The following is a 57,311-nucleotide window of genomic DNA, read 5'->3' on the forward strand; positions in this document are numbered from 1 at the left end:
GGAGGACGACCAGGCCGTGACCATGCCGCGAGCCTAGCCGGTGGCCGCAGTCGCCCCGCCGCGGCCCTCGCGCCGCCGGTCAAGCCCCCGCGGTGGTGCTTTCGATGATGTGGCAGACCATGGCGCTTTCCCCGCGCTCGGTTGCCCGGTCGGCCTGGGCTCGGGCGTGCCGGAGCGTCGTACGGAGGGCTTCGAGGTCGGCGATGCGGCGGTCGATGTCGGCGAGGTGCTGGTCGAGGAGATCGGTGACGAGGGCGCAGGGCTGCTCGCCGCGGCGCTGGAGGTCGAGGATGTCCTTGATCTCTTTGAGGCTGAGGCCGAGGGCCTGGGCCTGGCGGATGAAGCCGAGGACGGGGACCGCTTTATCGGTGTAGGTGCGGTAGCCGGCGGCGGTGCGCTCGGGCGGGTCGATGAGGCCGTTGGCCTCGTAGAGGCGTACGGCCTTGGGGCTCAGGCCGGTCTGGGCGGCGATGCGGCCGACGGTGAGCATGGGTGACTCCGTTCCTGGGGATGTCGCCAGTCTGCGCTTGACCTTGCCCTATGGGCAAGGTCTTAGCGTCCGGTCATGAGCACAGAACAAGGCGAGGGCCGTACGGCGCCGATGGCCGTGACACCGCTGAGCGGCCGGTGCGCCGAGGCCATCGGGCGGGCCGAGCACGCCTGCTTCGGGATCAGCCCGTTCAACAGCTACTTCTCCACCGCCCGGATCCGGGAGCTGGCGGCTTGGGGGCTGTCTCGGTTCGATCGGGTGGACTTCTTCGTGCCGGACGCGCCGAGCACCTTCACCTTCGAGGCGTTGGGGTACGCGCCCGAGAAGGCCGCGTGGAAGGCACGCAGACAGGGCCAGTACACCCGGAACAAGATCGCCGCGGCGCTGGATTCACTCGGTGTGGCCGGCGCGGACGAGCGCGTGCTGGGTTGGCCCGAGCTGGAGCGCAACGCGGGCTTCGGCCGACTCCACGAGCAGGGGCTGAGGCGGTATGCCGAAGACTCGGGCTTCCGGGATGCGTGCCAGGAGGCGGCCGGCTGGGTGCTGGCGGGGAAGCTGCCTGCTGGGCGGCGGCCGGACGCGGAGCAGGTCGAGCGGGCGGTGCGGTATTTCCTGGCCGAGCTGCCGCTGTTTCTCGACACCCCGTCCATCGTCGGCGCTGAGGCGTCGGTCTTCTGCTACCACCAGCCGCCCGATGTTCTGCGCCGCCTGTACTCCGGTGAGCTGGGCTGGCGGCCCGCCGCCGGGCAGGGCTTCGCCGTGGTGACTCCGGCCGGACCGTGACCGGTTCCCCTTCCCGTACGACACTCAAAATGAGAGGAATTCCTGCCATGGCCACCACCACACAAACCGGCACCGGCCCCATAGAACTGTCGATCACCGGGATGACCTGTGCCTCGTGCGTGGCGCGGGTCGAGCGGAAGCTGGGCAAGCTGCCCGGGGTGAGCGCCACGGTGAACCTCGCCACCGCGACCGCGCACGTCACCCGCGAGGATCCGGCGGTCGAGGTGGCGGAGCTGGTGGCCGCCGTCGAGGCCATCGGCTACGCCGCCGAGGTGGCCGGGACCGGCGCACCGGAGACCGAGGAAGGCGAGGCCGTCGACGCCGAACAGGCGCACGTCGCCGGGCTGCGGCGCCGCCTGATCGGCTCGGCGCTGCTCGGACTGCCCGTGGTGGTCATATCCATGATCTCCGCGCTGCACTTCGCGGGCTGGGAATGGGTCGTGCTGGTCCTGGCCACTCCGGTGGTGGCGTGGGGCGCGTGGCCGTTCCACCGGGCGGCGGCGGTGAATCTGCGGCACGGTTCGGCGACCATGGACACGCTGGTGTCGCTGGGTGTGCTGGCCGCTTATCTGTGGAGTGCGGGCACCCTGGCCGTGGGCGGGGAGCACCTGTATCTGGAGGTCGCCGTCGTGCTGACGGCGTTCCTGCTGGCCGGGCGGTTCTTCGAGGCGCGGGCCAAGCGACGGGCCGGGGAGGCGATCCGGGCGCTGATGGACCTGGGCGCCAAGGATGTCGCGGTGCTGCGCGACGGGTCCGAAGTGCGTATCCCCGTCGAGGAGTTGGCGGTCGGCGACCTCTTCGTAGCACGGCCCGGGGAAAAGATCGCCACGGACGGGCAGGTCGTCGAGGGCGCCTCGGCGGTGGACGAGTCGCTGCTGACCGGGGAGAGCGTCCCCGTGGAGGTCGAGCCTGGCTCGCAGGTCACCGGCGCGACCGTCAACAGCCACGGCCGACTGATCGTGCGCGCGACACGGGTCGGGGCCGACACCAAGCTGGCACAGATCGCCGCGCTGGTGGAGCGCGCGCAGACCGGCAAGGCCGCGGTGCAGCGCCTGGCGGACCGGATCTCGGCGGTGTTCGTACCGGTCGTCATCGCCCTGGCGATCGGCACGTTCGGCGTGTGGATGCTGACCGGAGCCGCGGCGTCGACCGCGCTGACCGCGGCCATTGCCGTAGTGATCATCGCCTGCCCGTGCGCGCTCGGGCTGGCCACGCCCACCGCGCTGATGGTCGGCACCGGGCGCGGTGCGCAGCTCGGGCTGCTGATCCGCGGGCCCGAGGTACTGGAATCGACGCGGCGGATCGACACCGTCGTGCTGGACAAGACCGGCACCGTCACCGAGGGCAAGATGCGCCTGGTCGACGTCGTACCGGCCGAGGGCGAGGACGAGCAGGAGGTGCTACGGCTGGCCGGCGGGCTGGAGGACGCCAGCGAGCACCCGATCGCCGCTGCCATCGCGAACGCCGCCCGGGTGCGCCTCGGTTCGCTCCCCGCCGTGACCAGCTTCGCCAACACCCAGGGCCGGGGCGTGAGGGGGCAGGTCGAGGGACGTACGGTCCGTGCGGGGCGGGCCGCGTGGCTGGAGGATCAGGGCCACGTACTGCCCGACGAGCTCGGCCGCGCACAGAAGGAGGCCGAAGCCGAGGGCCGTACGGTCGTCTTCGCCGCGTGGGACTCGCAGGTGCGGGGCGCGCTGGTGGTCGCCGACACCGTCAAGCCGACCAGCGCCGAGGCGGTGGCCGACCTCAAGCGGCTCGGGCTGACCCAGGTCCTGCTGACCGGCGACAACACGGCCGCGGCCCGCGCGGTCGCGGCGGAGGTCGGCATCGACCAGGTGATCGCCGAAGTCCACCCCGAGGACAAGGTCGCCGAGGTCCAGCGGCTGCAGGGTGAGGGCCGCGTGGTGGCGATGGTCGGCGACGGCGTCAACGATGCTGCCGCCCTCGCCCAGGGCGACCTCGGCCTGGCGATGGGCACCGGCACCGATGCGGCGATCGCCGCATCCGATCTGACCCTGGTACGGGGTGACTTGCGGGCGGCGGCGGACGCGATCCGGCTGGCCCGCCGTACCCTGCGTACGATCAAGGCCAACCTGTTCTGGGCCTTCGCCTACAACGTGGCCGCGCTGCCGCTGGCCGCGCTCGGACTGCTGAACCCGATGATCGCCGGAGGGGCGATGGCGTTCTCGTCGGTGTTCGTCGTCTCCAACAGCCTGCGACTGCGCCGCTTCCAGCCCATGCACCGCTGAGCCCAGGGCACAGCGCGAGTTGGCCGACCGGGCCTCTCCCGGTCGGCCGCTGCCCCTGCGGATCCCCCGCTTTTGAGTCCTCCGGTTCTGTGATCTGCTGGAGATGTCATCCACATGTCCGTCGCTCGCCGTGGCGTGCCGCAGGCATCAAAACGGGGCCACCGGGCGGGCCGTGGCAGCGCACGTTCTTGGAGGAAGTGCCATGCCGCACCTCAGACTGGCTGCGCCGGCGCCCACCCGGCCGGGAGTCCTCCTGCCGAGGCGTGATCTGGCGGTCGCTTGGATCCTGATGGTGCTGATCGCCGCGCTGGCATGGATACTCGCGGTCGGCCAGTCACGCGACATGGGAACGCAACCCGGCACCATGGGCATGGCACTCCCGCTCTTTCTGCTGCTCTGGGTGGTCATGATGGTGGCGATGATGCAGCCCTGGATGGCCCCCATCGCGATCACCTGGGCGCGTGCGATCGGTCGGCAGTCTGCGGGGGCGGTCCGCGCCGCCCGGATGACCCAGTTCGCGGGCGGCTACCTGCTCGTCTGGGCCGCGTTCGGACTGCTCGCGTACGCAGGCCTGGCCGCGACCGGGCGGCTGGTGGACGACAACCCCGACGCGGGTCGCTGGCTCGGCGCAGCCGCGTTCTTCCTCGCCGGGGTGCACCAGTTCGGGCCGCTGAAGCGCGTGTGTCTGCGGCACTGCCGCAATCCGCTCTCCCACCTGCTGCGGTACTCGCGCTTCCGGCCGTGGGCCCGCGACCTGCGCGTGGGCATGCACCATGGGCTCTACTGCCTCGGCTGCTGCTGGGGCCTGATGATCGTCCTCATCCCGCTCGGAGTGATGAACGTGGCGGCCATGGCCGGGCTGGCCGCGGTGATCTTCCTGGAGAAGCTGTGGCGGCGAGGCCCCTGGCTCACCTGGGCGGTCGGCCTCGCCTTCCTCGTACTGGCCGCCTTGGCCCCGTTCCAGGACTGGATGCTGCCCGGCCTCAGCGTGCCGCGTAGTCGGGTATCCATGCGTGCGTAGGTCTCAGCCAGAGCGGGAACGACCACGGTGGTGTGACGGCTGGCGAGCTTCACGACCGTGAGGAAGCGCGTCTTCCGGTCGACCAGTGTGGCGACCTGGCTGTTGTTCGAGCCGATCACCAGATCGCCTTCCAGGTGTCCGGACTCGCTGCGGTCCTCCGCCGCCTGGGGCCGCTCCTCGATCGGTCGGGCATCGCTGATCTGTGAACGCCACTGTCCCTTCACCGTGTGACGCTTGTTCTTCCGGATCGGGCGGCCAGTTCGCAGGCGTTTGCACAACTCGCGGGGCACCATTTTCCAGCGGGTGGTGTAGATCGACCGGTAGATCGTCTCGTGGGTAATCCGCATCTGCGGGTCGTCCCCGTGATGCAGACGTAGGTGTCCGACGATCTGTTCGGGCGACCACTCCTCCTTCAGCAGCGTCAGCACCGTCTGCCTCAACGCGGGTTTGCGGGCGAGCAGGCACTGCTTCGGGCGCCGGGCGCGATCAAGCGCCCGTTCCTGCGCAGCAATCGCCCGGTAGACGTCGCGTCCGCCGTTGTTGTTGACTTCACGGCTGATCGTCGACACCGCACGTGGTGCTTGAGGACAGTGAACACCGAGCCGGGCGGCTTGCCGATCTGCCTTGAGATGACGCTGATCGACTCCCCGGCCCTCCACCGCCGCCACAAGTCGGCCTTCATCTCGTCCGACATCCCCGGCCGACCCAGTCTCGCCACGTATACCGTCCTCAACCAGCACTGTTGCTCTGACCGGTTGAATCTAAGGCCGCCGCCTTCAGGATGTCGTTCGCCCGGCGGAGTTCGGCGTTCTCCTTCTTCAGCCGCTTCAGTTCCGCCGACTCCTCGCTCGTCACGCCGGGCCGGTTGCCGGAGTCGACCTGGTCCTGCCGGACCCACTTGCGCAGCGTCTCGGTCGTCCCGATCCCCAGCTTGGCGGCGACAGCCTTCATCGCCGACCGCTCGGTGTCGTAGTCCGGACGCACCTCGGCGACCATACGGACCGCTCGTTTGCGCAGCTCAAGGGGGTAAGGGGAAGGACGTGCCATGACTCGATCCTCTCAAATGATCGAGTCCCTATCGAACCCGGAACGGTTCAAACCGAGCCGGGGCCTTGACCAGGTCAAGGCCCAAGACCAGACCCCGGGTGTCTGTACCACACGCCCAGCCACAGCGGCCCTCTTCAAGTGATGGCGCACCCGCCCACATTGCGAGGCGTCACCTCCAGCCCCAGCCCTTCCACCACCTGCCGGCACCGCACCGGGCCCGCAGGCCCGGTGAGCACCTCCAGCACCTGCTCGGTCAACACCTCCCCCGCGTCGCGGACTTCAGCCCGCCCAGGACGGAACATCTCCGCGTGCGGGGACGGGACCGGGGGCCGTACGGGACCGGCCGGGGTATGCACCATCGGCAGCTCGCCGACCACCTGGCATGCCGTCGAAATCCGGGCCAGCTCCTCCTCGCACGCCGTCAACAGCTCAGCGATCCGCTCGGCCTCCTGGCGCAGCCGGTCCGCCTCCCCACGGCAAGCCGCCTCGCGCTCCTGCAGCAGCCGAAGCACCTCGTCGCGGCCCATCCGAACCCGCCTCCCACGCCAGCCGATCAAACAGCTACCGCAACGAGAACACCGCCCCGACGGACACACCGCACCCAGCACCGTCGCTCAAGAAGAAACGCACCCTACGTATCCGTGAGCGGCGTCATGCTCGTCGGCTGACGCCTCGCTCCAGGAGCGTGGTCGGCAGGACTTCTGTCGTGGGCCATGACCTGTCGCCATCGATGCGCTTGAACAGCATCTCGGCGCCCTTGCGCCCCAGCTCCCGGAGGTCAAAGGCAATCACTGTGAGCGGGCGCGGCATGAGACGGGAGAGCTCGAAGTCGTCGAAACCCATCAGCGCCGCATCACTGTCGCGGTGCCAGAGCTCTTCAAGGACGCCCACGCTGATGCGGTTGTTGCCGCAGAAAAAGGCCGTCGGCGGGCGCGAGCTGTCCAGCATTCCCGCCGCCACGCCCGCAGCGGCTTCCGGCTCGTGCACCCCCACACGGATCAGGGCGTCGTCGTAGGGCAGCCCCGCCGCGGCGAGAGCGGCCTGCACGCCGGCCAGACGTTCACGCATGGTGTAGATGGCCAGGGAATCCATGATGACGCCGATGCGCTGGTGACCGTCTTCCAGAAGGCGAGTGATGCCCGCGCTTGCTCCTCCTCGGTTGTCGATGAACACCGCGTCGCAGAGCAGGCCCGTGGGCGGCCGGTCCAGGAAGACCACAGGCGTACCCATCTCGATCTCCAGCCGTAGATAGGAGTGGTCGGTCCCGGCCGGAACGACGAGCAGGCCGTCGGCCCGGCGCTGGCAGAGCTCGAGAAGCAGGTCGCGCTCGCGCTCCGGGCTCTCCTCCGAACTGGCAGTGATCAGATGCGTGTCGTGTTCACGGGCGACCTCGGCCACCGCGCTGGCGATCGTGGAGTAGAAGGGGTTGGCCAGGTCCTCGATCGCCAGTCCGATAGTGGCTGTCGAGTCGCCCGCGCGCAGGCTGCGGGCCAGGTCGTTCCGCCGGAAACCCAGCTGCTTGACGGCCGTGAGAACGCTGTCGACCATTTCCTGGTTGACCGACGGCACGTTGTTGATCACGCGTGAGACGGTCTTGAGGCTCACTCCCGCCAGCTCGGCGACGTCCGTCATCGTGGGCCGCCGCGTCGGATGTCCGGCAGATCTGTTGGTCATCACAACGCTCTCCCCTTCAACGATGTCATCGGCAGGTTAAACGCTGTCCGGGAGATCGGCCCAATGACCGCGATCAAGGGCCCCCGCGAGGACGCCCCGCTGTCCGGATCGCCAGCCTGGCGCCGACGTGCCGGGAGCGTCCAGGCGGTACGGTTCCGCTGGATCGCCGGCCGGGCCATGCGCGGGCAGAGTGCGCAGGCCGCCCACTTTCAGAGCCGCCGCCCGGGCCGCCAGTAGAAGGGTGTCCTCGGTGGACATGGCGTTGAGCAGGCCGTACAGCAGCCCCGCTGTGGCCGCGTCGCCGGCACCCGTCGTCTGCACCACCTTCACGGGCAAGGCCGGGACCCACAGCTCGCGGTCGGCCCATGACGGCCCGAGGGAGGCGAGCACCCGCCCCCCCCGGGCCAGCCGTCCGGCGCTGGCCGTACGGAGCACCAGGCCGTCGGCTCCGGCGCCGAGGGCGACCACCGCGGCGCCCGCGGTGACGAGTCGGCCCGCCGTCGCGGCGAGTCCGGACGGGGTGCGATCGACGGTGATGCCGAGGGCGGAGGAGACGTCGTCGACGCTGGGGGTGAAGACGTCGATGAGCGGGAGCGCCTCGCGGAAGATCCGCTCCCAGTCGTGACCGGCGGCGGGAGCCTCGGGGTCGACTACGGCCAGGTCGACCGAGGTGGTCAGCCCTCGCTCGTGTGCGTCCGCGAGGAGCCGGCACAGCGGCCTGGCATGGTCCGCCAGGATCGCCGGAAGGATGGGCGGATATCCGACGTGGAGCAGGTCTGCGGAGGTGAGGTCGACGCGGCGCCCGTCGAACCCCGCATTGGCGCCGACGTGGTGCCAGAACGTGCGGTCGGTGGAGGGCGGCTGGATTACGACGGAGTAGGAGGTGGTCGCCCCCGGGACTCGCGCGAAGGAGACCTCCGCGCCGCTGCGTCCGAGCAAGTCCGCAAGGACCGCTCCCAGGTCGTCGTCCCCGCCGTCGGCGACCAGCCGTACGGGAGCGCCGAGTGCCGCGAGATCTCCGCCGGTGTTCGACACGCAACCGCCGGCCCGGATTGACAGCGGGCCGATCTCCACCAGGGAGCCCGGCGGGATATCCGCGACGCGTGTGAGCCTCGGAATGAGATCCACGCAGACGTGTCCGGCAACTACCGCTCTGTGCACGGCTTCTCACTCTCCCTGTCGGCAAGTGTCACGCGCACAGTAGCGCCGAACGACAGGGCGCGACAACGTTGTCTAGTTGATCTTTGCCTGGAAGGCCTCATCTGACCGAGCTCCGCGTCCCGGCGATCTCTGTATGTGATCGACCCTCGCCGCTTGTCTTCCTCCACCCTGCACGGCACGATGATAGACGCATGGGACAACGTTGTCTCAGCAGACTTACCAAACGGCGAAGACACTCTGGTCGAGATCGGTGACGATGAGCGCGGGAGAGCGAATGACGAGCGGTTTCGTGGCGGATGCGGTGGAGCGGCTGCGGTCGGCTGCCTGGCAGACGGAGGGCGGCTGGCTACCCCGCGAATGGACCCGGGATCCAGGTGGCACGGCCTCGATGCGCCAGGAGAACGTTCACTTCCAGCCCGTCGGCGTCTTCGACGAGGTGGACCTGCGGCCGGGCGAGCCGACGCTTTTCACCACTCGTCTCGCTCTCCCCTCGAGCCTGTACGGGGTGCCGCTGGAGGGGGAGCCGCTCCAGCTCACGATCAACTCCGTCCATCCGATCGACGTGCTCCTCGACGACGAGCGGGTGTTCGGCGACTCCATCCCCGTCGTGGCCTCCGGTCCGGCGCTCATCGAGCTGCTCGGCTCTATCGTGCCGGGCGACAACGGCGAGCTCGCGCTGCGGGTGCTCACCCCGGGCCACGCACTGGCCGGGGAGTGGGCCGAGACGAGCGTGACCGTTCACCTGACCACGCCCGGTCTGCGCGAGCGCTTTGCCATGCTCGATGCCGCCTACGCCCGGTTGCTGCTGGCCGCCGAGCTGGCGGAGAGCGAGGAGGAGAGCAAGGTCGTGGCCGCTGCGGCGGCTCTGGTGCCGGAGGATCTTCACTCCTCCACCGTCGCGGAGCTGCGCGCCGCTCTGGACCGCCTGGCCGAGACGCTGGCCCCCGTCGCGCATCGCGCCGAGCGCTTCCGGGTGCACTGCGTCGGGCACTCCCACATCGACCTGGCATGGCTGTGGACGTGGGACGACACCCGCGAGGTCATCAAGCGCGACGTCCGCAGCGTCCTGGCGATGTTCGAGGACTATCCCGAGTTTCGCTTCACCCATTCCCAGCCCGCCGGCTACGCCATGCTGCAGGAGGAAACGCCGGAGCTGTTCGAGCGGGTGCGCGACCTGATCGCCGAGCGCCGGTGGGAGCCCGCGACCGTGCAGTGGGTCGAGGGCGACCTCAACCTCGCCTCCGGCCCGGCCCAGGCGCGACAGATCACAGAAGCCGTCCGCTACACCCGCGAGCACCTGGGCGTCTCCCCCAGCGTGTTCCTGGCGCCCGACAGCTTCGGGCACTGCGGCAACCTGCCGCAACTGGCCGCCCAGGGCGGGGCGCGCGTCCACTATCACCACCGGGGCAATCCCGGCCGGCGAGCCGGTGGTGCGCTCTGGCCGGCGTTCTGGTGGGAGGGCGACGACGGATCCCGGCTGCTGTCCGTCGGGACCCCGGTCTACCTGGGACCGGTGAGCGCCGGCAGGATCGCCCGCGACGTCCTCGCCCAGGGACACGCCCGCGGGCTGACTGAGGTCTGCTACTTCTACGGGGTCGGCGACCACGGCGGCGGTCCGACCCGGCAGAGTCTCGACATGCTCCGCCTGATCGGCGAGGCGCCCGGGCTTCCGCGCGCGTTCTGCTCCACTGTGCAGGGTTTCGCCGACGCCTTGCTGGCCACGGCCCCGAACCTGCCGGTGAGCCGCGGCGAGTCATCCACGATCTTCGAGGGCTGCTACGTCACCCACGCGGACGCCAAGCGCTACAACCGCGACGGGGAGAACCTCCTGGTGACCGCTGAGAGCTTGGCGGCCGCCGCCGCCGTGGGCGCCGCGGACGAGCTGTCGGCCGCCTGGCGGAAGGTGCTGTTCCACCAGTTCCACGACATCCTCGGCGGCGCGGCCGTACACGCGGCCTTTCGCGATCAGGCGAAGGACCTCGCGCAGGTCCGCGCCACGGCCCTCAATGTCACCGGCCGGGCTCTCGAGGTGCTCGAAACCGGCTTGCCCGCCGGATGCGTGGCCGTGACCAACCCCGTCGGAGCCCACAGGACCGACGTCTTGTCCGTGGCCGGGGCGCCGGGCAACGGACCGGTCGTCGCGGTGGCCCGGGACGGCACGCGCCTCCCGGCTCAGCGATCAGGGAAAGAGAACGTGGTCTTCGTGGCCTCGGTGCCGGCGTTCGGCACGGAGGGCTACCGGATCGAGCCCGCGGCGAGCGCGTCCGAACCGGTGATCACACTGGGAGAGCACCGGGGCGTCAACTACGGCGACGCCCTCTTCCATACGGTGGACACGCCGCACTTCCTGGCCCACGTCCGCAAGGACTGCGGCGTGATCACCACCCTGTACGACAAACGAGCCGGCCGCGAGCTGGTGGGCTACGGCATCGGCCGGGCGGAATGGGCCGAACAGGTCCGCCCCGACCTTGGGCTCGGCGTACTGCAGCTCATCGACGAGCACCCGCACACCATGACGGCGTGGGTCATCGACGAGGTCCACAGCGAGCGGAGCCTGATCCGCGGCGCACGGGCCGAGGTGGTCGAGCACGGGCCGGTACGCACGGTGATCGCCACCCGGCACGAGTTCCGCTCGTCCAGCGCCACGGTCCGGCTCGTGTTCTACGCCGCCCTGGCACGCGTGGACGTCGAGCTGGAGGTTGACTGGCAGGAACGGGGCACGCCGGACAGCGGGGTGCCGGGGCTGGCCATCTCCTTCGGCACCCGCCAGTTGGACGCCGAGGCGTGGTACGAGACGCCGTTCGCGGCGGCCAGGCGGCCCGCCGACGGCTTGATGGTCCCCGCGCTGAGGTGGGCCGACATCGGAGGTGAGTCGTACGGCGTAGCCGTTCTCAACGACGGCAAGTACGGCCACGACGCGCTCGGGACCCGGCTGCGGGTGCATGTCGTACGCGGGGCCTATGATCCCGATCCGGTGTCGGACGCGGGACGGGTCGATCGGTCGCGATACGCGATCCTGCCCCACGCGGGCTCCTGGCGCGACGCGGGGGTGGTGGCGGCCGCGGCCGCGTTCAACCAGCCACTGATCGCGCGCTGGACCGGCGACAGGTCCGCGCCGCCGCGTCCAGCCGAGATGTGGCATCCCCGCCTCGAAGGTCACGGGAGTGTGGTGGTCGCCGGGCTCTTCCCCGCCGCCGATGCCCGGTTGATCCGCCTCTACGAGAGCGTGGGCAGGGCCGGTACGGCCAGGCTGACCGGTCTCGCGCCAGACACCCCCGTGGCCGAGGTCGATCTCGCGGAGGACATCGTGCGCATCCTGCAGGCCGACGCACGAGGCGGGCTCGATCTCACCTTCGGCCCGTTCCAGGTACGCACCCTTCGCGTGGCCTGAGATCCCGCCGGGGTGCCTACTCGAGCGCCGTCTCCGGTCAGGCTTCCGGCACCACGGCGCGGTGTGCGGCCGACCGGTACTCGCGCGGGCTCATGCCGTACCTTCGCCGGAACACCCGGCCAAAATAGGACAGGCTGTCGTAGCCGCAGCGGTCGGCGATCCGCCCGGCGGACTCGATCGTGGTCGCCAGCAGTGCGGCCGCGTGCGCCAGCCTCCGCTCGGTCACGAACTCCACCGGCGTGCAGCCGTAGTGCTCCCGCATGCTGCGCGCCAGATGACCGTGGCTCACGGCGGCGAGCTCCAGCATCCTTTGCAGGCCTCCGCGCAGGTTCTCCTCACCGTTCATGGCGGCGCAGCATCCGGCCAGCCAGCCCGGCCGCCCGTGGGCAGGGACGTCCGCGCCCTCCAGGACGGGGATCACCGACGACCACAACCGGACCAGGTCGAGCATGCGAGGCCCGCGCTGGTAGGCCTCCAACGCGAGCTGGAACTCCGCAGCGAGGGCCGCGGCGGCCGGCCCGTCTGCGGCCTGCGGCGGAAGGTCCTGGCGATCCCAGTCGGTCGCCGAGTCCACCCCCGCCAGATCGGCGAACGAGCGCCACGCCGTGACGGGAAAGGCGACGTTGACGAACCGCACCCCGTCCGGCCCCGCCCCAGAGAAGCCGTGCCGGTCGCGGGGCCGTACCAGCACGAGACCCCCAGCCCGCAAAGGCAGCTCCCTGCCGCCGACACGATGCGTGCCGCGGCCTGCGACCACGCAGACGAGCTCGTAGAAGTCGGCGTGCCCGTGCGTCCGGAGCCTGCCCCGCCCGTCGGGCGTGACCAGCACCAGCGCCGCGTGGTACGGCAGCGCCGGGGCGACCTCGTCGAAGCGCAGGTCGGAGGTTGCGGCGTTCATGTCGACCTCACAGGAGGACAGGACTCACAGCAGGGCATGTCAAGAAAGTACGACATCTCGCGCGAATTCTGCTACCTGAGATCAGATCAGCGCCATGACGATGGAGCTGAGCGGGCGGCGAGCCTGCCGAGGACAAGGAGTTCCCATGACTACCCCTGCCACCGACCCCCACGCCGCACGGGCCAAGTACGACGCCGACGGCTACGTCGTCTTCCGCGACGTCCTGGACGCGGACCTGATGGCCGAGGCGGCCGATCACGTCGCCTGGCTGCAGGAGCGCCACCCCGGCCTCCGGGGAGAGGACCTCGGGCACACCCTGCTGGCCAAGGACGCCTTCTGGGTCCGGCTGGTCAGCGACGGCCGGCTGCTCGACATCGCCCAGACGTTCATCGGCACCGACATCGCGCTGTTCGCCTCGCACTACATCAGCAAGCCGCCCTTCTCCGGCAGGCCCGTGCTCTGGCACCAGGACGGGGCTTTCTGGCCGCTGGAGCCCATGGAGGTGGTGACGCTCTGGCTGGCGGTGGACGAGTCGACGCCGGAGAACGGCTGCCTGCGGGTGGTTCCCGGCAGCCACCGGCAGGCCCTGCACGAGATCCGGGAGGTCACCGACGTCGACAGCGTGCTCGGCTCGGAGAGTGCGGTCAAGGTGGACGAATCGCAGGCGGTCGACCTGGTGCTGCGGCCCGGTGACGTCGAGGTGCACCACCCGAACATCCTGCACGGCAGCAACGCCAATCTCTCGCCCCGGCGGCGCTGCGGACTGACCATCCGCTACATCCCGACCTCGACCAGGATTCTCACCGACGAGCCGCCGTTCGCCAGCGCCCTGCACCTGCGCGGCGACGCGGGCGTGAGCGCCTATCAGCCTCGTCCCGTGTATGTGGAGGGCGAGAGCTTCCCCTTCAGCGGTCAGCAGGATTGGGCATGAGCCCGGCCGCCCTCAGGTGGCGTGTCCCATCGATCCGCCTCCGCGGAATTTGCGGCTGGACAACGTTGTCTCGCGCTCGATAACGTGTCCAGAAGCAACGTCAGCTGACTCTCTACCCGGGCAGGAGCCGATGGGAATCCAGGTCGTGCACCATCGGGGCTGGGAGATCGTCCGGCTGACCTCCGAGGCCCTCAGCGCCGACGTCGTCCCGGGCAAGGGCGGCGATGTCCTGTCGCTGACCTGGGTCCCCGGCGGGGTGGACGTGCTGTGGCGCTCTCCGTGGGGGCTGCGCCATCGCGGAGCGCTCGCCACCTCCGGCGACAGCGTGGTCCACCTGATGGAGGGCTATCACGGGGGCTGGCAGAGCGTGTTCCCCAACGGAGGCGACGCCCAGGAGGTGCACGGCGTCGAGTGGGGGATGCACGGTGAGGTCTGGCTCGCCCCCTTCGACTGGGAGCCGGACGGTGAGAGCGCAATCGCGCTCAGGACCCGGCTGGTCCGCAGCCCCTTCGCGGTCGAGAAGCGGATCGCGCTCGCGCACGACACGCTGACCGTCACCGAGACGGTGACCAACGAGGGCGGCGAGCCGGTCGAGGTGATGTGGAGCCAGCACCCAGCCTTCGGCGCGCCGCTGATCTCGCCGGACGCCCACATCGAGACCTCCGCCCGCACGTTCGTGGTCGACGACGAGCGGGACACGGCGACCACCGATCTCCTGCCCGGCGGCATTGCCGTCTGGCCGCACGCTCCCGGCAGGGACGGCGGCACTGTCGACCTCGGGGCGGTTCCCGGACCCGCGTCCGGCATCGACAGGATGGGCTATCTCAGCGATTTCGACCTCGGCTTCGTCGCCGTCACCAACCCCCGGCTGGGGCTGGCGGCCGAGCTCCGCTGGGACGCCACGGTGTTCCCGCATGCGTGGTACTGGCTCGAAGCGGGCGCGACAAGGGGCTTCCCCTGGTTCAAAAGCGTCTACGTCCTGGCGATCGAACCCGCCACCAGCTATCCGGCCCAGGGCCTGGCCAAGGCACGGGCGAAGACCGGCACCACGTTGACGATCGGCCCCGGCGAGAGCCGTACGGCCACGGTTTCCCTGACGGTGAAGGACTGCGCGTGAGCGCGGTCGGATGACCCCGTTGGACTCCACCCTGACCTCCCGTCCAAACGAATGCCCAGATGAATGAAGGAGATATGGCTTCCTACCGTCTGAACCGCCTGTTCAATCCCTCTTCCGGCCGCTGCCTGGACGTCGCCGTCGACCATGGATTCTTCGGCGAACCGTCGTTTCTCACCGGTATCGAGGACATGGGGGCGACGATCGACACACTGATGGCCGCCGCTCCCGACGCCATCCAGCTCACCCCCGGCCAGGCGCCCCTGCTGCAGGGCAGGCCCGGCAAGGACAAGCCCGCCCTGGTGCTGCGCACCGACGTGGCCAACGTCTACGGCAACCCGCTGGACGAGCACCTGTTCAGCATGCATTTCCCGGCCGCCGTGGAGCAGGCCGTCCGGCTGGACGCGGTCTGCGTGGTGGCCAACCTGCTGCAGCTTCCCGGCCGGCCCGAGATACGAGAGGCGTGCATCCGCAGCATCATGGCGCTGCGCACCGAGTGCGACCGGTACGGCATGCCGCTCATGATCGAGCCGCTGGTCATGCGGGACAACGCCGAGAGCGGCGGCTACCAGGTGGACGGCGACACCCGCAAGGTCGTGGCCCTCGTCCGGCAGGCTCGTGAGCTGGGCGCCGACCTCATCAAGGCCGACCCCACCAACGAAATCGCCGACTACCACCAGGTGATCCAAGTAGCCGGGGACGTACCCGTGCTGGTGCGCGGCGGCGGCCGGGTCGAGGATGCCGAGCTGCTGCGCCGTACCGTGGCCGTCCTGGAGCAGGGGGCGCGCGGCATCGTTTACGGACGCAACATCATCCAGCACCGCGACCCCGCCGGGATCACCCGGGCGCTGATGGCCGTCCTGCACGACGAGGCGAGCGCCGAGGAAGCGCTCAGCCTGGTGAAGGCGGTCTGAGCATGGGAAAGACCGTCAACGTCGGCATCATCGGCGGCGGGCTCATGGGCAAGGAGATCACGGCCGCCATAGCCCGATGGCCCGCGCTCATCGACCATCCCGTCACGCCGAAACTCACCGCGGTGTGCGACATCAATCCCGATGCTCTGGCCTGGTTCGATCGGATCGAATCGGTCACCACCAAGGTGACCGACTATCGGGATCTGCTCGCCGACGACTCCGTCGACGTGCTCTACATCGCGGTCCGGCACGACCTGCACGAGCAGATCTACCTCGACGCCGTCGCGGCGGGCAAGGACTTCCTCGCCGAAAAGCCGTTCGGCATCGACCTGGCCGCGGCCGAACGCATCGTCGCGGCCCTGCGCGAGCGCCCAGAAGTGTTCGTCCGCTGTTCCAGCGAGATTCCGTTCTTCCCCGGCGCCCAGGCCGCGATCAACGTAATCAGGTCCGGCGCGCTCGGCCGGATCATCGAGGCGAGCAACTACTTCTGCCACTCCAGCGACCTGGACACAGGCAAGGCGATCAACTGGAAGCGGCAGCGGGAGTACTGCGGTGAGGCAGGGGTCATGAACGACCTGGGCATGCACGTGCTGCACGTGCCGATCCGCCTCGGCTGGGCGCCGAGCCGGGTGTTCTCCGTCCTTCAGGATCTGGTGCCGACCCGCCCCGGTCCCGACGGGACCCCGGTCGCCTGTGACACCTACGAGAACGCCACTCTGCACTGCGCGTCGGAGCACGAGGGGGAGCCTTTCCCGCTCACCCTGGGCATGAAGCGTGTCGATCCAGGCCAGAAGAACACCTGGTCGCTGCGGGTCACCGGGATGAGCGGAGGCGTGGAGTTCTCCACCAAGAACCCCAAGGCGCTGTGGGTCTTCAAGGTGGGCGACGACCCGGTGCTGGGCAGGGAGCAGATCTGGCAGCAGTACGACATGGGCAGTCAGTCGGTGTATCCCACGGTCACCGGCGGCATCTTCGAGACCGGCTTCTCCGACGCGATCCTGCAGATGTGGGCGGCCTTCCTCGCCGAGCGCGCAGGTGAGGCAGGCGACCGATTCGGCTGCGTCACCCCCGAGGAGGCGCTGACCAGCCACCGCGTGTTCGCCGCCGCACTGCGCGCGCACGAGTCCGCCGCCTCGGTCGAGCTGTAGCGGCCGCGCAATAGGGGTGCACGCCAGACGGCGTGCACCCCTAAGCATTGGACAGAGTTCGTCAAGCATGGAACTGAAATCGACGGATCAACCGATGCAGGTGTTGTAGTCGGTGTCCAGGAACGGGCCTTGGATCGTACCGGAGGCGTAGCCGGCCGAGACGGCTGCGCCGACGTTGGCGCTGGTACAACTCGACGTGGTGTCGACGAGCTGGTTCGGCAACGAGTTACCCGTCACCGTCGCGTTCAGCATGCCGGCGACGACGATGCCGGTCTCCGCGTACAGCGGCAGGCTTCCCTTGGTGTTGTTGGTGACGGCCACTGCGTTGCCCTGCCAGGCGTACGGGCCGTGCCAGGCCCGGGTGCCGACGGTGATCCCGATGGCGTGTGGAATTCGCGAGTTGTTCCAGAACGTGTTGTCGTGGATCCTTGCGCCGGCGAAGGAGCTGCTCGCGACGCCCGGCCCATCGCCCAGATCCGGATAGGCGTTCCAGGGGTCGACGCCGATCGCGGCGAAGGTGGCCTGGCCCGCGTTGACGATGACGTTGTGGTGCATCTGGCTGGTCTGGGTGAAATCGCCCTGGCCGAAGAGGATCAGTGGTACGTCGGTGGCGTCGATGATCTGGTTGTTGGCGACCTCGGAATCCTCACAGCCGATCGAGAGGCCGTCGGTCCAGTTGCCTCCGGTGTGGTCGCTGGAGTATCCCTCGATCAAGTTGTCCGTGTAGACGTTGTCGACGCAGCGATCGGATTCGTCGTTGACGCCGCGGGCCTGGATGTTCGTGGCGCCGGCGGAGTTGCCGACCCTGCTCCTGCTCACCTCGTTACCCGTGCCGCTGAGCGACTGGACGTTGTACGCGGCTGACACGTAGCGCCTGGACGCGCCGCTGCCGGGCACTCCCATCTGGCCGTCGACCCACACGTTGCGCAGCTTGGCGCCGGGCCGCAGCACGATGGTCGCCGCGGCGAACGTGGGCCAGGTGTCGGCCCGGACGATGCGCCCCATGTCGGCGTAGCGGCTGGGCGTCGGGGCACCCGTGGTCGTCAGCGTGACCCCGGGCGGCACCACGAGCGAGGACGAGCTGATCCGCACCACGGCCCGCTGAGCAAGAGCGAGCGTGCCACCGCTGGGCGTCGCGTTCAGCCGGGACTGGAGCTGAGCCTGGGTGCCGGTGAAGCCGGCGCCCTTCGTCGCCACGGTGGGCGCCGGCGCCGTCCCGAAGTTGTAGTCCGGGTTGCCCGCCGAGCAGATCGTGCCGGAGAGGCCAGCGAATTCCGGGCTCGCGTACATGTCGTCGAGCATCCCGGACCACGTGATGGCCCCGTTGTTCAGCAGGTTCACCGCGTGTGCGAGGCCGGCGGCGTCAGGGTCGCGGTTGAGGATCGTCCGGTAGGCCACCATCATCCGGGACGTGTTGTCGTAGCCCAGCGCGTTGAACTCGGCCGAGGTGAGCACGCTCTTGCCGAACGCCTTGAGGTTGGCGACGTTGCATCCCTGATTCACGAACTGGGCCTCGGCGGCGGTCCAACTGGGCTGGTCTGGAGCGCGCCCCAGGCCCTCGGTGTAGGCCTTGGCGATGAACTGGTAGGGGACGGGGCCGGCCGCCGCGGCGGCCGCCGACGGGCTCAGCAATGCCCCTGTCAGGACCGCAACGAGGCCGGCGCCGATCGCCTTGTACCAGTGGGTTGTTCGTGCCATTGGATAACCTTTCTGGGGGTTGGAGGGTCACATCTTGACTGCACCCTGGATGCCGGAGACGAAGAAGCGACGAAGGACCACGAAGACGACGATCACCGGGATGACGACCAACAGCGAGGCCGCCATCACCTGGTTCCACTCGACGACGTTCTGGCTCAGCAGGCGCTGCAGGCCGAGCGGCAAGGTGAACGTCGACGGGTCCGACAGCGACACACCGGAGACGATGTACTCGTTCCAGATGGCGACGAAGTTGATGACGGCGACGGTGGCGATCGCCGGCTTGGCGAGCGGCAGATAGATCCGGAAGTGCAGGGCCACCTCGCCGCAACCGTCCATCCGCGCCGAGTCCCTCAGCTCGCGGGGGATCGTGTCGTAATAGGTCTTGAACAGCATGATCGCCAGGGGCGCCGACCCGTTGGCGAACGCGAGCTGGAGGCCCAGGTGCGTGCCGAGCAGGCCGAGCTGGTCCATGGTCAGGATCAGGGGTAGCAGCGTGGTCACACCGGGCACGAAGAAAATCGCGATGAACATCGCGTACAGCGCCCGGCGGCCCGGGAAGCGGAGCACCGAGAACGCGTATCCGGCGAGCGGGTAGATCACCAGGATCAACAGCAGCGAACCGACCGTCACGACGAGGCTGTTGAGCACGTAGTCGCCCACGTTCAGCAGGACGAAGGTGTCCCTCAGAGTCCCGAGCGTGGGATGCTCAGGGATGAGCGAACCGGACGCGATCACCTCCCGCTCGTCCTTGAACGCCCCGGAGACCATCCACAGGAACGGGTAGACGCTGACGATCCCGTACAACGCCATCAGTGTGCCGGCCAGCAGCCTCCACAGCCGACGCCGCCGGTGATCTCGGACGTCGCTCGCGACGGGCGCGGTCGGGGTTCGCACCGCCTGTTCAAGGACGGTCATGTGCGCCTCCTCAGCACGACGAACGTCAACGCGGCCAGCGCGACGCTGAACAGGAACAGCAACCAGCCCAGCGCGCTCGCGTACCCGTAGTAGACCGCATCGCGCCCGAACGCGTAGTTGTAGGCGAGCAGGGGCAAGGTGGTGGTCCGGTCCAGCGGACCACCGTTGGTCATCAGCAGGAAGATCTGGAACTCCTGCAGGACCCCGCGCAGCACGAGCACGACCAGCAACGCGGTGGTGGGCCGCAGCATCGGCCATACGATGCGCGTCGCGATCTTCCACGCGGAGGCGCCGTCGAGCCGCGCCGCCTCGAGCACCGCGTCGTCGATGGACTGCAGCGCGGACAAGTAGAGCAGCACGCCGAGCGGGACCATCCCCCACACCAGCACACCGGTGGTCGTCCAGAGCGCTGTCTCCGGGTTGCCCAGGAAGCCCTCCGGCTCGACGAGGAAGTCCAGCCCCACCGTTTCCAGGACCGAGTTGAGCGCCCCGTCCGGCAGCAGGATGAATCGCCAGGCGTAGAACACCGCGATGCCGGTGGTGACGTACGGCAGGAAGTAGAGCGTCTGGAGGAAGCCACGGATGCGGCCGACGGAGTTGAGCGCCAGCGCCAGCGCCAGGCTGATGAGCACCGTGGGCACCGCCGCGCCAACCATCACGGCGAGGGTCCGGCCGAGCGCGTTTTTGGTCGAATCGGCCAGGGAGGGCACCGCCCACAGCAGGTCACGGAAGTTGTCCAGCCCGGCCCACGTCCACGTCGGTGTGATGCCGTTCCACTCGTGGACGCTGAGCGCCAGGCCATAGCCGATCGTGTAGAGCCCGAGCACCGCGAACAGCAGCACCGCCGGCGCGACGAACAGGTAGCCGGTGAGTGCCTCGCGGCGACCACCGGCCCTGTTCCGGTTACGGCCGCGCCGCGGCACGGCTCGCTCTCGGATTTTGTCCACTGTCAACGGACCCGGCTCCAGGCCTGCCCGTACAGGTCCGCGAACCGCTTGGCGACCTGCTTCGGAGTGCTGTCACCGGCGATGAGCCGGGCCAGCGCGACCGCGCTTTCGTGCTTGACCTGCACCGGCCCGGCGGGCAGCGCGGTGAAGTCGTCGCCGTTGAAGGCGTTGCCTGAGTTCTGGCCGAGTGCGGTGACCACCGGGCCGAGCAGTGGGTCGGACGCGAGGGCGCGGGCAGCCTTGGCCGAGGCAGGCATCTCGCTCGCGGCACTCGCGAAGGCCTTGGCGCCGTCACCGGCGGCGAGGAACTTGGCGAACTCGAGCGCACCCTTCGGGTTCTTCGACTGCGTCGTGATGCCGCTGGACAGGATCGGCGTCGCTGCGAGCTCAGCCTTCGTGATCTTACCGCCGGATGCCGCAGGCACCGGGAACAGAACCAGGTCCTCGGCCTTCATGCCCTGCTGGAGCAGGAACGGCAGGGTGTATGTACCGCCGATGTCCCATGCCGCCTTGCCCTGCGCGAACGCCTGGTCCGCCTGGTCGATGCCGAGCGAGAATACGCCTGGCGCCCACAGGCCCGACATCTGGTCGACGAGCTTGAACGTCTCGACGCTCTCCGGGGAGGTCCACGCGGGCGCTTGCGCCTTGCCGTCCCGGCTCGCGAACGCCTCCTTGCCGAGGTAGTAGTGCGACAGCGGCCGGTACAGCCATTGGAACCCCGTCTCCGGTACCTGCATCCCGGTGACGAGGCCGCCCTTCTTCGCCGACTTCGTGTGCGTCGCGCGAACCGCCTCGACGAAGCCTTCCCACGACCCCGAGGCCTTCGCGACGTTAACCCCGGCCGCGTCGAGCATCGACTTGCGCCCGATCACGATCCCCGAGGAGCCGGCTATATAAGGAATGCCGTACCAGTGCCCGGCCTTCAGCTTCTCAAGAGAGTTCTGCGGGTCGGCCTTGGAGTTGTCGATCGCCAACTGGGTGAGCTTGGCCGCCTCGGCGAGGCCCGGGAGCAGCGCCTCCCGGGTCGTCTGGTCGAAGTCGTCCGTGACGTCCGTCAGGACGCCGGCCGCGCCGAACTTGAATGACTCGTCGGCGCTGCCCACGGTGATGAGGTCGGGCAGCGACTTGGTCCGCGCCGCGGCCTGGACCTTGCTGACGTACGCCTCCTGCGGCGTGGTGAGCTCGATCTTGACGGTCGTGCCGGTCTTCTTCCGGAACTCCTCGGCCGCAGCCTCCAGGCCGGCGACGTGTGACTGCTTGAACGTCCACATCGTCAGCGTGCCGCCGTCCTTGGCCCCCCCGCCTGTGTCCTTGGTATTGCCGGACGGTCCGCACGCGGTGAGTGCGAGCGCGCTCCCGATGATGAGTGCCGCGAAGCGGCGTCGGGTCGTCATGGTCGGATCTCCTCGTTGTTGGTGTGGGTCGGCGGGCCGGTCTTGACCGCGCGTCGGCTTGAGACGGCCGCTCGTGCCCGGACCTCGCTGTCGGGTGCCTGTGTGATCATGCTGATCGCCCTATTCGCGCAACGCTTCGTGGGCGGACAGCGAGGTTGCGAGCACGCCTTCCGGCTGCGGTGACAGTCCGGTGAAGACGCCGCGGATGGCCAGGGCTGCGGGCTTGGGACGACCCCAGAAGTCCAAGATCGACAGGCTCACGGCACAGGGAAAGGTGTCGTGGCCCATCCAGACGATGAACCCGCCGCAACGGGGGAACCGCCGTTTGGTCGCCGCCGCCGCGTACTCCAGCAACGTCGCCTGCCGGTTCTGGCTCGCGTGGACCCACGCCTCCAGGCCCTGCTCTTCTATCGTTGAGTCCAGTTCAGCCAGCCACCATCCTGACGAGTGCGACCAGTCCGCTCTGATCGCGTCGAGAGTGACGTGGTCAGGGGCCAGCCCGAACGCGGTGAGAAGATCGACGGAACTGGAGCCGGCGATGCCGACCTCGGATCGCATCAACGCGTCATCGCGGTCCCAGTACCCGGCCCATTGGTCAGCCGATCCGTCATGGACCCACGGGCCGTGGACGTCGTGGTGAACACCGAGTCCGAAGTTCTCCGGGTCGGCGATGTATCCCGGACCCGAGGGGGATGACGGCAGGAAACGGCGACCAGGGTCCTCATGCCCCAGTACGGCTGCCGCCGCTGCCAGAGCCGGATGAGTGACGTCGACCGGTCGGACCGGGTCACCGCCGTAGGCCCCCACCGCGAGTTCGTTCCCGCCGCACCATAGGGCGAGAGCGGCATGATGGCGCAGCTGCCGTGCGTAGTGCGAGGCGATTTCCGCGAGGCCCGCGGCGAACTCGTCGTCGGCGGGCGGCAGGTTGTCCAGGCCTGAGGAGCTCAGCGGGAGCTCCTGCCAGACGAGCAGGCCGAGTTCGTCGCAGGTGTCGTAGAAGGCCGCTCGTTCCATGGCCGCGCCACCCCACACCCGGATCAGGTTCACGCCCAGGTCGCGGTAGGTGAGCAGGCGCTGTCGGATCATGTCGTCGGTCACGTCCGCATAGTCGGGTCTGACCGGCACCCAGTTGACACCCTGGAGGAATAGCGGCTCGCCGTTCACGTTGCAGATCCACGGCGCAGCGTCGGGCGGAGCTCCCTCGCACGGCGACCATGAGATGTCGCGGAATCCGACGCGCGTCTCAGCCGAGTCGAGCTGCTCTCCCGCTGGATCCACAAGGTCTGCGTGCAGGTGGTAGAGCTGAGCTGGGCCTGACGGGCAGACGGTCCACGGTGTGACGTCGTCCACTGGAACGTGGAACTCGCGCTCACCTGCTGGGTGGTCGGCAGTGGCAACGATGCGTTCTGTCACCGGGTCGACCAGACGCACCCGGATCGAGTGGTCGGGCAGGCAACCAGACGTTGACAGCTTGACGTGCACAGACGCTTCACTGGTCACGCTGGAGTAAGAGGCGAGGGCGTCGAGTCGCTCAATTGCCGGACCCGAGATGAGATCGATTCCAATCGGCCCAGCGATGGCAACCTGGACCATGCGCGGAGTCCAGTCCCAGCCGTAGTTGAACCGAGGCTTCCAGGCACGTCGTTTCGACGTCCACCCAATCTGCCCGAGGTCGTCGGGAACGTCGGTGAAGACAACCGACAGCTGCCGGTGGCCGCCGGCCCACGCCTCGGTAAGGTCAGCCTCGACCGGCAGGAAGGTATTCGAGAAGGAGCCGACCGCGACGTCGCCAAGCATGATCTCTCCGGCGTAGTCGAGACTGTGGCAGCGGAGGGTGAGATTGACTTCGTCATCGATGTCGAGTTCGGACAAGTCGCAACGGAAGATCCAGTGTCGGTTCTCGATCCATTCCGAGTGCTGGGACTGAGATCCGTGGTAGGGGTCAGGGATCAGACCAGCGGCCAAGAGGGCTGGGCGGACCCCTCCAGGAACTTCAACCGGCACGGGTCCAACGGCGGGAGGCCGGCTGGAATGGCTTTCGACGGTGGTGACGAGCTTCCAGTCCCATTGGCGCCACCCCTCGACAGTCCAGGAAAGAGCGCCAAGGTCGATGTATGATCGCATTCACTGTCTCCGCAAGCGGTCGGATCTGCCCGGGCAGATCGGGTTTGATCAGCGCACAGTCACGCCGCGCCGCACCGTAGAAGCGTGGTCGTACCAGTACGTGCGAAACTCGAGCCGGTCCCCGGCAACGGAGTTGGTGTAGTTGACCGCGAACTCCTGATTGCGGTCAGCATGCTCGAACTCGTTGCGGGTCGCGTTCCGCGAGGCAAGGATGGTGGTCGTGTCGGAGTCGTAGACTTCGAGGCGAACGATCGGCGGGGTGGCCGCGGTGACGTTGTCGCTATACAAGGTCCGCGTCGCCGTCCAGGTGCCCACGGGGATCCCGGTCTCGTACGGCCCGTAGCCGAGGAATCCCGCCGGATCGTTGCTCGTCTTCGCGCTCCATCCTTCGTCCTAGAACCTTCGTGTGTCTTCGAAGCGGCTGATGACGTGCCCGATCTCACCGTCGTTCGAGCGCCGGCTCTTGATGAAGATGCCATCGTTGCCCAGCACGCGTTCCACGTTCAGGAAGGCGTTGCCCTGCCAGTACACCTGGAACTCCGGCTGGTGGTCGTGGCGCGGGTTCTGGTACGGCAAGCGGAAGAACTCCCCATCGCCGGCCTGGCGGAAGCCCCCCCGGCAGACCGTCCGTTGCACGACGACGGAGTCCGTCGTGGCATCACAGACGTCGTTTGCCATCACTGGATCGTTGTTTGCCGTCGCGTTGCCGATCATGGTGTTGAAGACGGCGACATTCTCACCTTCGCACCCCATCACGTGGGGCCACTGGTGAGATATCCGGGTGAGGTGTCCTGGACCGGGTTGGCCGACCAGCCCTCTCCGTCGGCATGGCCGAGCTGTTGACTCCGTGTCTCGGCCTCAGCGGCGGAGGTGCGCCCTCCAGCGGTCTCGGTTGCGATTTCCGAACGGCTCAGATCGGCACCAGGGTGTCCCTTCTCGAACTCGGTCTCCAGGAAGTTGCCGTACCGCCACTCCTTGGGAGCGCTCGGCAATACGTCGACGAGACCCGGCTCCGCCCAGACCGCCAGGGTGATCTTTCCGCCGCCGCTTCCTGCGCTATCGTCTCGGCCAGCCGAACATCCGGTGGCCAGGAGGCGCACCGCGGCGACGGGCGCGCTTGTCCGTCCACCCCAGCGCCGGTTACTTCCACCGATCACTTGCTCCACCTCCAAATAACCCTGTCGGCCTGGCTTTACGGACGACCTGCCTATGACAGGGGCTGACCTGGAAGCCGGGCTCCACAGCGTGCCACCAGTTAACAGGAGGCTTCTCTGTGACAGAGGTAAGATTGCCCGCAACGTTAAGGTTGCGGGACAACGTTGTCTACCCTCCCGTGAACAACAGGTTCGTAACGGGGCGCGCTCATCGCGTGAACGCCCTGAACCACGGGTCTCGACTGCCTGGGTGAGGAGAATGTCTGCCCCGCTCAGTCCATTGCCTGGTGCTGAGATCGGCCCTCCTGCAACTGAGATCCCTCACAGGCACGCACGAAGTGGAAGCTGGCGAACGCGGGTAACGTTGGCCACGTCACACAGAACCAGCGTGCGAACTCGACAGCTCGACCGATCTCTCACGGAGCCTGTCGGCCTTCCCACCTGGCTTGCGCACGGGTCCTCGGATGCTTCACACGCGTCGAGCCCCGAGCTACGCCCGGGGAGGGCGGCACCTCAGCGCCTCGACGCCCCCGCGCAGCGTGAGCGGCCCGGCGGCGAACGGGGTGAGGACGGTGGCGCCCCGGCTGATCGCGATCGCATCACCGGAGGCCGACACCAGCTCGCCCCGGCCCTTGACCACGACGAGCACAGAGAATCCCGGCTCACAGGTCGAGGCTGTCCCCTTCTATCGCCGTCAGCTTCTCTGCCACGAAGAATGCTTCGCTGGCGGCCGGGAGGGGGAGCTCCACGGGACGGCCGTGCCTGGCCGCCCGGCTCAGCTCCGCGATCTCCGCGGTGGTCCAGCCGCGCCGGTCGACGCATTGCAACGCGAGGTCGAAGCCGAGGCCGAGGTGTCCGTCGACCGGCCCGTTCACAGCGAAGCCTTCCCACTCCATGAGCACCGAAAGATCCGTCGGCTCCTGGAGCTCCACCAGGAACAGGCCGGCGCCGATCGCGTGCGGCAGGCCGGCGGGCACGAACACTGCGTCGCCGGCTCGAACAGAGACTGCATGCATCTCGCCCAATATCGTCTCGGTTCGCTGCTCGGCCACCCACCGGGCTAGGTCCTGGGGGTCGACATCCCGGCGGAATCCGAGGTGCACCGCCGCCCCTTCTTCCGCGCCGACGATCAGCCAGGCCTCGCTCTTGCCGTAGCCGCAGGCCAGGTGTCGCCAGGAGAAGGAGCGGTCGGGGTGGGCGTGCACGGGCAGGCGCTCGCGGGCGTCCAGCAGCTTGACCAGCAGCGCGGGATCGGGGCCGAATGCCTCGACGTGCGCGGGGCCGAGCCAGGCCAGCGGGTCCCTGCGCACGGCTTCGGCGAGCGTCTCCCCGCTGTCAAGGCGGGTGAGGCCCAGGTGTTCGTCGCCGAACAGCGAGGTGGACGACCCGACCCAGTCCTCCGGGTACCACTCCCCCTGCGAGGCGAGACCGCGGAAGGCGGCGATGGCCGGTCCTCCGCGATAGAAGCGTTGTGGCTGATTGGGGCCAAGGACGAACGATCTCATCGGGTACGACTCCAAAGAGAATGCGAGACAACGTTGTCCCGCATCGTAGCAACGGATATCGTCGGTCGCCATGGCAGAAAGAAGCTTCGAACCCGCAGGAAAGCCCGCGCTTCATCGCCTGCTGGCGGGGATCGTCGGCGACGAACATGTGCGTTCCGACCCTGGCGGGCTGGAGCCGTACGGCCGTGATGCCACGCCTCTGTTCCATCATCGGCCGGACTTCGTTGCCTTCCCTCGCAGCACGGCCGAGGTGGCGGCCGTGCTGCGCGTCGCCAACGAGCACCGGATCCCGGTCATCCCCAGAGGCGCCGGGTCCAACCTCTGCGCGGCCACCGTCCCGCTCACCGGCGGCATCGTCCTCGTCCTCACACGGATGGACGCGATCCTGGAAATCAGCTCGGAGGAGCTGCTGGCCGTATGCCAGCCGGGCCTGACCACCTCGGCACTGGGCACCGCGGCGGCCGGGCACGGCCTGCTGTACGCCCCCGACCCGGGCAGCAGGACGGTGTCCACCATCGGCGGCAACGTCGCCACCTGCGCGGGGGGCCTGCGCGGCCTGAAGTACGGCGTCACCAGGAACCACGTGCTGGGCGTCGAGGTGGTGCTGGCCACCGGCGAGGTCATCCGCACCGGTGGGCGGCTGTGGAAGGACGTCGCAGGCTACGACCTCACCCGCCTCCTGACCGGCTCGGAGGGCACCCTCGGCGTGATCACCGAGGTGACACTGGCGCTGCTGCCCATGCCTGCCACCTCCGGCACCGGCGTCGCCTACTTCACCACCCTGGCCGAGGCGAGCGAGGCGGTCCGCAGAACAATCGCCGCCGGCGTCGTGCCGGCCACGCTGGAATTTCTGGACAACATCTGCTTGAACGCGGTCGAGGACTTCGCCGGACTCGGTCTGCGCCGCGACGCCGGAGCGCTCCTGCTCTTCGGCGACGACGGCACGCCCGACGCGGTCGAGCGCGCAATCACCAGAATGGCAGACATCTGCGCGTCGGCCGGCGCTCTTGAGGTGACGACGGCCGAGGACGTGGCGCAGTCCGAAGCGCTGCTCGCCGCACGCCGTTGCTCGCTCCCCGCGCTCGCCCGCCTCGGCCCGATGACCATCCTGGAGGACGTCAGCGTCCCCAGACCTCGCATGGCCGACATGGTGGACCGCATCGACGAGATCGCCGCACGGCACGACGTGCGGATAGGCACCTTCGGCCACGCCGGGGACGGCAACCTGCACCCCACCTGCGTCCTACACCCCGCCGACCAGGCGGCCATCGGGCGCGCACACACCGCCTTCGGCGAGATCTTCCACACGGCCGTCGAGCTGGGCGGCACCATCACCGGAGAGCACGGGGTGGGCGCGGCCAAGCTGCCCTATCTCGAGGCGCGGCTGGGCAACACACACATCGATCTGCTGCGCCGGATCAAACACGCCTTCGACCCCAACGGCATCCTCAACCCCGGAAAGCTCGGCTCGTGAACGACGACCTCTTCGGCCCTCATCTGCTCGACCGATGCATCTCGTGCGGGTTCTGCCTGCCCGCCTGCCCCACCTACGACAGCACAGGTGACGAGGCCGCCTCGCCCCGCGGCAGGATCAACTTGATGCGCGCGCTGCAGACCGGCGACCTGCCGCTGGACGATCCAACCGCGACCGAGCAGGCGAGCTTCTGCCTGGGCTGCCGGGCCTGCGAGGTGGTCTGCCCCGCCGGAGTCGAGTACGGCAAGCTGCTGGAAGAATGGCGCGACGCGACCTGGCGGGGCCGCAGCCGACCGCTGCCGGCCCGCCTCCTCATGATGGCGGCCGGTAGGCCCTGGCTCCTGCGCGCGATGGGCGTCGTACGGCGGAGCGCCCGGCGGCGGCCGCTCGCGCCGGATCAGCCCGCGCTCATGCTCGGATGCTTCGAGCGCGCACTGTTTCCCGAGGTGAGCCGTGCGGCCCTGCAACTGTCACCCGGGCTGGCCGTCCCTCGTTCTCAGGGTTGCTGCGGCGCGCTGCACGCGCACAACGGGGACCTTGAAGGTGGCCGCGAGCTGGCCAGGAAACTCGGACGAGACCTTCCCGGAGTCATCGTCACCACCGCCGGCGGCTGCGCAGCGCATCTGGCGGAAGTCCTCGGCCGAGACCGCGTCAGAGAGTTCTCCGAGCACGTCACCGCCGGAGCGGTGGCGATGAGAAGGCTCGTCATCGACGGACGCCTGGCGCGAGTCACGTTCCAGGACTCGTGTCACCTGCGAAACGGCCTGGGAGTGCAGGTCCAGCCTCGTGCTCTCCTCCGGCAGGTGGCGGAGTATGTGGAGATCGAGGGTGCTGACCGGTGCTGTGGAGCGGCCGGCACCTACGCCCTGCTACGTCCGAAGGACAGCATGGCCATCCTGCAGCCCAAACTGGACGCCATAGAGGCGGCGGGGGTGGACTATGTCGTCGCGGTGAACCCGGGATGCCTTCGACAACTGAGCACCGGGCTCAAGAGGCGGGGGTCGAGCGTGCGGGCCGTCCATCTCGCCGAACTGATCGCAGGAGCCTTGCCGACTCAGTGATCGGCGAGCTCACCGGACGTCGTCCGATCCTCCGATACGGCAGCTGTAGATCGTTAAGGGGTAGGTCAGCTGGGGGCCTTGACCCCTGATCTTGGACACTTGAGACGTGGATCTTGAGGATCTGAGAACGGGCATCTTGTGGTCATGAAGCACTACCCGCCGGAGTTCAAGGCGGACGCGGTCGAGCTGTACCAGTCGCGGCCCGGAGCGACGATCAAGCAGGTCGCCGCCGACCTGGGGATCAACCCGGAGACGCTGCGTAACTGGATACGCGCGGCCGGAGCGGGCCGCCCGCGGGGACGCCGGGCCGAGGTGTCGGCCGAGCCGCCCACGCCGCTGGAGGCGGAACTGGCCGCCGCACGCAAGAGGATCCGCGAGCTGGAGGAGGAACGTGAGATCCTGCGGAAGGCCGCGAAGTATTTCGCCGGGGAGACGCGCTGGTGAACCGCTTCCAGTTCGTCGCCGACCACCAGCGCCGCTTCGGCGTGAAGCGGCTGTGCACCATCCTCGGCATCGCCCGCTCGAGCTTCTATCACTGGCGCCGCACCGCAGCCGACCGGACGGCCCGCCAGGCAGCCGACGCGAAGCTCGCCGCCCGGATACGCACCATCCACCGGGCCTCGGACGGCACCTACGGCGTCCCGAGGATCACCGCCGAACTGCGCGAGGACTGCGAGCGGATCAACCACAAGCGCGTCGCCCGCCTCATGCGGCAGGCCGGTCCGGCGGGACTGCGGCTGCGACGCAGGCATCGCACCACCATCGCGGACCCGGCCGCCGCGAAAGCGCCCGACCTGATCGGCCGCGACTTCACCGCGAAGGCGGTGAACACCAAGTATGTCGGCGACATCACCTGTCTCCCGCTGACCAGCGGGAAGTTCCTGTATCTGGCCACGGTCATCGACCTCGCCTCGCGCCGCCTGGCCGGCTGGGCGATCGCCGACCACATGCGGACGTCCCTGGTCACCGATGCTCTCGCCGCGGCCGAACGGACCCGCGGAAGCCTGGCCGGCGCCGTCATGCACACCGACCACGGAGCAATACACGAGCCGGGCGTTCGCCGACGCCTGCCGCCAGGCGAGCGTGGTCCAGAGCATGAGCGCCGTCGGCAGCTCGGCGGACAACGCGCTCGCCGAGTCGTTCAACGCCACATGCAAACGCGAGATCCTCCAAGGCCGCAGGGCCTGGACCGACGAGCGCGAAGCCCGCCTCGACCTCTTCCGCTGGCTCCACCGCTACAACACCGTCCGCCGCCACTCCGCCCTCGGACACCGCAGCCCCATCACCTACGAGACGGCCCTCGACACACCATCAACTACGCTGGCCCCAGCCGCATAAGCCGTGTCCAAGATCAGGGGTCAAGGCCCCAGCGGCATCTCGCCCCACTTCAGGCCACGGCGCCACCTGATGACCGCCACCGAACACCGCACCGAGATGATCATCCGCTTCGCGATCTGGGACCAGATCACCGGCACCGCCGCCCTGCCCGCCACGGCCTGAACCAGCGCCGCCGGCCCACCCCGGCATGCCCTGACGCACCGTCGGACACTCACGCCCTCGACAACGTGACAGTGCCCTCCTGGGAAGTCGGAGGATGCCTCGTCCCGACAGGGACGCCGCTCTACCAGATCCTCAAAATCCAGTGTCTACGGTATCCAAACCCCGAGGTGAGGATCCGTCCCCGTTTCTGCTGCTGGGGGCATTCGTTAGGGAAGGCACACGAGGATCGACACCGGCAGTCTGAGAACGAGCACGCATGAGTGCAGCACAGGTGGAAGGCGCCGAAACGGTTCGCCCGAGCCGCAGTCAGCGCGATTCCGCTCACGGCACGGCGGAGGTTCAGCCGTCCCAGCAGAGGAAGGCCGCCGTCGAGGCCGTGTGCACCTCGCCTGCGGTCGGCCCTGGTCGGTCATTCGTTGCGACACCCATCTACGACCAGCTGCGTGCCGAGTACGCAGCCCGTCATCTGACTCTTCCCGGTGCCGGCCCTGCGGCGGCGGCGCCTTGGTCATGAAACACCCGGACGGCCCGCCAGTCATGCGCCAGCCGCCTGGCGGGCCCGAGGAGAATCCCTGATCATGCGTGATGAAACTGTGCAGAACAAGCCCGTGACGGTGCCGGAGCATCTGATGAGTCTCGGCATGGAAAGCGATCCGGACCATCCTGACGACACCGTGGGCATGGAATGGTGGTACGTCAACTTCCATGCCGAAACAGCCGAAGGCAGGCCGTTTTCCGGCTTCGCGGCGTTCTTCCGGGTCGGCGAAGCGAGCGCTCACGGGGGAGTGGAACACTCGCACACCCTCGCGGCCGGGTGGTGTGATCCGCAGACCGGGCGCTATCAGCAGCTGACGCAGCTCGACGGGGCGAATCTGGCCCTGATCCGGCAGGTACTGAGGAACGATCGCGTCTACGATCCCAAACTGCGTGAGGCACTCGAGGACATGGTGTCCGACGACCGGCCTCCGCTGCCCGACCTCCCTCTAGAGGGGCCGGTGCGTCTCGGTCTCGATCCGTTCGTGCTCTGCTACGGGACGGACGCCGAGTTCCGGCGTGATGACGAGGGCAGTTATCGGCTGCGGCTGCGTCATCCGGTGGAGCACTTCTCCATGGATCTCGCCTTCACGCCTCTGCGCCCGGCAGCCTGGCAGGGAGGTGGGACGGTGTCGGGGATCGGCGATGACGACGAGGGAATGCGCTACTACAGCGTGACCCGTCTCGCTGTAGCGGGTGAGATTACTACCGTCGGCGTCCGGCACGAGTTCGCCCACGGCATCGCCTGGTACGACCACGAGTGGGGTCTCGCCCCTGTGCGGGCAGAAAGCGGCTTCGCGGCGGAGGAGACGGCCTGGGACTGGTGCGGCCTCCATCTGGACAACGGCTGGGACGTCTCGGCCGCCGTCTGGAGCAAGGTGAACGTCGCCGACGGCAAGAGTGAACTCCGGGACCGGACCTCGCTCGTCGTGTCACCCGACGGCACCGCCCGCACGATCGACGACTACACGCTGGAGCGCGGCCCTGTATGGACCTCCCTGCAGACCTGCAACGAGTACCCGCTCAGCTGGACGCTCACCTCGCCCTCCCTCGGCCTTGACCTCACGCTCCAGGCGGCCTTCGCCCGCCAGGAGGTGCGCACGGTCACCATCCACCGGGGCTTCTGGGAGGGAAGGGTCCACGTCAGCGGCAGATTCGGCGGCAGGGCGGTGCACGGAACCGGCTTTGTGGAGGTCAAGCCGGCCCAGGCGATCGCCCGGATGGACCAGCTCATGAACCCCATCGCAGCGGAGACCCGCCGAGTCATCAGTGAGTTCTATCCGTCGACCCCCAGCCCGCAGGCCAGCCTCGGTTTCCTCGGCCCCGGGACGGAAGACCTGCTGTCGACCGTTTCCCACAGCGAGATCCACGAGGCGCTGGCCCGGCCCGTACTGCATGTGGTGGAAGCGGCGGGCAAGAGCTGGCGCCCCTTCGCGTTCATCGCCGTGGTCGAAGCATTGGGAGCCGACAGCGACCCCTACCGTCCGCTGATGGCGGTCGTCGAGCTGCTGCACACCGGCAGCCTCATCGTCGACGACGTACAGGACGACGCCGTCTTGCGGAGGGGCCGCCCAGCCGCGCACAGCGTCTTCGGCACCGCCACGGCCATCAACGCGGGCACCGCTACCTATTTCGCCTTCGACCGGGTTCTGCGCGGGCTGGAGCTGAGGCCGGAGGTCCGTCTCCACGCCTATGAGTTGTTCTGCGGCGTGCTCCGCAGCGCACACGCGGGTCAAGCCCTCGACATCCGGGGGCGTACCCGGGCCATGGACGAAGCCGTAGCCGCGGGCAGCCAAGAGACGATCGGCGACCACGTACTCGCAGTCCATCGCCTGAAGACGGCACTACCGGTACGGGCCCTCGCGGATCTGGCCGCCACCCTCGCCGATGCCCAGCCAGCCCAACGCGCGGCGCTCTGCGACTACTTCGAGGCGCTGGGCCTCTGTTATCAGATCTCCGACGACGTGTTCGATCTGCGGGGTCACGTCAATGGCAGCGGAGAGCGCTTGAAGGAGCCGGGCGAGGACATCCGCAACGGGAAAGTGACCTACCCCCTCGCATGCGCAATCGAACTGCTGCCCAACGGCAGGGCCCAGGAACTCTGGCGGCGCGTCAGTGCCCGGCCCCGGCAGCCGGAGGAGGTCGCCGCCTGCATCGCTCTGCTTGAACGGTCCGGTGGTGTGGACCTCGCGTTGGAGCGCGCCCGGGCGTTGATCAACAGGAACTGGAACGTCCTCGAACCGCTCCTGCCGAATTACCCGATCAAGGCCATGCTCCGTGCGCTCGGCCTGTTCGCCGCCTACCGGGACGCACAACTGAACGGATAAGGGTCCGAGAAAGAGCGAGCGGCGCCTCCCACCGGCCACCTTGCCCACCCCGTGGGCCGTGCTGACGGTCCCTACCCCCCGAAAGGCCAGCAGCGCATGCTCCCTGAACACGATGTCATCACGGACTTCCCGGAGGAACTTGCACAACTGGGCCCGCATCCCCGGTTCCCGGCGCTCAGCGACATCCAGAACGCGCGCAGTGGCACCCCCACCATGTTCTTGTCAGCGGTCACGCAATTCGGCTCTGTCGGGGATCTTGTGATGTCGCAAGGTCATGGGCTGAGGAGTACCCGCTGGCGTAGGAGGTCGAGGTTGGCTCGGCCGTAGCCCATGCGTTTGAGAAGTTTGACGCGGGTGACGTGGCCCTCGACCTGGCCCGAGCTCCACGGTGTGGACAGCCCGGCGGTGACGGCGTCGAAGTCGCGTCGCAGGCCGCTGACCAGGGAGTGCAGTGCTGGGGAGGTCGTCGGCCAGAACACGGTCCATCCAGTCGGGAAGTTGGTCTCCCCGGAGTTGGTGGAGCATCTCGGCGAAGTCGTGGACGTGACGGGCTGCGGCGTCGAGGTGAGGGCAGACCGTGCGGATCTCCTTCAGTTCCGCGGCGTCCGCGGGGGTGAGGTGCTGCGGGTTCGTCAGGATCCATCGGACGACGCGTCGGGGTTTGGGGGCCGGCCTCGGTTGAGGCCGGGACACGCGCTGCTGCTTCCGCCCTGGTTGGCGGGGCGGCCTGAAAGCACGAAAGTAGCGGCGGACGCACTGGATGCTCCCCGTGAACCCACGCTCCCGCAGTTCCCGGTGGAGCTGGGGAATGTCGTGACAGCCGTCCAGCCAGCGGGCATGAAGGTACGGCTTGTGCTCGTCCAGTACGGACAGGCGCCCGGTGGCTTTGGCCAGGAGTTCGTTGAGGCGGCGCGGGCGAACCGGCGGACGGTGGAGTGGTCCAGCCGCAGTGTCCGGCCGATCGCCGCCAGGGATTTTCCCTCGATCAGCAGTTCCTGGACCGCCGCGTAACGCTCGGCCGTGCGGGTCACCAGGCGCCGGGGCTGGCCCATCACGTCAAGGGTGCCGTCGGGTGGAACGAACGGCACGACCGCCGCCTCGGGCTCCGTCGCGACCGGGGCCTGCACGATCGTCTCCGCCGTGACCAGGGGCTCCGCGAACGCTTCCCGGACGCATCCGTAATGGGAGCCGACCGTCTTCTCCAGGGCCTCGGCGATGTTCCGCCACAGGTGCCAGGCATCGGCGACCTGCATCGCCTGCGGGGCGCCGGTTCTGGCTCCCTCGGCATAGGCGCCGGCCCGGTCGCGGCAGATGACCTCCACTTCCGGGTGCTGGCGGAGCCATGCGGCCAGCGGTTCGGCGTCCCGGCCGGGCAAGACATCGACGGGCCGGCGGGCTTCCAGATCGACCAGGATCGTCGCGTAGGAGTCACCCTTACGCAGAGCGAAGTCGTCCACTCCCAGATACCTGACCACGTCGACCGGTTGCTGGGGAACCGAGCGCAGCAGATCCAGCAGCGCGTCCTTGGCGATGCGGATCCCAAGCAACGTGGCCAGGCGGGCACCGGGCCGGCCTGCCAGCGTCAGGGCGATCGAGGCGAGCATCGATCGCAGCAGCATGGTCTGCCGGGCATGCGGTCTGGTCAGCCCCTCGACCTGCTCGGCGAATGTGACGGCCGAACACCGATCGCTCAGGCACTTGAAGCGTCGCACGATCAGCTCGATCATCACCGGGCTGCCAGCGACGGGCGCGTCGCCGAGCCTCCGGACGTACCGACCGTGCACCCGCCACGACGGCATCCCGCACTGCGGGCACCTCACCGGCAAGGTCTGACACCCCGCGCGAAGCGTGATGACCCCGGCCGTTCGCTTGATCGACTCGATGACAACACCGGACAGATGCGGCAACAACCGCCCCAACACCCCTGAACCGCACACCCGAAGGCTGCCCAGCTCAACCCTGCGACATCACAGGATCCCCGACAGAGCCCAAAATTCGCCGCCCCGGGCCCGCCATTTCTTTCGCCGCCGCCAACGCCAACCAGGCATCACCCGGCTACTTTGGCGGCCCGCGCGTCCGCTGCACGCTCGACTAGAACTCTTTGCGTTCCCAGTTCAACAGAACTCAACTGGGGCTGACGTCACATGCCTCCTGCGACGCGCAAAATGGCTCCAGTGGCGTACGAGGCATCACCCGACAGCAGCCAGGATACGGCAGCCGCGATCTCGTCCGGTTGTCCTGCCCGGCCTATAGGGATGGCCGATGCCACCCTGGCGGGGCGCTGCGGATCCTCGTGGAAGTCAGTCCAGACGGTGCCCGGTGCCACGCAGTTCACCCTGATGCCGTCCTTGGCCACTTCCTTCGAAAGACCGAGGGTCATCGTGTCGACTGCGGCCTTGGCCGCGGCGTAGTGCACGTACTGCCCGGGGCTGCCGAGCGTGGCGGCGGCCGAGGAGATGTTTACGATCATCCCACCGCCTTGGGTAGTCATATCCTGTACCGCCCGCCGCGCGCACAGCAGGTAGCCCAGGACGTTGACTGCCAGTGCCTCGCGCATCCGTTCAGGGTCCGCGTCGGCCAGGTTGCCGTTGGGACCGCTGACACCCGCGTTGTTCACCAGCCCTGTGACTGGCCCGAGTTCGGCAGCTGCTACCTCGAAGAGGTGGTCGACGGCCGTAGGGTCAGAGGTGTCCACGGCGATCTTCGTGCAGCGTCGGCCTGTGCTTCGTACCGCTCGGGCCACTTCTTCGGCGGCCGCCACGTCGCTCCGGTACCCGATTGCGATGTCCTGGCCGTCGGCGGCGAGCCGCCGACAGATGGCCGCGCCTATGCCGCGGCTGCCCCCGGTGACGATGGTGACTTTCTGCTGTGTCTTCATAGAGATCATTCTGTGTTGTACCGGGTCTTCATGCGCCAGCGAGGGCTAGGTGCGACTCATCCACCGGGGACGAGGTCACGGCGTTGTACTTGTCGCGGTCAAGGATGTTTTCCCGCGACGCCACGATCAACGGCGCTACGACCTGGCCGGCGACGTTGGTGGCCGTCCGCATCATGTCGAGGATCGGGTCGATCGCCATCAGCAGGCCCACGCCCTCCAGCGGGAGGCCCAGCGTGGAGAGGGTCAGGGTCAGCATGACCGTCGCGCCGGTGAGGCCGGCGGTGGCCGCCGAGCCGACGACCGAGACGAAGGCGATCAGCAGGTAGTCCTGGATGCCCAGCTGCACGTCGAAGATCTGCGCGATGAAGATCGCGGCGAGCGCCGGGTAGATCGCGGCGCAGCCGTCCATCTTGGTCGTGGCGCCGAACGGCACGGCGAAGGTGGCGTACTCCTTCGGAACGCCCAGGCGCTCGGTGACCTTCTCGGTGACCGGCATGGTGCCGACCGAGGAGCGGGAGACGAAGGCCAGCTGGATGGCCGGCCAGGCGCCCTTGAAGAACTGGAGCGGGTTGACCTTGGCGACGGTGGCCAGCAGCAGCGGGTAGACGCCGAAGTGAGCTTGTTCCGCTTTGACGGACACCATTGGTGTGGTGGTCAGGCTGCGAGTGCGGTCTCGTATTCGGCGGGACTGCGGTAGCCGAGGCTGCTGTGCAGTCGGTGCAAGTTGTACCAGCCCTCGATGAAATCGAAGATCGCGGTGCGGGCGGCGGCCCGGCTGGGCCAGGGGCTCGTGTTGGGCAACTCCCGTTTGATGGTGGCGAAGAACGACTCAGCGAGTGCGTTGTCCCAGCACTGTCCGGTGCGGCCGACCGACAGCCGGATCTCCAACTGGTTGGCAGAGTGGCGAATTGGTGGCTGGTGTACTGGCAGCCGCGATCCGAGTGGAAGATCAACGGACCGGTGGGGCGACGCTGTCGGCAGGCGGCCGCAAGAGCATCGGCGACCAGATCGGTCCGCAGATGGTCGGCCGTCGCCCAGCCGACCACGCGACGGGAGGCAATGTCGATGACGGTGGCCAGATACAGCCAGCCCTCGTCCGTCGCGACGTAGGTGATGTCGCCGCACCAGCGGGCATCCAGGCCGGCGGGGTCGGGCTGGAAGTCCCGGGCGATGAGATCGGGCCGCAGGGCAGCCCGTGGATCGGGGATCGTCGTCAGGTGCCGCCGTCTGCGATGCCGGCCCTGCAGGCCGGCAGCCCGCATCAGCCGCGCGACACGGCGCCGGCCGCACCCGGCGCCTTCCCGCTTGAGCACGGCATGAATGCGTGGAGCACCGTAGGTTCCCCGCGATCGCGTGTGGACGTCGATGATCTGTTCCGCCAGTTCGGCGTCACGGACCGCGCGGGAACCAGGCGTGCTGGCGCGGCGGGCATAGAAGGCGGTCCGGGAGACCTTCAGCAGTTCACAGGCTCGTTTGACGCTGTGGCCGCCCTGCTTCTCCGCCTCGATGAACGGGTGCACCGTCACCGGGTCTCCTTCGCGAAGAAAGCCGTCGCACGCTTGAGGACCTCGACGTCCTCACGCAGGCGGCGGTTCTCCCGCCGCAGGGCCGCCAGTTCCTCGCGTTCACTGCTGGTCAGGCCGTCACGCTCGCCCGCATCAACCTCGGCCTGGCTGACCCACAGCCGCACCGCGGTCTCGGTCAGATCGAAGTCCTTGGCGATCTGGCCGACCGAGCGGTCACCGCGTCGGCACAGCTCGACGATCTCGGCCTTGAACTCCGGTGTGAACGAGCGGCGAGGCCGAGGCTTCTTCTTCCCCATGCTCTCCATGATGGACATCCTCCCGGGGCAGAACCCCTGATCTCAGATGTCCGTCAAAGCGGATCAAGCCCAGGTCGTCCATGAGTCGAACCTGCGGACAGTCACCGCCAGTCGGGTGGTAGCCCTTGCCCGTGCACCTGTACTAGGACATCCAGACCCGTACGTGCCCGGAACAGCGGCTTGTAAGTGGGCGGTTCTCCTGGTTCGGGTTCTGCTCCGGCTGTGGCTTGCAGTCGCCAACTCCCATGCGGTGGGTCAATCCCCTCGCCCTCCTGACGTCGACCATTTGCCATGTGCTGGGGTGACCGTGGGTCGCGGCCGTCACTGCGGGCAAGAGATGGAGATGTTCAGGGGGTCTGACGTGAATCCTCACCTGAACTTCATAACGCTTTGCTTCTAGGGCACTTGACGTTCCGTTCGATGGAACAGCACACTCGGCGGAAGCGGGGTAACACCTTCCGAAACCACTGTTGACGAAGGTGCTACGCAATGACGCCTTCGCCGGGCGTCGCTGCGTGGCAGCACCCCGCGCACCACCCGACCCACCGCATAGCGCGCGACCAGGCATGCTCCCACACCTGGGAGGGAGCCATGGCCGCGCAGCCCGTACGTACCGCGATCCGGTCTACGAAAGGTCTGGTGCCCCACCGATGCGACCCCTCACACGCCGTCTGAGCGCCCTCACCCCTGCCGTCCTGCTCGTGGCAGGCATGCAGCTCGCCGGCTCTCCCGCCCACAGCGCTACACCGTCCGCCGATGTGCGCCTGGCCGCCGCCGGGACAGCGATATCCGACAGCTGGATCGTGACGCTCAAGGACGGGACCACCGCGACCGACGCGGTCGCGCAGCAGCTCACCCACCGCGGCAACGGGCGGCTGTCGCACGTCTACCGCAGCGTCCTGAACGGCTTCTCCGTGAAGATGACGGAGGCTCAGGCTCGAAAGCTGGCCACTGACCCGCATGTCGCTCTCGTCGAGCAGGATTCCGTGATGAGCGTCAGCGCCACGCAGTCCAACGCCACCTGGGGCATCGACCGGGTGGACCAGCGGGACCTGCCGCTGAGCGGCTCGTACACCTACAACACCACCGCCTCCAACGTGACAGTGTACGTCATCGACACCGGCGTGCGCACCTCGCACAGCGACTTCGGGGGCCGGGCCTCCATCGGCACCGACACCGTGGGCGACGGTCAGAACGGCAACGACTGCAACGGACACGGCACCCACGTCTCCGCTACCGCCGCCGGGTCCACCTACGGCATCGCCAAGGGCGCCAAGATCGTCGGCGTGCGCGTTCTCAACTGCGATGGCTCCGGTTCCACCTCCGGCGTCATCTCTGGCGTCGACTGGGTCACCAACAACGCCGTCAAGCCGGCCGTCGCCAACATGAGCCTGGGCGGCAGCGCCAACACCTCCCTTGACAACGCCGTCAAGAACTCCATCGCCTCCGGTATCAGCTACGCCCTCGCCGCCGGCAACGGCAACTTCTTCGGCCAGCCCCAGAACGCGTGCAACTCCTCCCCGGCCCGTGTCGCCGAGGCCATCACCGTCGGTGCCACCGACAACACCGACAAGCGCGCCTCCTTCTCCAACTACGGCTCCTGCCTCGACCTGTTCGCCCCCGGCGTGAACATCACCTCCGCCTGGAAGGACAGCAACTCCGCGACCAAGACCATCAGCGGCACCTCCATGGCCTCGCCCCACACCGCAGGCGCCGCCGCCCTCTACCTGGCGGCCAACCCGAGTGCCACCCCGGCTCAAGTCAGGGGCGCCCTGGTGAACAACGCCACCAACGGCAAGGTCCAGGACCCGAAGAGCGGCTCCCCGAACAAGCTCCTCTACACGCTCTTCTGACCGTCGCGGGCTGGAAGGGGAACCCGGCCCGGCGATGCTCCCGGCTCCGGTGGGCGGCGGTGCGCCCACCGGGGTCGGGCCACCCGGCCCAGCCGCAGCATCCGATCGTCGGCCGATCCTCCTGCGCCCCGCCCGCGCACCCGTGACCACGGGTGTCCACATGCTCCAGACCAGGAGTCTTCATGCGACTTCGCACCCGCGCCAGTCGGACGGCCGCCCTCGCGGCCCTGATGGCGCTCGCCCTCGCGGCCCCTTTGACCGCCTCCGCCACCGCCTCCCCGCCGGCCCGGCCCTCGACCGCGACCCTCGAGGAAGACATCCGCCAGTACGAGATTCAAGGTCCGGCCACGGTCGCCGAGCGGACCGCACTCGCCGCCACCGGTGTCTCGATCGACGAGGTGCACGCCCGTTCCGTGATCATCAGCGCCGACCGGATGGAAGCGGCGAAGCTGAGAGCGCTCGGCTACCGGCTCCAGGAGCTGGCCGCCCCTGACGCGCACGAGCACGAAGAGGACTTCGGGACGACGGACTTCCCGTCCGCCGACTCCAAGTACCACAACTATGCCGAGATGATGACCGAGATCGACCAGCGCATCGCGGCCTACCCGTCCATCATGAGCAAGCGGGTCATCGGAAAGTCCTACGAGGGCCGGGACATCGTCGCCATCAAGATCAGCGACAACGTCGGCACCGACGAGAACGAGCCCGAGGTCCTCTTCACCCACCACCAGCACGCCCGCGAGCACCTCACCGTCGAGATGGCCCTGTACCTGCTGCGCGAGTTCGGCGAGGACTACGCAAGCGACTCCCGCATCGCCAACGCCGTCAACAGCCGTGAGATCTGGATCGTCCCGGACCTCAATCCTGACGGCGGCGAGTACGACATCTCCACCGGCAACTACAAGAACTGGCGCAAGAACCGGCAGCCCAACGCCGGTTCCTCGTACGTCGGCACGGACATGAACCGCAACTGGGACTACAAGTGGGGCTGCTGCGGCGGGTCCTCCGGCAATACCAGCTCCGACACCTACCGCGGCAAGAACCCCGAGTCCGCGCCCGAGGTGAAGGTCGTCGCCGACTTCGTCCGCAGCCGCGTCGTCGGCGGCAAGCAGCAGATCAAGACCGGGATCGACTTCCACACCTACAGCGAACTGGTCCTGTGGCCCTACGGGTACACCACCGCCGACACCGCACCGGGCATGACGCAGGACGACCGTGACGCCTTCGCTTCCGTCGGCCAGAAGATGGCCGCCAGCAACGGCTACAAGGCCGAACAGTCCAGCGACCTCTACATCACCGACGGGTCGATCGACGACTACCTCTGGGGCAGCCAGAAGATCTTCGGTTACACCTTCGAGATGTATCCCAAGAGCGCGTTCAGCGGCGGCTTCTACCCTGCCGACGAGGTGATCGAACGCGAGACCAGCCGTAACCGCGACGCCGTCCTGCAGTTGATCGAGAACTCGGACTGCATGTACCGCTCCATCGGCAAGGAAGCCCAGTACTGCTCCACTTCCTGACGCTCCCGCCCGCGCAGGGCGGCCTGCTTCCGGTCCATGGCACCAGGCCGCCCCGCTCCATGCCCGGACGCGCCACGCCGGAGGCCACACCGGCCCCCCGGCTCCTCCCGGAAAGGTCAGCATGCGCACCCTTCGCCCGCTTCTGGTCTCATCGCTCGCCGCCGGCCTCCTCGGCACCCTGGCCCTCCAGGCCCCCGCCTCCGGGGCCGAACCGGCCGCCGCGGCGCCCGACCCGATCGTCTTCGTCCACGGCTGGAACTCCAGCGGCTCCACCTGGGGCACCATGGCCGGCCGCTTCAAGGCCGACGGCTGGCCGGCCAGTCACCTCGACCAGTGGACGTACAACACCAGCCAGTCCAACGCCACCACCGCCTCCCAGCTCTCCACCGAGATCGACCGCCTACTGGCGGCGACCGGAGCCACCAAGGTGGACGTCGTCACCCACTCCATGGGCGGACTCTCGTCCCGCTACTACACCAAGAACCTCGGCGGCGCCGCCAAGGTCGACGCCTGGATCTCCCTCGGCGGACCCAACCACGGCACGGACACCGCCTACTTCTGCGGCGGCGCCTCCTGTACGGAGATGCGCCCCGGGTCCAGCTTCCTGAACGCCCTGAACTCCGGCGACGAGACACCCGGCGCCCCTCGATACGCCACCTGGTGGTCGGCCTGCGACAGCGTCATCAACCCGGACAGCAGCGTCCCCCTGACCGGCGCCACCAACACCCAGACCGCCTGCCTCAGCCACGGTGAACTGCGCACCGACGCCACCGTCTACGGGCAGGTCAAGTCCTTCGTCGGCTGACCGCCCCCTGCGAGCCACTCCCCACACCCAACTTGACGGGAGAACAGCATGAAGCACTTACCGAAGTGGGCAGCGATATCGGCCCTGGCCGTCACCGCGACCATCGGCGGCACCACAGCCGCGTCGGCGGGTATGACATCCCACCAGAAGGTCGACGGCAAGATCGTGGTCGGGGACGACACCTGCACCTGGACCGACGCCGCCACCAGTGCCAACGCTCCGGCCGCCCTGACCGTGGACCGGGCCACGGTCAACAAGCCGGGTGGCAACCTGTCCTGCGACGGAGACGTCTCCGCCACCCTCAACAACGATCCCGCGTTCACCTTCGACGACGCCACCGGCACCGCCACGGCCGACATCATCGACATCACCGGCCGCCAGGGCTTCATCTCCTGCCGCTACAAGGCCACGAACGTCCAATGGGACCGCGAGGGCACGACACGGAACTACACCAACCGGCCCTTCACCGCGCCGAAGGTCTCCGGCAGCTCCCTGTGCCCCAGCTCGGTGGACGCGGACGCCGGGGACGCCTCCATGCTGTTCCACTGACCGCTGCCCGAGCGGACAGCAACGGCCCCCGCGGCCGGCCGGTCGACGGCCGTACGCGGGGGCCATGCCCGGATGGGTCACCGGCCGGACTTGAGGCGTCCACCAGTCACCGGGGACGAACGGGTTACTCGTCGGCCGCGGCATCCGCTTCGGCCTCGCCGGCGGCGGAGTCGGCGCCGTCGAGGAACTGCTGCATGCGTGCCAGCTCACCGGGGTCGGCGGAATCGGAGACCGCCCCGGCGCTGGCCGTCGGGCCAGCCCCGCCCGTGCCTTGGCCGTTCGCGCCACAGCCGGCGGCCAGCAGGGCAGCTGTCAGTGTCATGGCCGTGAGGGCAGTGGCGCGGGCTCCCCGGCCCTGCGGATTCAGCTGTCGCTCCCGTTGTCGTTGGCCTCGCACCAGGTCTTGACGACGGCAACGTCCTTCTGGCGCTGTTCGAGGGTGGTCTTGAGGGCCTTGCGGGCGGTCAGCCGGTTGTTGAGCAGCGTGTAGACCTCCGTGTGGCCGGCGGCTTTGGCGGCGGCCACACGCTTCTCCAGGCCGGCCAGCGAGCCACGCTCGCCAGCCTCGCCCTTCATCCGCTCCAGCGCGTTGGCGACCCGCTTCTCAGTCTTGGGTACGCGCTTGCAGACCGCCTGCGCACCGTCCCCGCCGCGGGAGGCCGCGGGGGACGGAGAACCTCCGTCGGCCGCGGCGCTGCCGGCAGCGGTGAGCAGGCAGCCCACGGCGGTGAAGGCGACAGCGGCCTTCCTGAACTTCGGCATGACAATTCCTCCAGCTTTCGGTCGGGGGGCGATCGCCCGCCCGGCCAGAAAGCTACGAGCCGTCTTTGTGGGAACTCTGAGACCCTGAGGATCCCTCCCTTGGGTGCGCCGCGGTCTCGATCAGCCAGTCACGCCGCGACGGCAGCGGCGCCCCCTCGTCCCGGGTGCCACGGGGAAGCGGCAATCGGAGCTCGATGCTGGCTTCGTTGCCACCGGGCCGATCCAGTACGCGGATCCGGCCCCGGTGCAGTGCGACCTGCTGGGCGACCAACGTGAGTCCGAGGCCGGAGCCTGGACTGCCCGGCCGGCGGTGGAACCGCTCAAAGACCGTTTCGCGTGCGCCGGGCGGAATTCCGGGGCCGTGGTCGTCCACGGTGACGACCGCCTCGGCGCCGTCCGGCCCGGCTTCGGTGCGAAGGGCCACCTCGATGCGGGCAGGCGCGGCCGGCCGGCTGCCGTGGAGGACCGCGTTGGCGAGCAGGTTGTCGAAGACGGTACGAAGGCCGGGTTCCCAGCCGTGGATCCGGAGGATGGGATCACCGTTCACATGGATCGACGCCTGGGGATACCGGCGCCGCAGGTCCGCCGCCGAGGCGTCGGCCACCTCCGTCAGGTCAACCGGTCCGAACACGTCGGTTTCCACAAGGTCACCGCGGCCAAGCTCCCGCAGCATCACCAGCAGGCCCAGCAGCCGAGGGTGTTCGCGCCGCAGGTCCGCGACGACCTCGGCACGCTCCCCATCTGCCAATTCCGGGTGGTCCAGAATTTCCAAATTGGTCTGCATGCTCATCAGCGGAGTGCGCAGTTCATGAGAGGCGGCCGCGGAGAACGACCGTGCCGTGGCAAGCCCTTCTGCCGTGCGGGCAGCCTGTTCGTCGTAGCGGGCCAGCACTGTCTGGAGCGTACGGGCCAGGTCGTCGACCTCGCTGACGCGGGTAGGGGTGTGGTCAAGGCGGGCTGTGGTGGAGCGCGGAGCAGGCGGCCTGCCCCCTCGCCCGGCCCTGTGTTTGTGCGAGGCCTGTCGTCTGCCTGATCGGGCCGGCCCCTACATGGCCAGGGGCAGCGCGTCCCCCTCCAGGGCGGCATCGATGTCCTCGGGACGGCCGTTGGTGGTGAAATGCTCGAGACCGACCTGGATGAAGACCCCCTTCGCCCGGACCGCGACGGGACCGTCGTCACCCCCGATGCGTGCTTCGGCCTCGCAGAAGACCTTCCGCCCGTGCGTGCCGGTGATCTCCGCACGGATGGTGAGGATGGCGCCCACCGGCACGGGTCGTACGAAGTCGGTCTCCAGGCGCCCGGTGACGGCGGCCTGCGAGAGCAGCCAGTTGAGCGTGCCCAGCGTCTCGTCCACCGCCGTGACCAGGATGCCGCCGTGTGCCAGGCCGGGTGCCCCCTGGTGGGCGGAGCCCACGGTGAACTCCGCCCGCACCTCCGTCCCCTCCCCCGCCACCGCGTACAGATGCAGGCCCTGCGGGTGACGGGGACCGCAGCCCAGGCAGTGGTCGTAGTGCGAGGGAAGTCGTGCACCGGGCGGCGGGGCGCCGGGAGCGCGCTCGGGCAGCACCGCGTCGGCCGGCGCGGTCGTCGCCGTCGGCGACGGTCGGCCGGCACTGTCGTGCGAGGAGGCGGGCGGGGCCGTGAAAGTGGTCGGCTCGTTCACTGTTCTTGCCAAGTCTTCCGTACTGTCATGGGCTCTCAGTGGCGGTCGAAGAGCTTCGCCGCATTGTCGTGGCACACCGCGCGTAGCCAGTCGTCGCCCAGGCCGAGCCGGGTGAGTGCGGCCAAGGCGTGGGCGTAGGGGTACGGGATGTTGGGGTAGTCGGAACCGAACAGGATGCGGTCGCCCAGGTCATGCAGCCTGTGCAGGTCGGCGCGAGGGAAGGGGGCGTCCCGCTCGGCCATGTCGGTGAAGGCCATGGTGGTGTCGAGCAGGAAGTGCGGGTGCTGCTCGGCGAGGCGGAGGAAGGCAACGTAGTCCGGGTGGCCCATGTGGGCGACGATCAGGCGCAGGCCGGGATAACGCTCAAGGAGCTTGCTCACCGGCTCCGGTCCGGTGTGCGCCCCAGGGACCGGGCTGTGGCCGCAGTGGACGACAGCCGGGATGCCGGCGTCCCGCAGGAGGCCCCAGACCTCGTCCAGCAGCGGGTCGTTGGGGTCGTAGTCACCGACCTGGAAGTGGGCCTTGAAGACACGGGCCCCGGCCCCGGCCTCCACCGCGTGACGTACATAGTCCGGCGCGCCGGGTTCCGGATAGAAGGTGGCCGTGTGCAGGCAGTCGGGTGTGCGGGCGGCGAAGCCGGCGGACCAGGAGTTCAGCCAGCGCGCCATGTCCGGCCGGTGTGGGTAGACCATCGCGGTGAACGCCCGGACACCGAAGGCACGCAGGCGCGCCAGCCGCCGGTCCTTGAGCTGTACTGAGAATTGTGGAGTCCCTGATGCCAGGGTTACGGTCCTGGCGAAGGAGAACCACCAGCCCATGGCAGCACCCCGTAAATACCCCGACGAACTGCGCGAGCGCGCGATTCGCGAGGTCCGCACCACCGGCCGTCCGATCGCGCACGTCGCCAAGGACCTCGGCATCCACAAGGAGGCCCTGCGCGGCTGGGTCCGCCAGGCCGAAGCCGATTGTGGCGAGCGTGACGACCGGCTGACGAGTGCCGAGCGCGAGGAGCTGAGGCAACTCCGCAAGGAGAATGCCGAGTTGAAGCGGGCGAATGACATCCTGAAGGCCGCTTCGGTGTTTTTTGCCCAGGAGATCGACCGTCCCCGGACGAGGCCGAGCAGGTGATCGACCACCTGCGTGAGAACGGTCTTGGGGTCGATCCCGTCTGCCGGGTGCTGGACCTGTCGCCGTCGACGTACTTCGCCCGCAAGAAGCGCCCCAAGTCGGCCCGCCGACTGCGCGACGAACAGCTCATGCCCATGATCGAGGAGGTCCACGCGGAGTCGGGCGGCACCTACGGCGCCCGCCGGATCACGCGGGCCCTCAAACGCAAGGGCGTCGAGGCGGCCCGCTGCACCGTCGAGCGGCTCATGGCCGAGCTCGGCCTGGAAGGCGTCATCCGTGGCCGGCGGCGCCGCACCACGATCCCGGAGCCGTCGGCGCCCCGTCCGCCGGACCTGGTCGATCGCGACTTCACCGCGGCGCGACCCGATCAGCTATGGGTGGCGGACATGACGTATGTCCGCACGTGGTCGGGATGGGCGTATGTGGCGTTCGTCCTGGATGTGTACTCGCGGATGATCGTCGGCTGGCAGCTCGCCGACCACATGCGCACCGAACTCCCCCTGGACGCACTGGAGATGGCGCTGTGGCGTCGGAGAATCAAGAAGGGCTCCGGCCTCATTCGTCACAGCGACAGGGGTTCGCAATATGTGTCGATTCGCTACACCGACCGGTTGGCCGACATCGGTGCCTCCGCTTCGGTCGGTTCCGTCGCGGACTCGTATGACAACGCGATGGCCGAGGCGCTGAACGGCACCTTCAAGGCCGAGCTGATCGAGATGCAGGGCCCCTGGACGGACCCCGCCCAGGTCGAGCGGGCGATCTTCCAGTGGGTCACGTGGTACAACGAAGAGCGCCTTCACTCCGCGCTCGACTACGTGCCACCTGCCGAGTACGAACGCGCCTTCTGGCAGAGCACAGGAGCAGACCCCACAGTCCGCCTGAAGCAAGATCACCGGACTCTACGAAACTCGGGGCAGCTCACCTCGCCCATGCGGTAGGTGATGGGCCACGGGCGGCCGGTGAGCGGGCCCGCGGTGTCGAAGTACTCCCAGACCTTGGTCATCACCGGTTCGGGCATGAAGTGCGTGTGGACGTCGATCAGTCCGGGCAGGCCGAGCTCCCGCCAGAAGGCGGTCACCTGGCGCGCCTCGTCCTCCGGCGGCCTCACGCGGTGACTGTCCGGGCGCGGTCGATGATGGCGTCGGTATCGACGCCGGGCGTCAGGGTACCGAAGACGGCACCGTGGTCGCCGCCGAGCCGCGAAGCACAGAATGCGTCGGCCACCGCGCTCGGGGCGTTCCGCTGGAGCAGGGACGCCTGGAGGACCAGTGCCATGGTCTCGGTGATCTGGCGGGCGCGGTACTCGGCCTCCGCCGGGTCCATGAGCTGCTTGCGGAGCCCGGTGACAGCCTGGTCGAGGTGCCGGTCGGCACCGGCCGCCCGTTCCACCTCTTCGAAGAACGCCTCGACCGCCTCGGGCGCACGGCCCATCGCCCGCAGGGTGTCGAGCGCGGCGACGTTGCCCGAGCCTTCCCAGATAGAGGAGAGCGGGGCCTCTCGGTAGAGGCGGGGCATGCCGGATTCCTCGATGTACCCGTTGCCACCGTGGCATTCGAGGGCTTCGGCGGCGTGCATGGGGGCGCGCTTGCAGACCCAGTACTTGGTGACGGCGAGCCCGAGGCGGCGGAAGAGTGCCTCGCCCGTGTCCCCGGCGACAGCCCGGTCGGTGGCACCGGCCAGGCGCAGGGCGACGGCGGTGGCGGCCTCAGACTCCAGGGCGAGGTCGGCCAGTACGTTGCGCATCAGCGGCTGGTCGATGAGCGCCTTGCCGAAGGCCCGGCGGTGGGTGGCGTGGTGGACGGCGCGGACGAGACCCAGCCGCATCCCGGACGCGGCACCGAGCGCGCAGTCGAGGCGGGTCATGTTGACCATCTCGATGATGGTCGCCACGCCTCGGCCTTCCTCGCCGACGAGCCAGCCGAACGCGTCGTCGTACTCGATCTCGGCGGAGGCGTTGGAGCGGTTGCCCAGTTTGTCCTTGAGGCGCTGCAGTTGGATGCGGTTGCGGCTGCCGTCCGGCAGGACCCGGGGCAGCAGGAAGCAGGAGAGGCCGCCCGGGGCCTGGGCCAGGGTCAGGAAGACGTCCGACATGGGAGCGGAGGTGAACCATTTGTGCCCGGTGAGTCGGTACGTGCCGTCCGGGGCGGGCGTGGCCGTGGTGGTGTTGGCGCGTACGTCCGAGCCGCCCTGCCTCTCGGTCATCGACATGCCAGCGATCAGGCCGCGCTTGGTGTCCGGCTGGCGCAGCCCGAAGTCGTAACTCCGGGAGGCGAGCAGCGGCTCCAGCCAGCCGGCCAGGTCGGGCGTGGCACGCAGCGCGGGCACCGCCGCGTAGGTCATCGACACTGGGCAGGTGTGACCCGCTTCTACCTGGCCCCACACGTAGAACTTCGCGGCACGGGCCACATGTGCGCCGGACCGGTCGTCACGCCACGGCGCGGCGTGCAGTCCGCTACCGACGGCGATGTACATCAGCTCGTGCCAGTACGGGTGGAACTCCACCTCGTCGACGCGGTGGCCGTAACGGTCATGGGTGTGCAGGACGGGCGGGTTCTCGTTGGCGAGCCGTCCCCACTCGGCGGCCTGTTCCGATCCGGCGAGGACGCCGAGTTCATGCAGGTCGGCAGCCGCCCAGTCGGCGCCCTCGCGGGCCACTGCCTCAAGCAGTGCCGGGTCGGCCGCCGCGTTGTATCCGTGATGCGGCGGTACCTGGTTGGTGACCTCATGCGTCGGCGACAACGTGTCCTCCAAGGGAGCGCAGGGTGAAGGCGGTCAGAGCGGGGATGACGTCCTGCGGTGCCGCGTCTCCGTCGGCGAGAGGTCCGACGAGAGCCTCGGCAATCGCGCCGACGACGGCGGCGGCACTGAGTTCGGGCGACTGCGGCGGGAGCTCACCGCTCGCGACACCCTCGGCGATCAGGTCCGCGTACACATCCCGGAAGGCCCGCCGGAAGACGAGCCGTTCGGTGTCGACGGCCGGGTCCGCGGGCTCGGCGAGCAGGGCGAAGGCCCGGCGGGGTGAGTGCAGAGCCCGCGTCGCGAAGACCTCGACCGTTGCGGCCACCCGCTGGGCGGCGGTTCCGGTCCGCTCCGCGGCCGCGGTCACCGCTTCGACCTCGCGGGCCGCCAGGGTCCGGAACAGTGCGGCGGCGAGCTCCGACTTGCCGGAGAACGACTGATAGACGCTGCCGGCGGAAATGCCGGCCTCGGCGGCGATGGCCGCGACCGAGCAGCCGGCGTATCCCGTACGGGAGAGCAGTCGTATCGCGGCCTCCAGTACCTGGCCACGACGGGCGTCGAGCCGGGCCTGCACAGCGGGGGGACGTCGGTAGGGCATGGAAGTATTGAAGCACTGATTCGATGCTTCAGGGTACCGAGGACCTCCTGGCTGGGTGCCGACCGTTGGCGGTTCCGACCTGCCGAAACGCCATGGTGCGCCCAAGACAGAGGGACGCGGTCACAGACACCTACAGCGCCAGCGCTCTGCCGACAAAACCAGTGCGGCCACCGGAGCGGGGAAGCGGCGACACCGTGAGCCGACGGGCCGATCGGGTCGGTGGTGGCGCGGGCGAGCTCGATGCCGTCGCCGTCGTGGACCACCAGGCCCCCCCGGGCAGTAGAGCGGCGACCTTTCTGGGCGAAGTCGAAGACGTCAGGTCCGGCAAGCGGGGCAACAGTGGCCCACCGACGGGTCCAGAGCTGACAAACCACGACTGTGCCCCACCTTCGGATTCTGCCCCCACGCCAGAAGTCTCGGAGAGGAGCAATAAATACGCCAAGGTTGTCAACTGCCGTTACGGCCACTGTTACCCCGCCTGGGAGGAGTTTGCCGATGCGAGGCTGGCTCGTCAAGGGGCGGAATTACAGGCGGCCGCTCAGCTCCCCCACAGCGCCGCAGCCCAGGACTCTGCGGTGAAACTCACGCGCAGCGCCTTGTCCGTCACGGGCGTTCGAGCGCCGTGAGGCCCTGACGGAAGACCTCGGCCGCTTCCTGGACCCGGCCCCAGCCCAGCAGGGCATCACCGAAGAGACGGCAGGTTGCGGCGATTTCGTACACGGCTTCGATGTCGGTGTAGCCGGCGAGGGCGGACCTGAACAGGCTCACGCAGGCTGCTTCCTCTCCTTGGTCGAGCGCGATGAGCGCGTCGATACGGTCGAGCTCGGCCGCCTGCTCCGGATCCTGGTACTCGCGGGCTGCCACCCTGCACTTGCCGACCAGCGAGGCTGCCTCCTCGAGGCGATCCTGTTGGCGGACCACTTCGGCGAGTTCGGCCAGGGCGTTGACCAGGCGAGGGCGGGACTTGGTTTCGGTGAAGACGGAAGCGGCCAGGCGGAGGCTGGTCTCAGCAACGGGCAGGTCGCCGCTGCGGGCGGCGAGATAGCCGAGGGCGAAGTGGCACATGCCCACCTCGGTGCGCAAGGAGAGGTGCTCGTAAAGGGCGAGCGCCCTGCTCAGGACCTGCTCGGCTTGGTCACACCGGCCCTGGGCGGTCAGAGCACGGTTGATGTGGTAATAGCCCTGGGCCAGGACCTCGGGCTCCTTGACGAGCGGCGCGATCTCCAGGGCCTTGTCGGCGGCCATTCCGGCCTCTTTGAGCTCTCCCCGCTCCACAAGCGGCATCACGGAGGCGGCGCGCAGGGCGAATTCGGCGGCGTCCTGATCTGTTCCGGCGGCTGCGAGCAGGTGCCGCTCGGCGAGTACGAGGGCCTGCGCTATCTCGCCGCGGGCGAAGTGCGCTCCCATCTGGCCGACAACCGCTTGCAGCCGACTGGTGAGCGGCTGGGCGGCCAGCAGCTCCTCCGCCTCGCGGAAGAGGCCCAGTGCTCGGTCCGGGTCGCCCTGATGTCTGGCCGCGGCTCCCAGTCCACATCGACCGGCATAGCCGAGCTCGGAGTCGCCTTGGGCGTCGGCCTCCCGCACCACCTGCTGGTATGCCTCACATGCCCGCTCGATCTCGCCGCGGGACAGGGCCGTACGGGCATCGGCCACCGCCTGCCGCAGCTTCTTGCGCCTACCGGCCTCGTAACCGAAGAAGAGGTCGTCAGGGTCCACGCTCAACCGGCTGGCGAAATAGGCGGTGGTGCGCCTCGACGGCGTGCGCTTGCCTCCTTCGACCGAGGAGACGTAGGCGCGGGTGAAACTGGTGCCGGCTACCTGGGCCTGCGTCAGCCCCCGCTCGGTGCGCAGGCGCAGCATGCGTGAGCCGATCCCGGCCGTATCTGCCCCTGGAGGGAATTCGTCGGACATGCGGGTCACTCTATGACCTGCCTCTCCTGTCGACGGCCGCCTCGTCCGGCGGAGGCCGAACTGCCGCTCACTGATGTTGCGTTCAAACTCTTGACGCCCAGCTCGCGGGCGGGCCAGACTCGCCGCGCAGCGAGGTAACTAAGACAGCATCTCTTGTTTACAAGATGGACGCACCCTGTGCATCCGTGCGGTATAAGGCGCACTGCGGCGGGTGCTGCTTTGGTCTTCGGTTCAGGGATCGCAGGGGCCGGAGCGAGGGGGTGGCTGTCATCTCGCGTCCGTCGGCAATGACCGGCCAACCGTCCTTCCCAGGGCCCAGCTGCACAGGGGCCCTACGCGGGACGGCTGCCCGGACCCACCCGTATCCCCGCAAGGAGTCACGCGATGACGTCCCGCCTCGGCCACATGCGCGGCCGAATACCCACCGCATTCACCGCCGCCGCTGTCGCCACGACGGCGCTGCTGGGCGCTTTGTCCGCTCCCTCCGCCATGGCACAGGGCAGCGGGCCGGCACTCCAGGAGCAACCGGCACGGATCACCGATACCGCAGCGCTGACAGCGGGTGCCTACGACGGGTTCATCGTCGGCTTCCGCAAGGGCACGGCCGGTTCCCGCTCCAACGCGGAAGCGGGCAAGGCGGTGGCCGCGGTGGCGAAAGCCGACAGGCGTCAGGTTTCCCTGGAGCGGCGGCTGGCTACCGGCGGTGTCCTGGTGAAGACGCCGGGCAAGCTGGGCCCCGAGCAGGCGCGCCGTCTGATGGCACGGTTCGCGGCGCGTGCCGATGTCGCCTTCGTCGAGCCGAACACCATCATGCAGGCGTTCTCCACCCCGGACGACACCCGGTACACCGAGCAGTGGGACTTCCACGAGGCCGCCGCCGGTATGAAGGTGAACACCGCCTGGGACGTCGCGACCAAGCGTGGAACGGGCGTCACCGTCGCCGTGATCGACACCGGCTACGTCGCCCACTCCGACCTGGCCGCCAACGTCGTGGCCGGCTACGACTTCATCTCCGACGCCAACAACGCCAACGACGGGGGCGGCCGCGACGCCGACGCCTCCGACCCCGGCGACTGGTCCGAGTCAGGCGACTGCCTGTTCGGCTCCGCCCGGAACTCCTCCTGGCACGGAACCCACGTCGCCGGCACCATCGCCGCCGTCACCGGCAACGGCAAGGGCGTCGCCGGCATCGCCTACAACGCCAAGATCCAGCCCGTGCGGGTACTCGGCCGCTGCGGCGCCACCAGCGCCGACATCGCCGACGCCATCATCTGGGCCTCCGGCGGCACCGTAAGCGGCGTCCCCGCCAACAGCACACCCGCCAAGGTCATCAACATGAGCCTGGGCGGCGAAGCCGCCTGCGACACCACCACCCAGAACGCGATCAGCAGCGCCACCTCCCGCGGCACCACCGTCGTCGTGGCCGCCGGCAACTCCAACAAGGACGTCTCCGGCTTCACCCCGGCCAGCTGCAACAACGTCATCTCCGTCGCCGCCTCCGACCGCGCCGGCAACCGCGCCTCCTACTCCAACTTCGGCGCCAAGATCGACGTAACCGCCCCCGGCGGCGACGGCGACACCGCCGACCGCATCCTGTCCACCCTCAACAGCGGCGCGAAGGGCCCGGAGGCCGAGTCCTACGCCTTCTACCGCGGCACCTCGATGGCTTCCCCGCACGCCGCCGGCCTGGCCGCCCTCATGCTCGGCGAGAAATCCATGACCCCGGCCGAGGTGGAATCCACCATGAAGGCCAACACCCGACCGCTGCCCGGCACCTGCTCCGGCGGCTGCGGCGCCGGCCTCACCGACGCCGACAAGACCGCCCGCGCGGTCGTCGGCACACCCGCAGGCCCGGTCAACGTCACCAACCCGGGCAACCAGACCGCCACCGTCGGCACGGCCACGAGCCTGCAGATCCAGGCCACCACCACCGCGGGCGGCACCCTCTCCTACAGCGCCACCGGCCTGCCCGCCGGCCTGAGCGTCAACGCCTCGACCGGGCTCATCTCCGGCACCCCCACCACCGCCGGCCCCAGCTCCGTCACCGTCACCGCCACCGACAGCACCGGCCCGTCGGACAGCGAGTCCTTCACCTGGACCGTCAACGGCACCGGTGGCGGCGGCACATACTTCGAGAACACCACCAACTACAACATCCCCGACCCCGGCAACGTGACCAGCTCCATCCCGGTCACCAACATCAGCGGGAACGCGCCCGCCACCCTCAAGGTCGCCGTCGACATCAAGCACACCTACCGCGGCGACGTCATCATCGACCTCATCGCCCCCGACGGCACCTCCTACCGCCTCAAGGACCTCGACGGCTGGGACAGCGCCGACAACATCCTCGCCACCTACACCGTCAACGCCTCCTCCGAGGCCGCGAACGGCACCTGGAAGCTGAAGCTCACCGACTGGTACGGCGGAGAGTCCGGCTACCTGGACACCTGGAGCCTGCGGTTCTGAGACCCGGCCGGCACCCGACCGTCAAGCCCGGCAGCCAAGCCAGTTCGACCGGCTCAACTCGGGGCTTGTAAACCGAATCTGCGAGACCGGCCCGGCGTCCACAAGACGCCGGGCCGTGCCCCGAACGGGAATGACGCCATGGCTGTTGCACAGCAGGTCTACCACTGACCGCGAGCGCCGACACAATGCGCGTCATAGACGCCGTTCACGGGTCGAGGAGGGAGATTCTGTGCTGATGCATGCGAAGACAAAGCGAGTGCTGACGGCTGTCATGGTGGCTTGCTGCGTCGCCATGGGGGCCAGCTGTGAAGGCGGCGGCAACAGTGGGGGAGAGGGACCTGGTAGTCCGCCTGGTGCGACACATCCGGTCGGGGAAGGCTCCGCATTCCCGAAGGCCAAGACGATCAACGACGTCGGAGCCTTCGTCCGTACCGCGTTCGGGCAGTGCGCCCACCCTGAGGAAGCGTCCGGCACCATCGCCAGCGTAGGACCGGTCCGCGCGTGTGACCTTCCCCACGGCACCATCACCTTCGGCCTCCTCCAAGACGTCCGGGCCCTCCAGGAGCAGTGCAAGCGCGGACCAACCAGCAACATCGACGACGACCCGACGCCAGAAGCATGCACCGTGCTGGTCGGAGACCGGATTGTGCTCATCCGCGCGCACAACGCCGACGAGCAGGCAGTGACGGCATCCGTCGCCAGCTACCCCTTCATGCAGGCAAACTGTGACGCGGATTTCACGGGCATGGGCGCCTCTGTTGAAGACGGTCCAGTCCCCGGATGCCGTATGACCGATCGAGATGCCGAACTCAACTTCTCTTCGGGCGACCAGGCCGGCTGATTCCTGCCCCGGCCTCAACGCCCTCCCGTGAGACACGCATCGGCGGCTGGGCCCTGATGACCCGCCAGACCCCGCCGCCTGGCCCGCCGGTGCCCGCCCCTGACCCCATGGATACGCTGCCGTCCGTACTGCCCCGCAACCCGGTCGACCGGTACCTGGCGGCAGGCATGCTGCTGGTCGCCGTCGCGCCCTTGGCCGTATTCCGCTACGCCGCCCACCTCGAAGTCCACCCCGCCGTCGTCGTGCTCGTCACCATGCCTCTGGTCTCCTGGATCACGGCAGTCTCCTGGCAGACGACCAAGCACTTGCTGGTCCGGCCCCTGCCCGAGCCGCACCGGCTGCTGGCCCAGGACGCGAAGGCCGGCCGGGTGGTCGCCGTCCGCTTCGAGTCCGCGGGCGCCGAGTGGCACCGGATCGTGCCCGAGAACAGCACTAAGCTCGTCGATCCGCCGCTGGAGCACGCCCAGCACCTGAAGGTCCGGGACGCCGACGGCAAGTGGTACGGCGTCCACGGGCTGCTCCGGGGCCTGATCGGCCCGGACCATGCCCGTAAGCAACTCGCCGTGTTCGGCCCCTGATTCGCGGGCGGCCACGTCTGGATACTCTGGCCGGAGCCGTGGGAGCCCGTCCTGGCGGTGGCCAGACGCCGCGGCCACCCGGCCTACCCGGTGGCCGTTATCGCCGACACCGGCGAAATGGTGTGGGGCTACGCGGCACTCGACTACACCGATCGCTACCTGACCAACCCAGCGAACCCGCGCGCCACCACCCCCGGCCTGCGGGCCCGGCCGATACGCCCCGCCCGTACTTCCGCGCGGCCGTGCACGGCCGGATGCTGCTGCGGCTCGCCGTCGCGGTGGCCGCGCTGACCCCCGTGCTGCTGGACGCCGTGTCGGGTGCCGTCAGCGCCTTGCTCGGCCTGCTCGCCGCAGCCGCGGTGATCGACGCGCCGTTCGCCGCCCTGCGGGGCAACACCAAGGTGCCGGACCTGTCGCGGTGGAGCGTTCCGCTGGTGGAGGACTTCCGTACCCGCGCCGCCCGGTAGGACGCCCCCGGCAAACGCGGACGCCCGTCCAGAACGAGGGCACAGCCTCGAGAGCCACTTGCCAGATCGTCCGCGAAGTCCTGCTCCGGTCCCGGCCTTGGGGACCTAGCCGTTGGCGCTAACGGCTACCTCGGCGGTCCCCAAGGCCGAAGCCGGGCGGCCTCGACTCCACGACCTGGATCGCGTTCGCGCTCGCTCCCCAGCTTCGTTGAGGAATGGAGCCAGTGAGGCGACGAGCGGCCCTGGCCGAATCCAGAGATCGCCCTCATCGACGGCGAAGTGGTGGTGTGGTCGGGGGACCGGCTGTCGTTCGAGGCGTTGCAGCGCCGCGCCTCCTCCGGCGGCCGCACCGTGGCGCAGCCGGCGGAGGCGTTGCCCGCGCACTGCATCGCCTCCGGCGAGGTGCGGGTGGCGATCCTGCGCCGCATTTCAACGCCGCCCTGCGCGACCTTTGAACTGGGCCAGCTGGTCGAGAAGCAGCGCGCCGACATCTACCATCTCAACCCCATGCTGGCGGTCTACCTCTACCCCGAGGACGCCGTCGCCGCTGTCAATGGCGTGTCGCGCGAGCAGCGCCTGAACTCCCCCGGCCTCATCGAGCCATACAAGACCGCCGTTGCCGTCTACCAGTACGAGCTCGCCGAGAGGCGCCGGTTCAAGGCCGACGCCAAGCGCCGCCAAGTCTTCAAAGCCGTCTCCTGACCGTAGACGAACATGGGCGAATTGGGCCTCAGCAGAGGCAGACGCCTTGGTGAGCGGCGTTCGTGGCCGGGTCATCGGACCAGAGCGGCTACCGCCGCCGACGCAGCCGTTACGGCGGACACCACACCGAGCGTGGCCCCGAACGCGGCGGCCGCGCGCGTCACCGCTGCCGGATACGACGCACCATCCCGCCGGGCCAGATACCCCGCCCCAGCCCCCATCAGGGCCGCCACCAGCACCACCAGGGCACAGCCCAGCACGAAAAGAACGACCTTGTCAGACACGGTCCACGACCCTTTCGATCAGCGCAGCGGGAGTCGCTGCCGAACCGAAGGTGCCGGACCGGGCGTTCGCCGACGTTCACCGTGAACGCTGACGAACACATCTGAACAGCAACAGCAAACGACGGGAGGACAGGGCCACACGGATGCGCAGCACGACCAGGCACAGAGCGGCTCGCGGGGTCTCGAACCCTTCCCGGGAGGACGCTGTGGCGCCATGCTTAATGCCGAGAATGCGCTGAGTTGGGCACGACCAGGCCGAGGGGGGCACGGTTGCGGGGGGAAACCAAGCCG

50 protein-coding genes and 7 pseudogenes are annotated in these 57,311 nt (G+C 68.8%); 23 read left to right on the plus strand and 34 right to left on the minus strand.

What is annotated here, in order from left to right:
- Positions 1-79: 79 nt before the first annotated feature.
- The gene (locus J7E89_RS05095; protein ID WP_214968858.1) at positions 80-490 is read right to left on the minus strand and encodes a heavy metal-responsive transcriptional regulator; all 411 of its coding nucleotides are present in this window, start codon (positions 488-490) and stop codon (positions 80-82) included.
- Positions 491-565: 75 nt separating this feature from the next.
- On the opposite strand from J7E89_RS05095, the gene J7E89_RS05100 reads away from it, so the two are divergent.
- From J7E89_RS05100 to J7E89_RS40590, 3 genes are all read left to right on the plus strand, one after another.
- Positions 566-1,273 carry a tRNA-dependent cyclodipeptide synthase gene (locus J7E89_RS05100; RefSeq protein ID WP_214968860.1) on the plus strand — a complete coding sequence of 236 codons (708 nt, stop codon included), beginning with the start codon at positions 566-568 and terminating at the stop codon, positions 1,271-1,273.
- Between the two features lie 47 nt (positions 1,274-1,320).
- Positions 1,321-3,522: a cation-translocating P-type ATPase gene (locus J7E89_RS05105; RefSeq protein WP_251060132.1), complete on the plus strand. Its 2,202-nt coding sequence runs from the start codon at positions 1,321-1,323 to the stop codon at positions 3,520-3,522.
- A 202-nt stretch (positions 3,523-3,724) separates the two neighbouring features.
- Complete coding sequence (locus J7E89_RS40590; RefSeq protein WP_251060133.1) at positions 3,725-4,543, plus strand: DUF2182 domain-containing protein; 819 nt, start codon at positions 3,725-3,727, stop codon at positions 4,541-4,543.
- 32 nt (positions 4,544-4,575) lie between these two features.
- On the opposite strand, the pseudogene J7E89_RS42300 reads toward J7E89_RS40590, so the two are convergent.
- From J7E89_RS42300 to J7E89_RS05130, 5 genes and pseudogenes are all read right to left on the minus strand, one after another.
- Positions 4,576-5,283: pseudogene (locus tag J7E89_RS42300) on the minus strand (IS30 family transposase); the annotation flags it as partial.
- Positions 5,279-5,590: pseudogene (locus J7E89_RS05115) on the minus strand (transposase); the annotation flags it as partial. The pseudogenes J7E89_RS05115 and J7E89_RS42300, both read right to left, overlap by 5 nt.
- A 134-nt stretch (positions 5,591-5,724) precedes the next feature.
- Positions 5,725-6,117 (minus strand): hypothetical protein, encoded by a 393-nt coding sequence (locus J7E89_RS05120; RefSeq protein WP_214968868.1) that lies wholly within the window; start codon positions 6,115-6,117, stop codon positions 5,725-5,727.
- A gap of 124 nt (positions 6,118-6,241) precedes the next feature.
- The gene (locus J7E89_RS05125; protein ID WP_214968870.1) at positions 6,242-7,264 is read right to left on the minus strand and encodes a LacI family DNA-binding transcriptional regulator; all 1,023 of its coding nucleotides are present in this window, start codon (positions 7,262-7,264) and stop codon (positions 6,242-6,244) included.
- Between the two features lie 36 nt (positions 7,265-7,300).
- On the minus strand, positions 7,301-8,425 hold the full coding sequence (locus tag J7E89_RS05130) for a PfkB family carbohydrate kinase (protein ID WP_214968872.1): 1,125 nt from the start codon (positions 8,423-8,425) through the stop codon (positions 7,301-7,303).
- A 274-nt stretch (positions 8,426-8,699) separates the two neighbouring features.
- On the opposite strand from J7E89_RS05130, the gene J7E89_RS05135 reads away from it, so the two are divergent.
- On the plus strand, positions 8,700-11,816 hold the full coding sequence (locus tag J7E89_RS05135) for an alpha-mannosidase (protein WP_214968874.1): 3,117 nt from the start codon (positions 8,700-8,702) through the stop codon (positions 11,814-11,816).
- A gap of 37 nt (positions 11,817-11,853) precedes the next feature.
- Here the strand turns inward: J7E89_RS05135 and J7E89_RS05140 are convergent, their stop codons facing one another.
- Positions 11,854-12,714 (minus strand): AraC family transcriptional regulator, encoded by an 861-nt coding sequence (locus J7E89_RS05140; RefSeq protein WP_214968877.1) that lies wholly within the window; start codon positions 12,712-12,714, stop codon positions 11,854-11,856.
- 145 nt (positions 12,715-12,859) lie between these two features.
- Between J7E89_RS05140 and J7E89_RS05145 the strand changes: the two genes are divergently transcribed.
- The 4 genes from J7E89_RS05145 (at position 12,860) to J7E89_RS05160 (ending at position 16,821) form a co-directional block, all read left to right on the plus strand.
- A complete protein-coding gene (locus J7E89_RS05145; protein ID WP_214968878.1) occupies positions 12,860-13,645 on the plus strand; it encodes a phytanoyl-CoA dioxygenase family protein in 786 nt (261 codons plus the stop codon).
- Positions 13,646-13,775: 130 nt separating this feature from the next.
- On the plus strand, positions 13,776-14,762 hold the full coding sequence (locus J7E89_RS05150; protein ID WP_214968880.1) for an aldose 1-epimerase: 987 nt from the start codon (positions 13,776-13,778) through the stop codon (positions 14,760-14,762).
- A gap of 74 nt (positions 14,763-14,836) precedes the next feature.
- Positions 14,837-15,673, plus strand: coding sequence for a class I fructose-bisphosphate aldolase (locus tag J7E89_RS05155; RefSeq protein WP_214968882.1), 837 nt, complete (start codon positions 14,837-14,839; stop codon positions 15,671-15,673).
- A gap of 2 nt (positions 15,674-15,675) precedes the next feature.
- Positions 15,676-16,821, plus strand: a complete 1,146-nt coding sequence (locus tag J7E89_RS05160) for a Gfo/Idh/MocA family protein (protein WP_214968884.1) — start codon at positions 15,676-15,678, stop codon at positions 16,819-16,821.
- Between the two features lie 87 nt (positions 16,822-16,908).
- Here J7E89_RS05160 and J7E89_RS05165 read toward each other — a convergent pair whose 3' ends face one another.
- From J7E89_RS05165 to J7E89_RS05210, 10 genes are all read right to left on the minus strand, one after another.
- Entirely contained in the window at positions 16,909-18,519 is a 1,611-nt protein-coding gene (locus tag J7E89_RS05165) for a DUF4214 domain-containing protein (protein WP_214968886.1), read from the minus strand.
- A gap of 27 nt (positions 18,520-18,546) precedes the next feature.
- Positions 18,547-19,434 carry a carbohydrate ABC transporter permease gene (locus tag J7E89_RS05170; protein ID WP_214968888.1) on the minus strand — a complete coding sequence of 296 codons (888 nt, stop codon included), beginning with the start codon at positions 19,432-19,434 and terminating at the stop codon, positions 18,547-18,549.
- Entirely contained in the window at positions 19,431-20,357 is a 927-nt protein-coding gene (locus J7E89_RS05175) for a sugar ABC transporter permease (protein WP_308315336.1), read from the minus strand. The genes J7E89_RS05170 and J7E89_RS05175 overlap by 4 nt, the downstream gene beginning before the upstream one ends.
- Before the next feature lie 26 nt (positions 20,358-20,383).
- Positions 20,384-21,775: an ABC transporter substrate-binding protein gene (locus J7E89_RS05180; RefSeq protein WP_214968891.1), complete on the minus strand. Its 1,392-nt coding sequence runs from the start codon at positions 21,773-21,775 to the stop codon at positions 20,384-20,386.
- Between the two features lie 120 nt (positions 21,776-21,895).
- Complete coding sequence (locus J7E89_RS05185) at positions 21,896-23,899, minus strand: hypothetical protein (protein WP_374196786.1); 2,004 nt, start codon at positions 23,897-23,899, stop codon at positions 21,896-21,898.
- 48 nt (positions 23,900-23,947) lie between these two features.
- On the minus strand, positions 23,948-24,214 hold the full coding sequence (locus J7E89_RS05190; RefSeq protein WP_214968894.1) for a hypothetical protein: 267 nt from the start codon (positions 24,212-24,214) through the stop codon (positions 23,948-23,950).
- Positions 24,215-24,292: 78 nt separating this feature from the next.
- Complete coding sequence (locus J7E89_RS05195; protein WP_214968896.1) at positions 24,293-24,613, minus strand: hypothetical protein; 321 nt, start codon at positions 24,611-24,613, stop codon at positions 24,293-24,295.
- A 38-nt stretch (positions 24,614-24,651) separates the two neighbouring features.
- Positions 24,652-25,056, minus strand: coding sequence for a hypothetical protein (locus J7E89_RS05200; protein WP_214968898.1), 405 nt, complete (start codon positions 25,054-25,056; stop codon positions 24,652-24,654).
- A 487-nt stretch (positions 25,057-25,543) separates the two neighbouring features.
- Entirely contained in the window at positions 25,544-25,702 is a 159-nt protein-coding gene (locus J7E89_RS05205; RefSeq protein ID WP_214968900.1) for a hypothetical protein, read from the minus strand.
- Between the two features lie 13 nt (positions 25,703-25,715).
- Entirely contained in the window at positions 25,716-26,558 is an 843-nt protein-coding gene (locus tag J7E89_RS05210) for a class I mannose-6-phosphate isomerase (RefSeq protein ID WP_214968903.1), read from the minus strand.
- A 70-nt stretch (positions 26,559-26,628) separates the two neighbouring features.
- Between J7E89_RS05210 and J7E89_RS05215 the strand changes: the two genes are divergently transcribed.
- From J7E89_RS05215 to J7E89_RS05235, 5 genes and pseudogenes are all read left to right on the plus strand, one after another.
- Positions 26,629-28,032: an FAD-binding oxidoreductase gene (locus J7E89_RS05215; protein WP_214968905.1), complete on the plus strand. Its 1,404-nt coding sequence runs from the start codon at positions 26,629-26,631 to the stop codon at positions 28,030-28,032.
- Complete coding sequence (locus tag J7E89_RS05220; protein ID WP_214968907.1) at positions 28,029-29,093, plus strand: (Fe-S)-binding protein; 1,065 nt, start codon at positions 28,029-28,031, stop codon at positions 29,091-29,093. Before J7E89_RS05215 ends, J7E89_RS05220 begins: the two co-directional genes overlap by 4 nt.
- 138 nt (positions 29,094-29,231) lie before the next feature.
- A pseudogene (locus J7E89_RS05225) lies at positions 29,232-30,431 on the plus strand (IS3 family transposase).
- 30 nt (positions 30,432-30,461) lie between these two features.
- Positions 30,462-30,593, plus strand: a pseudogene (locus J7E89_RS05230) (IS6 family transposase); the annotation flags it as partial.
- Positions 30,594-31,171: 578 nt separating this feature from the next.
- Positions 31,172-33,454: a polyprenyl synthetase family protein gene (locus J7E89_RS05235; protein WP_214968909.1), complete on the plus strand. Its 2,283-nt coding sequence runs from the start codon at positions 31,172-31,174 to the stop codon at positions 33,452-33,454.
- Positions 33,455-33,726: 272 nt separating this feature from the next.
- Here J7E89_RS05235 and J7E89_RS05240 read toward each other — a convergent pair whose 3' ends face one another.
- From J7E89_RS05240 to J7E89_RS05270, 7 genes and pseudogenes are all read right to left on the minus strand, one after another.
- Positions 33,727-33,933 carry a transposase gene (locus J7E89_RS05240; RefSeq protein WP_214968911.1) on the minus strand — a complete coding sequence of 69 codons (207 nt, stop codon included), beginning with the start codon at positions 33,931-33,933 and terminating at the stop codon, positions 33,727-33,729.
- Positions 33,934-34,086: 153 nt separating this feature from the next.
- The gene (locus tag J7E89_RS05245; RefSeq protein WP_308315337.1) at positions 34,087-35,391 is read right to left on the minus strand and encodes an ISL3 family transposase; all 1,305 of its coding nucleotides are present in this window, start codon (positions 35,389-35,391) and stop codon (positions 34,087-34,089) included.
- Between the two features lie 203 nt (positions 35,392-35,594).
- Positions 35,595-36,332 carry an SDR family NAD(P)-dependent oxidoreductase gene (locus tag J7E89_RS05250; protein WP_214968915.1) on the minus strand — a complete coding sequence of 246 codons (738 nt, stop codon included), beginning with the start codon at positions 36,330-36,332 and terminating at the stop codon, positions 35,595-35,597.
- Positions 36,333-36,360: 28 nt separating this feature from the next.
- Positions 36,361-36,948: pseudogene (locus tag J7E89_RS05255) on the minus strand (dicarboxylate/amino acid:cation symporter); the annotation flags it as partial.
- A gap of 38 nt (positions 36,949-36,986) precedes the next feature.
- On the minus strand, positions 36,987-37,220 hold the full coding sequence (locus J7E89_RS05260; protein ID WP_214968917.1) for an integrase core domain-containing protein: 234 nt from the start codon (positions 37,218-37,220) through the stop codon (positions 36,987-36,989).
- A 20-nt stretch (positions 37,221-37,240) separates the two neighbouring features.
- Positions 37,241-37,858, minus strand: a pseudogene (locus J7E89_RS42305) (IS3 family transposase); the annotation flags it as partial.
- Positions 37,855-38,163, minus strand: coding sequence for an IS3 family transposase (locus J7E89_RS05270; protein WP_037724813.1), 309 nt, complete (start codon positions 38,161-38,163; stop codon positions 37,855-37,857). The gene J7E89_RS05270 and the pseudogene J7E89_RS42305, both read right to left, overlap by 4 nt.
- A 641-nt stretch (positions 38,164-38,804) precedes the next feature.
- On the opposite strand from J7E89_RS05270, the gene J7E89_RS05275 reads away from it, so the two are divergent.
- From J7E89_RS05275 to J7E89_RS05290, 4 genes are all read left to right on the plus strand, one after another.
- Positions 38,805-40,007: a S8 family peptidase gene (locus J7E89_RS05275; RefSeq protein ID WP_214968919.1), complete on the plus strand. Its 1,203-nt coding sequence runs from the start codon at positions 38,805-38,807 to the stop codon at positions 40,005-40,007.
- A gap of 182 nt (positions 40,008-40,189) precedes the next feature.
- Complete coding sequence (locus J7E89_RS05280; protein ID WP_214968921.1) at positions 40,190-41,527, plus strand: M14 family metallopeptidase; 1,338 nt, start codon at positions 40,190-40,192, stop codon at positions 41,525-41,527.
- 121 nt (positions 41,528-41,648) lie between these two features.
- The gene (locus tag J7E89_RS05285; protein WP_214968923.1) at positions 41,649-42,332 is read left to right on the plus strand and encodes a triacylglycerol lipase; all 684 of its coding nucleotides are present in this window, start codon (positions 41,649-41,651) and stop codon (positions 42,330-42,332) included.
- Positions 42,333-42,380: 48 nt separating this feature from the next.
- Positions 42,381-42,881: a hypothetical protein gene (locus J7E89_RS05290; RefSeq protein WP_214968925.1), complete on the plus strand. Its 501-nt coding sequence runs from the start codon at positions 42,381-42,383 to the stop codon at positions 42,879-42,881.
- Positions 42,882-43,005: 124 nt separating this feature from the next.
- On the opposite strand, the gene J7E89_RS05295 is transcribed toward J7E89_RS05290, so the two are convergent.
- From J7E89_RS05295 to J7E89_RS05315, 5 genes are all read right to left on the minus strand, one after another.
- Entirely contained in the window at positions 43,006-43,203 is a 198-nt protein-coding gene (locus tag J7E89_RS05295) for a hypothetical protein (protein WP_214968927.1), read from the minus strand.
- Between the two features lie 41 nt (positions 43,204-43,244).
- On the minus strand, positions 43,245-43,643 hold the full coding sequence (locus tag J7E89_RS05300) for a hypothetical protein (RefSeq protein WP_214968929.1): 399 nt from the start codon (positions 43,641-43,643) through the stop codon (positions 43,245-43,247).
- A gap of 52 nt (positions 43,644-43,695) precedes the next feature.
- A complete protein-coding gene (locus tag J7E89_RS05305; protein ID WP_308315339.1) occupies positions 43,696-44,535 on the minus strand; it encodes a HAMP domain-containing sensor histidine kinase in 840 nt (279 codons plus the stop codon).
- 153 nt (positions 44,536-44,688) lie between these two features.
- Positions 44,689-45,210: a PaaI family thioesterase gene (locus J7E89_RS05310; protein WP_308315342.1), complete on the minus strand. Its 522-nt coding sequence runs from the start codon at positions 45,208-45,210 to the stop codon at positions 44,689-44,691.
- Positions 45,211-45,341: 131 nt separating this feature from the next.
- Positions 45,342-46,124 (minus strand): amidohydrolase family protein, encoded by a 783-nt coding sequence (locus J7E89_RS05315; RefSeq protein WP_214968931.1) that lies wholly within the window; start codon positions 46,122-46,124, stop codon positions 45,342-45,344.
- Between J7E89_RS05315 and J7E89_RS05320 the strand changes: the two genes are divergently transcribed.
- Positions 46,123-47,372, plus strand: a protein-coding gene (locus tag J7E89_RS05320) for an IS3 family transposase (protein WP_251060135.1) whose coding sequence is annotated in 2 segments (ribosomal slippage) — positions 46,123-46,387 and positions 46,387-47,372 — 1,251 coding nt in all. Because the reading frame shifts where the segments join, the coding sequence is not laid out codon by codon here. The genes J7E89_RS05315 and J7E89_RS05320 overlap by 2 nt on opposite strands.
- On the opposite strand, the pseudogene J7E89_RS05325 reads toward J7E89_RS05320, so the two are convergent.
- The 4 genes and pseudogenes from J7E89_RS05325 to J7E89_RS05340 form a co-directional block, all read right to left on the minus strand.
- Positions 47,357-47,542: pseudogene (locus J7E89_RS05325) on the minus strand (amidohydrolase); the annotation flags it as partial. The gene J7E89_RS05320 and the pseudogene J7E89_RS05325 overlap by 16 nt on opposite strands.
- The gene (locus tag J7E89_RS05330; protein WP_214968970.1) at positions 47,539-49,173 is read right to left on the minus strand and encodes an isovaleryl-CoA dehydrogenase; all 1,635 of its coding nucleotides are present in this window, start codon (positions 49,171-49,173) and stop codon (positions 47,539-47,541) included. The gene J7E89_RS05330 and the pseudogene J7E89_RS05325, both read right to left, overlap by 4 nt.
- Positions 49,157-49,771 carry a TetR/AcrR family transcriptional regulator gene (locus tag J7E89_RS05335; RefSeq protein ID WP_214968933.1) on the minus strand — a complete coding sequence of 205 codons (615 nt, stop codon included), beginning with the start codon at positions 49,769-49,771 and terminating at the stop codon, positions 49,157-49,159. Before J7E89_RS05335 ends, J7E89_RS05330 begins: the two co-directional genes overlap by 17 nt.
- A gap of 603 nt (positions 49,772-50,374) precedes the next feature.
- Positions 50,375-51,682 (minus strand): helix-turn-helix domain-containing protein, encoded by a 1,308-nt coding sequence (locus J7E89_RS05340; RefSeq protein WP_214968935.1) that lies wholly within the window; start codon positions 51,680-51,682, stop codon positions 50,375-50,377.
- A gap of 384 nt (positions 51,683-52,066) precedes the next feature.
- Between J7E89_RS05340 and J7E89_RS05345 the strand changes: the two genes are divergently transcribed.
- The 5 genes from J7E89_RS05345 to J7E89_RS05365 all read left to right on the plus strand — a co-directional run bounded on the left by J7E89_RS05345 (position 52,067) and on the right by J7E89_RS05365 (position 56,736).
- The gene (locus J7E89_RS05345) at positions 52,067-54,148 is read left to right on the plus strand and encodes a S8 family serine peptidase (protein ID WP_214968937.1); all 2,082 of its coding nucleotides are present in this window, start codon (positions 52,067-52,069) and stop codon (positions 54,146-54,148) included.
- 229 nt (positions 54,149-54,377) lie between these two features.
- On the plus strand, positions 54,378-54,989 hold the full coding sequence (locus J7E89_RS05350) for a hypothetical protein (protein ID WP_214968939.1): 612 nt from the start codon (positions 54,378-54,380) through the stop codon (positions 54,987-54,989).
- 107 nt (positions 54,990-55,096) lie between these two features.
- Complete coding sequence (locus tag J7E89_RS05355; RefSeq protein WP_214968941.1) at positions 55,097-55,567, plus strand: hypothetical protein; 471 nt, start codon at positions 55,097-55,099, stop codon at positions 55,565-55,567.
- Positions 55,568-55,809: 242 nt separating this feature from the next.
- Entirely contained in the window at positions 55,810-56,034 is a 225-nt protein-coding gene (locus J7E89_RS05360) for a hypothetical protein (protein WP_214968943.1), read from the plus strand.
- Positions 56,035-56,313: 279 nt separating this feature from the next.
- The gene (locus tag J7E89_RS05365; protein ID WP_214968973.1) at positions 56,314-56,736 is read left to right on the plus strand and encodes a hypothetical protein; all 423 of its coding nucleotides are present in this window, start codon (positions 56,314-56,316) and stop codon (positions 56,734-56,736) included.
- Between the two features lie 71 nt (positions 56,737-56,807).
- On the opposite strand, the gene J7E89_RS05370 is transcribed toward J7E89_RS05365, so the two are convergent.
- The gene (locus J7E89_RS05370; protein WP_214968946.1) at positions 56,808-57,020 is read right to left on the minus strand and encodes a hypothetical protein; all 213 of its coding nucleotides are present in this window, start codon (positions 57,018-57,020) and stop codon (positions 56,808-56,810) included.
- Between the last annotated feature and the right edge of the window lie 291 nt (positions 57,021-57,311).

Source organism: Streptomyces sp. ISL-100 (assembly GCF_018614615.1).
Classification (GTDB): Bacteria; Actinomycetota; Actinomycetes; order Streptomycetales; family Streptomycetaceae; genus Streptomyces.

Excerpts from the sequence above, each read along its gene's own strand:
- J7E89_RS05095 (WP_214968858.1), bottom strand. The coding sequence starts at position 490 with ATGCTCACCGTCGGCCGCATCGCCGCCCAGACCGGCCTGAGCCCCAAG.
- J7E89_RS05100 (WP_214968860.1), top strand. The coding sequence starts at position 566 with ATGAGCACAGAACAAGGCGAGGGCCGTACGGCGCCGATGGCCGTGACA.
- J7E89_RS05105 (WP_251060132.1), top strand. The coding sequence starts at position 1,321 with ATGGCCACCACCACACAAACCGGCACCGGCCCCATAGAACTGTCGATC.
- J7E89_RS40590 (WP_251060133.1), top strand. The coding sequence starts at position 3,725 with ATGCCGCACCTCAGACTGGCTGCGCCGGCGCCCACCCGGCCGGGAGTC.
- J7E89_RS05120 (WP_214968868.1), bottom strand. The coding sequence starts at position 6,117 with ATGGGCCGCGACGAGGTGCTTCGGCTGCTGCAGGAGCGCGAGGCGGCT.
- J7E89_RS05125 (WP_214968870.1), bottom strand. The coding sequence starts at position 7,264 with ATGACCAACAGATCTGCCGGACATCCGACGCGGCGGCCCACGATGACG.
- J7E89_RS05135 (WP_214968874.1), top strand. The coding sequence starts at position 8,700 with ATGACGAGCGGTTTCGTGGCGGATGCGGTGGAGCGGCTGCGGTCGGCT.
- J7E89_RS05140 (WP_214968877.1), bottom strand. The coding sequence starts at position 12,714 with ATGAACGCCGCAACCTCCGACCTGCGCTTCGACGAGGTCGCCCCGGCG.
- J7E89_RS05145 (WP_214968878.1), top strand. The coding sequence starts at position 12,860 with ATGACTACCCCTGCCACCGACCCCCACGCCGCACGGGCCAAGTACGAC.
- J7E89_RS05150 (WP_214968880.1), top strand. The coding sequence starts at position 13,776 with ATGGGAATCCAGGTCGTGCACCATCGGGGCTGGGAGATCGTCCGGCTG.
- J7E89_RS05155 (WP_214968882.1), top strand. The coding sequence starts at position 14,837 with ATGGCTTCCTACCGTCTGAACCGCCTGTTCAATCCCTCTTCCGGCCGC.
- J7E89_RS05160 (WP_214968884.1), top strand. The coding sequence starts at position 15,676 with ATGGGAAAGACCGTCAACGTCGGCATCATCGGCGGCGGGCTCATGGGC.
- J7E89_RS05165 (WP_214968886.1), bottom strand. The coding sequence starts at position 18,519 with ATGGCACGAACAACCCACTGGTACAAGGCGATCGGCGCCGGCCTCGTT.
- J7E89_RS05170 (WP_214968888.1), bottom strand. The coding sequence starts at position 19,434 with ATGACCGTCCTTGAACAGGCGGTGCGAACCCCGACCGCGCCCGTCGCG.
- J7E89_RS05180 (WP_214968891.1), bottom strand. The coding sequence starts at position 21,775 with ATGACGACCCGACGCCGCTTCGCGGCACTCATCATCGGGAGCGCGCTC.
- J7E89_RS05185 (WP_374196786.1), bottom strand. The coding sequence starts at position 23,899 with ATGCGATCATACATCGACCTTGGCGCTCTTTCCTGGACTGTCGAGGGG.
- J7E89_RS05195 (WP_214968896.1), bottom strand. The coding sequence starts at position 24,613 with ATGATCGGCAACGCGACGGCAAACAACGATCCAGTGATGGCAAACGAC.
- J7E89_RS05210 (WP_214968903.1), bottom strand. The coding sequence starts at position 26,558 with ATGAGATCGTTCGTCCTTGGCCCCAATCAGCCACAACGCTTCTATCGC.
- J7E89_RS05215 (WP_214968905.1), top strand. The coding sequence starts at position 26,629 with ATGGCAGAAAGAAGCTTCGAACCCGCAGGAAAGCCCGCGCTTCATCGC.
- J7E89_RS05235 (WP_214968909.1), top strand. The coding sequence starts at position 31,172 with ATGCGTGATGAAACTGTGCAGAACAAGCCCGTGACGGTGCCGGAGCAT.
- J7E89_RS05250 (WP_214968915.1), bottom strand. The coding sequence starts at position 36,332 with ATGAAGACACAGCAGAAAGTCACCATCGTCACCGGGGGCAGCCGCGGC.
- J7E89_RS05270 (WP_037724813.1), bottom strand. The coding sequence starts at position 38,163 with ATGGAGAGCATGGGGAAGAAGAAGCCTCGGCCTCGCCGCTCGTTCACA.
- J7E89_RS05275 (WP_214968919.1), top strand. The coding sequence starts at position 38,805 with ATGCGACCCCTCACACGCCGTCTGAGCGCCCTCACCCCTGCCGTCCTG.
- J7E89_RS05280 (WP_214968921.1), top strand. The coding sequence starts at position 40,190 with ATGCGACTTCGCACCCGCGCCAGTCGGACGGCCGCCCTCGCGGCCCTG.
- J7E89_RS05285 (WP_214968923.1), top strand. The coding sequence starts at position 41,649 with ATGCGCACCCTTCGCCCGCTTCTGGTCTCATCGCTCGCCGCCGGCCTC.
- J7E89_RS05290 (WP_214968925.1), top strand. The coding sequence starts at position 42,381 with ATGAAGCACTTACCGAAGTGGGCAGCGATATCGGCCCTGGCCGTCACC.
- J7E89_RS05295 (WP_214968927.1), bottom strand. The coding sequence starts at position 43,203 with ATGACACTGACAGCTGCCCTGCTGGCCGCCGGCTGTGGCGCGAACGGC.
- J7E89_RS05300 (WP_214968929.1), bottom strand. The coding sequence starts at position 43,643 with ATGCCGAAGTTCAGGAAGGCCGCTGTCGCCTTCACCGCCGTGGGCTGC.
- J7E89_RS05315 (WP_214968931.1), bottom strand. The coding sequence starts at position 46,124 with ATGGGCTGGTGGTTCTCCTTCGCCAGGACCGTAACCCTGGCATCAGGG.
- J7E89_RS05335 (WP_214968933.1), bottom strand. The coding sequence starts at position 49,771 with ATGCCCTACCGACGTCCCCCCGCTGTGCAGGCCCGGCTCGACGCCCGT.
- J7E89_RS05340 (WP_214968935.1), bottom strand. The coding sequence starts at position 51,682 with ATGTCCGACGAATTCCCTCCAGGGGCAGATACGGCCGGGATCGGCTCA.
- J7E89_RS05345 (WP_214968937.1), top strand. The coding sequence starts at position 52,067 with ATGACGTCCCGCCTCGGCCACATGCGCGGCCGAATACCCACCGCATTC.
- J7E89_RS05355 (WP_214968941.1), top strand. The coding sequence starts at position 55,097 with ATGGATACGCTGCCGTCCGTACTGCCCCGCAACCCGGTCGACCGGTAC.